We start from the raw sequence: 57,671 nt of genomic DNA, 5'->3' as shown, positions 1-57,671 counted from the left end.
CTCCCAAGCCATCAAGCCCGGCGTGTCGCCCCATGAAGGCAACAACACCACCCACTATTCCATCGTCGACAAGTGGGGCAACGCGGTCTCGGTCACCTACACCCTCAACGACTGGTTCGGTGCGGGCGTGATGGCAAGCAAGACCGGCGTGATCCTCAACGATGAAATGGACGACTTCACCGTCAAGGTCGGCGTACCGAACATGTACGGCCTGGTCCAGGGCGAAGCCAACGCCATTGCGCCGGGCAAGGCGCCATTGTCGTCGATGAGCCCGACCATCGTGACCAAGGACGGCAAGGCTGTGATGGTGGTGGGTACGCCGGGTGGCAGCCGCATTATCACCGCGACCTTGCTGACCATCCTCAATGTCATCGACTACAAGATGAACATCCAGGAAGCCGTGGACGCGCCGCGATTCCACCAGCAGTGGATGCCTGAAACCACCAACCTGGAAACCTTTGCGGTCAGCCCGGACACCCAGAAGATCCTCGAAAGCTGGGGCCACAAGTTCGCCGGCCCGCAGGACGCCAACCACTTGGCTGCAATCCTGGTGGGCGCACCGTCCCTGGGTGGCAAGCCGGTGGGCAACAACCGTTTCTACGGCGCGAATGACCCGCGCCGTAACACCGGTTTGTCCCTGGGTTACTGAGGCGTGAGGTGGTGATGCAGGTGGGCCAGGGACAGCGCCACGCTGTCATGGGATAGCTGCAGGGCGGCGCCCTCGGCGCTGCCTTGGGCTGACGGCATCACCCGTTCGAACATGTGGTTTTCATACGCCTGCACGGCTTTCGAGCCGTCAGGTGTCTCCAGCAGGTGCTGTGCCAGTTCGGCAGCATCGAGCATCGCCGCATTCACCCCTTCGCCACCAAACGGCGACATCAAGTGCGCCGCATCCCCGATCAACGTCAACCCGGGCCGATGGGCCCAGCGATGGCCGACGGGCAGGGCGTGGATGTGACGGACGAGCAGGGTGGGGCTGGCGGCGTCAAACAGCGCCAGCACGTCTGGGTGCCAACCTCGGAATTGGCTTTTCAACGAGGGCGCGTGGGACAAATCTATTGTGTTTGCCGCCCAATCCGTAGGCACGCGGAAGATCGCATAGCCGCGCAGGTGCGCGTTGGCGTTGCGTTGCACGATGATCGAGCGGGCTTCGCCGGCCACCTGCAGCGTGCCGCGACCGACCAGGCGGGCGGCGAGTGGGTGCCTCAGGTCGGCGTCATCGATGTTGAATTCAATAAAGGTCAACCCGCTGTACTGCGGCTGATAAGGCGACAACAACGGGCGGATTTTCGACCAGGCCCCGTCGGCACCCACCACCAAGTCAAAAGGCCCGTGATGGCGGTCGCCTTGATGCAGTGTCCAGCGTTGGTCATCGCCCTGGCTGGCATGGTTGATGCTCACGCCCCACTTCACGCAACCCTCGGGCAGGGAGTCCAGCAGGATCTGGCGCAGCTGCGTGCGGTCGACTTCCGGGCGGTCTCCCGCCTCGGGATTCGGGTCTTCAAACAGCAGCTGGCCGTGATGGTCCATCAGCCGTGATCCCTGGTCTTCATAGCGGGCGATGCGTTTGAAGGCGTCTTCCAGGCCGGCTTGTTGCAACGCGAACTGGCCGGACTCCACGTGCAGATCCAGTGTGCCACCTTGCGGGCGCTCCAGCGGCCCGCTTTCACGTTCGAATACGCAGACGGCTACACCGTGACGGCTGAGGATACGCGCCAGGGTCAGGCCGCCAGGGCCGCCGCCGACGATGGCGATACGCAGGGGGTGAGTCATGCAGGCACCTCGGCAAGGAGTTGTTCAACGGCTTGGAATGCGATGGCGCGGCGTTCTTCCCAGCTGCCACGAATGACCAGCGCTGGCTGCTGGTGCCGCTCGATCCAGTCCAGGCTGTCCTGGAAAAACGCCTGGCGGTCCGCCAGTTCCGGTTGGCAGCGCTGGCCGTCGGCGGTCCACTCCACGTCCTCCGGTGACAGCACCAGGTGCAGGTCGTAGTGCCGTGCCAGCAGTTCGCTGTCGAGCCAGGCGGGGTAGTCGCCGAACAGGGTCTGGCTCCACAGCTTGTTGGTCAGCAAGTGCGTGTCGAGGATCAGCAGGTCGGGCTGTTTGGCGCGGGCGGCATCTTCCCAGGCCAGTTGGCCGTGGGCGATAGCGGGGATGTCGGCCAGGGTGGTGTCGCGCTGATGTTGGTCTATGAAGTGGCGCACGTATTCGCCGACCATCACACCGCCAAAATGCGCTTGCAGTTCCGCCGCCAGCCAGCTTTTACCGCTGGACTCGGGGCCGGCCAGTACCACCACCTTCATGCGCGCAGCGCCGGGTCGGCACGCCATTCACGCCAGCCCTGCACGGCGATCACGGTGAACAGCGCATAGAGCGCGGCCGTGAGGTACAGGCCTTTGTAGAGGAACAGGCCAACGAAAATCACATCCACCGCGATCCACAACGGCCAGCATTGCACGCGCTTCTGCGCCATCCACATCTGCGCGACCAGGCTGAAGCCGGTGAGGGCGGCGTCGAGCCAGGGCTGGGCGGCGTCGGTCCAGTGGGCCATGGCCGCGCCCAACAACAGGCTGCCGGCCGCACCCACGGCCAGGCTGGTCATGATCGCCGGCCAGCCGAGGCTGGTGACCTGGCGACCCTGTTTGACCTCGCCGGCGCGGGTCCACTGCCACCAGCCGTACACTTGCAGCGCGGCGTAGACCACTTGCAGCAGCATGTCGGAATAGAGTTTTACGTCGAAGAATATCCAGGTGTAGAGCAGCACCATCACCAGGCCGATGGGCCAGCACCAAGGGTTCTGTTTGACCGTCAGCCAGACAGCGATCACCCCCAGGGCGGCGGCGAACAGTTCAAGCCCGGACATGGCGGTTCCTTAGGGGAGACGAAGAGGGCGCTGATTGTAACCAAAGATGGTCCATTGTAGGAGCCGGCTTGCCGGCGATTCGCCCTTGGGTCTTGTGGCCATTTCAAGAGCGCTATCGCCGGCAAGCCGGCTCCTACAGGGGGCGGGGTTAGATTTTGAATGGGCGCAACAGGCCATCGAGTTGTTCGCTGAGACCGCGCAGGTGGGCGCTGGCGACGCTCGATTGCTCTGCCGCCAACGCGGTGCTGTGGGACAGGCCTGCCGCCTGGGTGACGTTCTGGTTGATGTCTTCAACCACATGGGCCTGCTGCAAGGTGGCGCTGGCGATCGAGGCATTCAGGCCGTTGAGGTTGCGCAGCGCCTGGCCGATGGCATTGAGGCTGGCACCGGCCTGGCCGGCTTGTTCGATGGTCAGTTGCGACGCGCTGTGGCTGTCGCTGATCACCTTGACCGCCGCTTCCGAGTGGCCCTGCAGGCGCTCGATCATCACCTGGATCTCGGCGGTGGACTTTTGCGTGCGCTGGGCCAGCAGGCGCACTTCATCGGCCACCACGGCAAACCCCCGGCCTTGCTCGCCGGCGCGTGCCGCTTCGATGGCGGCGTTGAGGGCCAGCAGGTTGGTCTGGTCGGCAATCGAGCGGATCACTTCCAGCACGCCGCCAATCTGTGTGCTTTCGCTGGACAGGGTGCGGATCACCTCCACGGCCTGGCTGATGGTGCCCGAGAGCTGGTCGATCTGCTGCAGGCTGCCGTCGATGTTCACCTGGCCTTGCTGCGCCTGGGCCTGGGCGTCACGCATTTCGCTGGCGGCGTGCTCGGCGTTTTTCGCCACGTCCTGCACACCGTAGGTCACTTCATTGATGGCGGTGGCCACCAGTTCCATCTGCTGCGACTGCTGCTGGCTGCGGTCATGGGCCTGGCTGGCATTGGTGCCCAGCTCGGTGGAGGACTGCCCGAGGGCGTTGGCGCACACCTGCAACTGGCCCACCACCTGGCGCAGCTTGGCGGTGAAGCTGTTGAAGTGCCGGGACAGCTGGGTCACCTCATCATTGCCGTGGGTGTCCAGGCTGCGGGTCAGGTCGCTTTCGCCGCTGGCGATATTGCCCATGGCATTCACCGCCGCCTGCAACGGGTTGACGATGCTGCGGGCGATCACTGTCACCAGCAAGGCCATGACCAGCGCAATGCCCAGGCCAATCAGCGAGGCTTTCCACACCTGGCCCTTGAACTCGGCCTGCACGTCGTCCACGTACACACCGGAACCGATGATCCAGCCCCAGGGTTCGAACAGCTGGATGTACGAGGTTTTCTCCACCGGCGCTTCGGCACCCGGCTTCGGCCAACGATAGTTGACGATGCCGGCGCCCTTGGCCTTGGCCAGGATCACGAACTCGTTGAACACCGCAAACCCGTCCGGGTCGCGGATGGCCGAGAGGTTCTGGCCGTCCAGCTTGGGGTTGGCGGCGTGCATGATCATCACGGGGGTGAGGTCGTTGATCCAGAAGTAGTCGTCGTGGTCGTAGCGCAGGCCGCGCACGGCGCTCAACGCCTGTTTCTGCGCGGCTTCGCGGGTGAGCGCGCCGGTTTTTTCAAGGTTCTGGTAATAGGCGAGGACGCCGCTGGCCGTCTGCACCACGTGCTGGGTCTGCTGGCGCTTGGCCTGGTAGAGGTCGCCGTGGATCTGCTTGAGCATCAGCAGGCCCAGGGTCAACAGCATCAACACGGCGACGATCAGGATCAGCCAGAGACGACGGCTGATCGACATGCTGCGCAAACTGTTCATGGTCCTGTCACTCCGTGCTTTTTATAATTGTGGGTGCTGCATCGACATTTCCGGCTTGTCTGATAGGCTTTCGGCCTGCAATCGGAAAACCTGAGTACTGCCTGATTTTTCACGCAATTTTTGCACGCCGGGGTTGACTATCAACACCGGGCCTTCGGTGCGCTCGCCTCTTTGAATCATTAGAAACACGCACGACCTTTGGGAGAAACATGGACATTTGGACCGCCATACAGGCATTGATTTTGGGCGTTGTGGAAGGGCTGACCGAGTTCCTGCCGATCTCCAGCACCGGCCACCAGATCATCGTCGCCGACCTGATCGGCTTCGGCGGCGAACGCTTCGAAGCGTTCAATATCATCATCCAGCTGGGCGCGATCCTCGCCGTGGTCTGGGAATTCCGGCGCAAGATCTTCGACGTGGTCACCGGCTTGCCGACCCAGCGCAATGCCCAGCGCTTCACGGTCAACCTGATCATCGCGGTACTGCCGGCGGTGGTACTGGGGGTGATTTTTGCCGACCTGATCAAGCACTACCTGTTCAACCCGATCACCGTGGCGGCAGCCCTGGTCGTCGGCGGCGTGATCATGCTGTGGGCCGAGCGCCGCCAGCACGCGGTGCACGCCGAAACCGTGGACGACATCACCTGGAAAGACGCGATCAAGGTGGGCTTTGCCCAGTGCCTGGCGATGATCCCGGGCACCTCGCGTTCCGGCGCGACCATCATTGGCGGCCTGCTGTTCGGCCTGTCGCGCAAGACCGCCACCGAGTTCTCGTTCTTCCTGGCCATGCCGACCATGGTCGGTGCCGCCGTGTATTCGGGCTACAAGTACCGTCACCTGTTCCAGCCCGATGACCTGCCGGTGTTCGCCATCGGTTTTGTCACCTCGTTCATCTTCGCGATGATCGCGGTCAAGGCCTTGCTCAAGTTCATCGCCAGTCACAGCTACGCGGCCTTTGCCTGGTACCGCATCGCCTTCGGCCTGGTGATCCTGGCGACCTGGCAATTCGGCTGGATCGACTGGACCGCGGTCAAGCCATGAACATCCAGCACCCACGCCTCAAGGCGCTGATCTTCGTGCTGCTGTGCGCCGTGCCGCTGCTGGGCTCGGCCTTGCTCTGGTATCGCGGCGAAACGCTGATCCCGCTCGCGGCCTACGGCGTGGTCAGCGTGGTGGCGTTCCTGATGTACTGGAACGACAAACGCAAGGCCCAGACCGAAGGCCGCCGCACCCCGGAAAATATCCTGCACGCCGTCGAACTGGCAGGCGGCTGGCCGGGCGCGTTACTCGCCCAGCAAGTCTTCCGGCACAAGACCCGCAAAGTGTCTTACCAAGTCCTGTTCTGGGTGATCGTGCTGTTGCACCAAGTGTTCTGGCTGGACCAACTGTTCCTGGGCGGCACGCTGCTGTCAGTCCTTTAGGCAAAACACCCAACGCTAACCACGATGCGAAGCGAGCCGCTCTTGTAGGAGCTGGCTTGCCGGCGATGCAGGCACCTTGGTGAATCAGGCATACCCGGTTGATGCCATCGCCGGCAAGCCGGCTCCTACAGTGGACCGTGTTTGCTTTTGCTCTACACCACTCAAGCCGGCTGTCAGGCCGCTGTGCTCTTGCTTTTGACTTTGATCTTAGGCGGCCCCCCAAATCACTGTCGGATTACGGGCACACCGAGCCTAGGCGAGGTGCCGAGTGTTGGGGCAAGAACCCTTTGCTTACTTTGGGCTGGGCCGGCATTCCGGCTTTTCCAAAGTGAGCCGCTGTAAGAGCGGAACCATAAGCCGCCGTTACCCAAGAAATGGATATGTACCCCGTGAGGCCGCCATCGCAGGCAAGCCAGCTCCCACATTTTTGATCGCAGGGCAACAGTTGGAAAGCTGTCAGACCCCTTACTCCAGACGCAACCCCACCTGCGCCCGCTTGGGCAACTTACCCACCACCAACTGGTGAGACCGCTGCAACAGCCCCCGCAACTCCTCAGCCCCCAGCGGATACGGCGTATTCATGATCACCCACTGCGCCCGCGCCAAATAAGGCGCCGGATGAATCCCCGGCCGGTCGATATGCCCAAGAAACAACGCCTTGTCGACCTTGAACGCCAACGACTCCCCCCGCAGATTCTGCAAGGCAAACATCTTGTTGCCCGCAATCGAAAACACCCGCACACCGCCCCATTTATAGTCCTCCCGCGCACCGGGCAAACTCAGGCAGAACGCCGCGACCTGGGCTTCAGTCATCTTCATAACAAGCGATCTCCACAGCCCTTGAAGGCCTCTTCCAGGTAATCGATCCACGCGCGAATGGCCGGCAGCACCCCACGGCGATGCGGGTACACCGCCTGCAACCAGCCGCCCGGCGACGACCATTCGGGCAGCAGTTGCACCAACGCGCCGCTGGCCAATTCTTCCTCGCAGTACATCATCGGCAGCACGGTAAACCCCAGGCCCTTGAGGGCGCAGGCCTTGCGCACGATAAAGTCGTCGATGCCCAGGCGCGCCTCCATCGACAAGTCCTCGGCATTGCCTTGGGGGTCGATCAGGCGCAGGTGGACCAGGCGATCGGCCTCCAGTGCACCGAGCACCGGCAGTTGCTTGAGGTCTTCCAACGTGTTGATCTGTCGCCCCTGTAGAAACGCGGGGCTGGCGACCAGCAGGGTCTGAGCCTGGCGCAGGCGCTTGGTCACCAACAGCGGATCTTCATCGCCCAGCTCGCGCACGCGCAGGGCCACGTCGATGCCTTCGGCAACCAGGTCGACACGGCGGTTGACCAGGGTCATTTCCAGCTGCACCAGCGGATGGGCGGCGAGAAAGCCCGCGACCATCTCCGGCAACATGTGCTGGGCCATGCCCACCGGGCAGCTGACACGCAACCGTCCCCGAGGCTCGCTGGACATGCTGGCCACGGCCTCGTCGGCCATCTCCGCTTCCAGCAACATCGCCTGGCAGTGACGCAAATAACGTTCGCCGACGGCGGTGAGGGTGAGTTGACGGGTGGTACGTTGCAGCAGGCGGGCGCCCAGGCGTTCTTCCAGCTCGGCAATGCGCCGCGACAGCCGCGACTTGGGAATGCCCAGCAGCCGGCCGGCAGCGGCGAAGCCACCGGCTTCCACGACTTTGGCGAAATAGTAGAGGTCGTTGAGGTCTTGCATGGTCAACCTATTGTCCTGTCAATGGGACGAACTATCCGCGTATGGCGTGGGCAAATCCAGCCCCTACATGCCGGCCATCAACACATACTTCACATGCACGTACTCTTCGATCCCGTAATAGCTGCCTTCGCGGCCATACCCGGATTGCTTGATGCCGCCAAACGGAATCGAGGCGGTGCCCACGGAGCCTGAGTTCAGAATCACCATGCCCGCTTCAAGCCGGCGAGACAGGCGCAACGAACGGCCCAGGGCGCTGGTGTAGGCGTAGGCCACCAGGCCGAATTCGGTGCTGTTGGCGCGTTCTATCACTTCTTCTTCATCGTTGAAGACATAGAGGGCGAACACCGGGCCGAAGATCTCCTGGGTGGCCAGCGGCGAGTCATCCCCCAGGCCGGTGAGGATAGTCGGCGCGTAGAACAGGCCACCCTTGGCGTGAGGCTTGCCGCCCATGAGTACGGTTGCGCCGGCAGCCCTGGCGTCTTCCACCAGGCGCACCACCTTGTCAAAACCCAGCTGATTGACCAGAGGCCCGACCACAAAACCTTCGCGCAGGCCCTGATCCACTTCAATTGCGGCAACCGCCTGCTTCAGGCGCTCGGTGAACGCCTCAAGGATGCTCTGCTGCACAAAGATGCGGTTGGGTGAGATGCACACCTGGCCAGAGTTACGCAGCTTGGCGCTCACCAAGCCTTGTACGGCGGCGTCCAGGTTGGCGTCCTCGAACACGATAAACGGCGCGTTACCGCCCAGTTCCAGGGTCATCTTCTTCACGGTGGCGGCGCATTGCGCGGCGAGCAATTTGCCCACGGCGGTGGAGCCGGTGAAGGTGATCTTGCGGATACGCGGGTCGCCGGTGAGGATCGGGCCGATTTCCTTGGGGTCGCCCACTACCACTTCCAATACGCCTTCGCCGATGCCGGCGTTGCGCGCGTATTCCAGCAGCTTGAGGGCGGTCAGCGGCGTGTCTTCAGCCGGCTTGATCACCATGGTGCAACCGGCGGCCAAGGCGGTGGCGACCTTGCGGGTGATCATCATGAACGGGAAGTTCCATGGGGTGATGGCCGCCACCGGGCCGACCGCTTCCTTGGTGACCATCACCTGGGCGTTACGGTCGTGGGTGGGGATAGTGTCGCCGTAGACGCGCTTGGCTTCTTCGGCGTACCACTCGATGAAACCCAGGCCGTAGTCGATCTCGCCACGGGCTTCGGTCAGGCATTTGCCATTTTCACGGCACAGCAGTTCGGCGAAGGCTTCCTTGTCGGCCTTCACGCTGTCGTGCCAGCGGCGCAGGATGTCACTGCGCTCCTTGGCGAGTTTGCCGGACCAGTCGGGGAAGGCGGCGCAGGTGCGGTCGACGGCGGCCTTGACCTCGGTCGCAGAGTGTTTGGCTACGCGGCCGATTTCTTCACCGTTTGCAGGGTTGTAGACGATAAGCATGGGGGAATCTCCGTGGGCTGAAAGTGCTGTTTCAGGCTACGGAAAAGCGCTGTTTGGGCGAATATCCATTCCAATGTGCTGATTGCCTATTCCTATGAGTGCGTAGCGCCAGCCACCTCTGGCGCAGTACTGTGTGGCTTTGCAGAGGAGCCGATGCCGTGGGCCGTACACAGAGAATTGTCGAGCTGATTAGCGCCCTGGCGCCTGTTGAAGGCTATAACCTGAGCGTATTGGATGACGTGCGTTTCCTGCGTTCCAACCGGCCGCTGCACCGCGTGCCGGTGCTGTACGACCCGGGCATCGTGATCGTGTGCCAGGGCCGCAAGAGCGGCTACCTGGGCGAAGAGATCTACCGCTACGACGCCCAGCATTACCTGGTGGTGTCGGTGCCGGTGCCGTTCACCATGGAAACCGAGGCCAGCGAAGCGGAACCGATGCTGGCGGTGTACCTGCGGCTGGACTTCAGCCTGGCGGCCGAGTTGATGCTGGCGCTGGATAACTTCCCCGAACTCCCGCAGGCCAAGCCCCGGGGCATGTATTCCTCGCCCATGGATGAGCGGCTCAGCGAGTCATTGCTGCGCTTTCTGGAGGCGATGAGCGTGCCGATGGAGGCGCAGATATTGGGGCCGACCTTAATGCGCGAAATCTACTACCGGATTTTTACCGGGGAGCAGGGCGGCTCAATGCGAGCCGCGCTCAATCGCCAGGGGCAGTTCGGCAAGGTGGCGCGGGCGATTCGCAAGATCCATGCGTGCTACCACCAACATCTGGACGTGGAGGCGCTGGCGGGCGAGGCGATGATGAGTGTGCCGAGTTTTCACGCGCATTTTCGCACGGTCACCGACACGTCGCCGATGCAGTACCTCAAGTCCACGCGCCTGCATCAGGCGCGTTTGTTAATGCTGCGCAACGACATCACCGCCGCCACTGCGTGTGCCAAGGTCGGTTATGAAAGCGCCTCGCAGTTCAGTCGCGAGTTCAAGCGCTTCTTCGGGCGCACGCCCCAGGACGAGATCCAGTGGATGAAGCGCACCTATGCGCTGCCGGCGCCTACGACGTCGTCGATTTACGTGTCATCCCACTGAGCAGGGTGATCAGCAGGGCGAGCCCGGCAAACCCGGCGCCGGTGAGCGCCTGACCCTGCCAGCCGTAATGCTGTGACGCAAAGGCGCCGGCCGCAGAGCCCAGGGCGCCGCCGATGAAGTAGACCACCATGAACACAGTGTTCAGGCGGCTGGTGGCCGAAGGTTCCAGCGCCAGCACGCGGGTCTGGTTGGCCAGTTGGTTGATCCGGTTGCCGAGGTCGAGGAAGGTCGCCGCGATGAGGATCGGCCACCACCAGCCGCTCGGGCCGAAGGCGTAGATCAGGGCAAAGGCCACCAGCACGGTGCCGATGCCGACCCATTCCAGCAGTTGGCTGTGGCGGCGGGTCTGTTGGCCGATGGTGGTGGCAAGGAGGATGCCGACGATCGCCGACAGCCCCAACAATCCCGCCTGCGCACTGGAGAAACCATAGGGCGGCAAGGCCAGCAACGCCGCCATCGAGCCCCAGAACACGTTCAATGCGCCAAACACCAGGCCGGCCTTGAGGGCCGACAGGCGCAGGGTAGGGTGCTGCCGGGCCAGGCCCCACAGCGATTTGAGCAAGGCGCCGTAGGCCAGCTTGCTGGTAGAGATGGACACCGGCATGCGCGTCAGGATCGCAATAAACAGCAGCACATCCAAGGCTGCCGCCAGGGCGAACATGCCGCGCCAGCCCAGCCAGCCACTGACCACGCCGCTGACGGTCCGGGCCAGCAGGCCACCGGCAGACAGGCCGCTGACCATCAAGCCGAGGACCGCGCCTTTTTGCGCTGGCTCGCTGAGGTCGGACGCGGCAGGGATGATCACTTGGGCGCTGATCCCCGACAGGCCCAGCAGCCCGCTCGCCACCAGCAGCCAGGTAAACGAGGGCGCCGAGGCCGAGGCCAGCAGGCTGATGAAGTTCAGGCACAGCACGGCCAGGATCAAGGTGCGCCGGCTGATGCGGTCGCCCAGCGGCACAAACAGCAAAAGGCCGCAGGCGTAGCCGAGCTGGGTGAGCATTGCGATCTGGCCGACATGGGCGGTGGTCACGTCGAAGCTGGTGGCGATCAGCGGCAGCATCGCCTGGTTGTAGTAGATGGTCGCGACCGAAAACCCGCAGCAGATGGCGAGCAGCAGGGTCAGGCCCTTGGTCAGGACGGGGGAGTTCGCGTGCATGGCAGGCCCGGTGGCTGGCGGATTTGCGGCGAGAATGCCGCGTGGCGCGGGTGAAATCCAGCACCACAGAGGATTGGGCAATAAACCTGGGGGATTGGATCAGGGCGGAAATGGGATTGTCCTGCTGGCAGGACAAACAGTCGCATTTGAGCTGTCTAATCGTTTATTGGGTTCATGTGTAGGATCAACCTCAATTGATCGCCCAGTGGCGATCCTCACTTGGAGATCACCCATGAAACTGTTGCACATCGATTCCAGCATCCTCGGCGACAACTCGGCTTCCCGCCAGCTCAGCGCAGGCGTGGTCAAGGCCTGGCAAGCCGCAGAGCCAGGTGTGAGCGTGACTTACCGTGACCTGGCAAACGAAGGTATCAGCCACTTTTCCGGCCTGACCTTGGGCGCCCTGGGCACTGCTGCCGAACTGCGCGATGCCGTGCAAAAGCACGAGGCTGAACTGAGCGCTTCGTCCCTGGCCGAATTCATCGGCGCTGACGCCGTGGTGATCGGCGCACCGATGTACAATTTCTCGGTGCCTTCGCAACTCAAGGCCTGGATCGACCGCATCGCGGTGGCCGGCCAGACCTTCCGCTACACCGAAGCTGGCCCTGAAGGCTTGTGCGGTGGCAAGAAGCTGATCATCGTGTCCACCGCCGGTGGTCTGCACGCTGGCCAGCCGAGCAACGTCGGCCATGAAGAGTACTTGAAGCTGGTGTTTGGTTTCCTGGGCATCACCGACATCGAATTCGTCCGCGCCCAAGGCCTGGCCTACGGTGATGAAGTGCGCAGCAAAGCCCTGAGCGACGCCAACGTACTCATCAGCGAACAATTGTTCGCCGCCGCGTAAGGCTTGTGTAAATTTCGCCTTTCCTCGGTTTCAATCTGAAGCCGGGCGCCTAAACTCTGTATTCTGGTCACCTGAACACGACCGGAGTACGGAGTTTTTTCGTTTACCCGCTGTCTCTACTTTGGCCCAGGTTATGCAGTCATGGGTTTACCACCCGGTACGAGCACCTTGAACCATGGACTTTTCAAACAGACATGCCGGTTTTAATGCAGCAAAGGTGGACATCCTCATGATGCGTCTTTGTGCTGTTTTGGTACTTTCCCTGCTCGGTGGCCTGATTTCAGTGCACGCCGCCCCCGCGCCGCACCCGCATTGGAGTGTGGGCTTCCATCGCATGACGTTCCTCGATCCGCTGGACTTGCAGCCGATGAAGGCCATCGCGTTCTACCCGTCCACCGACGATCAACACTCCACCCAACTGGGTCCTTATCACGTCGCGGCTACCGAAGACTCCAAGGTCGCCATCGGGCGCTTCCCGATGCTGATGCTGTCCCATGGCAATACCGGTACACCGCTGGCCCTGCATGACCTGGCCACATCCCTGGCGCGAAAAGGGTTTGTGGTGGTGGCGGTACTGCATCCCGGCGACAACTACAAGGACCACAGCCGCCTGGGTACGGTAAGCAACCTGTACGGGCGGCCGATCCAGATTTCCGAAGCCATCACCGCCACCTTGGGCGACCCGATGCTGTCGCCGTTCGTCAACGTGGATCAGGTGGGGGTGATCGGCTATTCGGCCGGTGGCGAAACCGCGCTGATCCTGGCGGGGGCCAAGCCCGATTTCGATCGCCTGCGCCGCTATTGCCAGGAGCGCCCGGAAGACCGCGACGCCTGCACCACCAAAGGCGAGTTGGTGGTCGACCGTGACGATCTGCAACCGCAAGCCGACCCGCGCATTCATGCCTTGATGTTGATGGCGCCGCTGAGCCTGATGTTCGGCCGTCACACCCTGGCCGATGTGCACGTGCCGGTGCTGCTCTACAGCGGCGACGGCGACAAGCTGGTGGCCGTGGACAAAAACGCCGCTGCCCTGGCGCGCAAACTGCCGGAACCTCCGGATTTCAAACTGCTGGCCGGGGCAGGGCATTTCGTGTTCATGGCGCCGTGTGACAGCGACCAACTGGCCGCCATGCCGGCGATCTGCACCGATGCCGACGGGGTGGACCGCGAGGGCATTCACCGCGACCTGGTGTCAGAGGCCGGGCGCTTCTTCATTCACACCCTGGGTCAATCGACCCGCGCCGGGTTGCAGACCGCAGATCAGTAAGCGCGGCGCTTGAGCAGCACAGTCACGGCCAATGCCGTGACCGACAGCAGCGCAGCGCAGAAGAAGATCCAGCCGTAACCCAGGTTCAACGCCACAAACCCCATCAACGGCCCGGCAATCGCCAGGGCCAGGTCAAAGAACACTGCATACGCGCTCAACCCCGCGCCCCGGCTGCTGTTGGGCACTTGCTTGATGGCTTCTACGCCCAGCGCCGGGTACACCAGCGACAAACCAAAGCCTGTCAGCCCGGCGCCGATCAGCGCGACGCCGGTGGACGGCGCCAGCCACAGCAAGGTCAAGCCCAGGGTTTCGATGGTCATGCAGGCAATCGCCGCCCTGAACCCGCCAAAGCGGCTGATGGCCGAGATAAACACCAGGCGCGACAGGATAAAACACACGCCAAACACCGTGAGGCAGTACGCCGCTCCGGCCCAGCCACGGTTGAGGTAATACAACGTGATAAACGTGGTGAGGGTGCCGTAGCCGATAGAGGCCAGGCACAGGCTGGCCCCGAAGGGCGCAATACGCCCGAACACGGCCCAGAACGGCAAGCGCTCGCCACGCACCACTGGCACTGACGGTTTGTTGCGAATCAGCAAAAGGCCCAATGCGGCCAACACCGACAGCGCGATGCCAAGGCTGGTGTAGCCGTACTCGGCCACCATCACCACGCCCAGCGGCGCACCAATGGCGATGGCGCCGTAGGAGGCGATGCCATTCCAAGAGATCGAGCGCGCGGTGTGTTCGGCGCCGACCGCGCCCATGCACCAGCTGATAGTGCCCACGCCGATCAGGCCTTGGGCCACGCCGAGCAACAAGCGGGCAACAATCAAAATACCCAGGCTCAATGACGGCGTGCTTTGCACCAGCGTTGCCAGGAACGTCAGCACGCCGCTGACCAGAATGCCGGCCAGGCCCAGCACGATGGCGCGCTTGGTGCCGACGTTGTCGGACATGCGTCCGGCCATCGGGCGGCTGAGCAGGGTGGCCAGGTATTGCGAGCCGATGGTGATCCCGGCGACTACGGCGCTGAAACCCAGTTGCTCATGGACATAGCCCGGGATCACCGCAATCGGCAGGCCGATGCAGATAAAGGCGATGAAGGTGTAGAAGACGATGGAGACGATCTGCAGGGTGATCGACAGGGAGCTGGGGGCGGCGGCAGGCATGGGGACTCGTTCGCGGGCGGGCGGTGAGGGCATGATGGCAAGGGCATGACGGAAAAGGAAGCAGGCTAACTACTTTGTTGAGCGTACGGGCCGACCGATCCCCTCTAGCCCGCGTCGCTCAAGCTTTGCATCACACGTGGCATGGTTGCCACGAACCCTAGGCGCTCCGATTCGCGCTGCAATACCTTCAAGTCTTCGGTGCTTGAACTGTCGCGATGCTGCAAACATTGGCCCGCCACTTCGATCAAGCGCACATGATGGCTGACCCAGGCACAAGGTGCAGTCTGGGCAAGGGCCTCCAGGCCTTGGGCATGCCGGCCGGCCTGCTCGAAATCGCCACTGAGCAGGCACGTTTCGGCCGCCGCCACCCTGAAACGAAGGGCGTTATGCGCCAGGCAATCCTGCGTAAGCAGGGCTTCGCCCAGCACCAGCATCTGGCGGCTGAGTCGCGCGTCGTCGAGAATCAAGGCAAGGCTGCCGTAGACCCAGGGGCCGATGTAACGCTGCAACGCATAGCGCTCCACCAAACTCACGGCCTCGTAGATCAGTGTTTGCGCCCGATCGCGTTGATTCTGGCGCAAGGCTAAACGGGCCTGGCCTTCCAGCAGAATTGCCTCGAAGCGACTGGCGCCTATCTCACGGGCCAGTGCCAGGGCATTCGTCAGTTCCTGCTCGGCTTGCTCGTCCTGCCCCGTCGCCACCAGCACCCAGGCGGCGGTCAATCGGGAAAAGACTTCCGCGCGGCGGTTACCGACCTGACGGCTGGACACGGCAGCATCCATGGCGTCACGCAGGGCCAGCACCGGCCGCCCCAAGTAAATTAGCGCCGAGCCGCGAGCACTGCGATTGCCCGCTTCGACATGGGGCAGCCCGTGCTGTTCGCACAACCGCACGCACTGGTCGAAGACCTCATACGCGGTCTGCATCCGTCCTTGGGCGTAGTAGGAATCACCGATTCCGCCCAGAGCCTTGGCCTCGGTTTCCAAGTTCGCCGCGATACGCGAGAACGACAGTGATTCCTCATGCAGGCGACGGCACTCGGCGTAGTCGCCTCGCGGAAAGTAAATATCCCCGCGCAGTTGATACAAGCGGGCCAGTGCCGTGTTCGCCTGCAACGCTCGGGCGCTGGGGAGTATGGCTTCGATCAGCTGTTCCTCGTCCTCCAGGCAATCGAGCGTATTGAGCACCGGCGCCAGCCCCAAGGCCGCCTCAATCCGCTCTTGCGGCTGAGCGGCGAGGGCCAGGGCGCTCTGGAAACAGTCCCGCGCGCGAGCTATTTGCCCCAGGCCCCAATGAGCCTGGCCACAGCGCAGTGCGAGGGTAAAACTGCCGGCGGCGCGTTCGACGAAATCTGTTCCCTGTAGCCCCAGCGCAAGCACGCTGTCGTACTGGCAGGCCTGGAGTTTCTCGTCCATGGCGACCAGCAACGCATCGAAAGCCGTGGGGTCCCTGGCCAGCAACAAGTGCTGTGCATACAGGCTGCGATCACGCTCGCGATATAACTTCGCCACTTCGCCATGCAACTGTTCGCGCAGGGCGTTGGGTATCGCATCGTAGAGGCAGTGCATGACCAGGTCATGGACGAACAAGTAGCGACCCGGTTCAATTTCCCGTAGCAAACCCTCGCGCATATCTGTGCTCGGCAGATAATCCGGCTGCCCCAGCGCCTCGCGCCAAAGGTTCAACTCGCAACGGTTGCCGAAAATCGCGGCGTAACGCAAGGCATGTCGCTGCTCGGGCTGCAGGCGGTCGGAACGGGTCTGGATCAGGTGGCGCAAACTGTCTGGGAATACACCTTCGCGACTCGACAGCAGTTGCGTCAGGTACAGCGGGCTGCCTTGGGCACGCTTGACGCAGTCGGCCCGGTAGGCCGGGTCGACCTCGCTGAACTGATCGGCCAGCAGGCTGGCCTCGCGCGCTCGGATCGGAGCGATATCCAGCAGGCTCATGGGGGTACTGAAATACGGGCGCAGGGCGCTTTCCAGCGGATCGCCTTCATGGCGCGAGGTCAACAGCCAAACCAAGGGCGCCTCGTTCGTCGCTTCGAGCAGCTTGCCCAGCAGGCTGCACAATGCGACCTCGGCCCAGTGAAGGTCTTCGATGCAGATCAACAATGGCTTGTGCACCGCCAGCCGCAGCAGCAACTGTAAAAGCGCCGAAAGCAAGCCCTGGCTGCGCACTTCACTGCTCATCGCCGCGTACTGCGTGAGGGAATGCCCGGGAGGCTCGTCAACCCGGTGTAAGCCCGTCAGCACTCGCAGGAACAGTTGGTGTTCGTCTTTCAGCTTCAAGCGCAGCATCGCGCTTTCCAGTTCTGGAGCGCCGTCTTGTCGGTGCATGTCGAGGTCAAGCAGGCTGCGTACCAGTTGGCCCAATGGCCATAGGGCGTTGTCCATGCCGAAATCCAGCACGTCACTGCGATGGCAGGCAAAACCGCCTTGGCGGGCCATCTCGAAGAACTCGGTGATCAGCCGTGTCTTGCCGATACCGGCCATGCCACGCACATACACCACATGCCCGTCCTGATAGGCCTGAGTGGCTTCGATGACACCCTTGAACTGCAGCACTTCGACGGTACGCCCCACCAAGGGGCGCGAGGCATTCTCGTCAAGATTGCGCAAGCGCAGGCATAAGCGATAAGCGGGGAACGGCTCATCGGCCGGGGAAAACTCGAAACGCGTGCGAAGCTGTTCCACCAGGCCTTGGGCGACATTCACCGGTGCATTGCCATGCGGTTCGCGCGGGGTGTGGCCGCGCAACTGGCGCAGTACTTCACCCATCGTGGCGTCCTCGACGTCCTGGCGAACCAGTTGCAGCACAATCCCGAAACCAGGTTTGGCTAACTGTTCGCGGCTCAACGCTAGCGCACACAGCAGCGCTCGCTCGCTGTCGCTGCGGTACGCTTGCGGCGCGCCGAACCGGGCGACCACGATGTCGTCCGCACGCACCATCGGCACACCGCCGAACTGGCGGATCAGCCGCTCGATCTCTGCCACTCGCGAGGCTTGTTGTTCCGGGCGGGAGAGTTCACCCGACACCGGCGTTTCAAAGCTCAGTTGCAACACATAGCGGATCACATCGTCATCGATCTGGCGCAATGACTGCGTTGCCAGGACCGATTTGTGCAACTCGGTCACTGACTGTTCGATTTCCGCCAGGGCGCGTGTGACGGAGTGACCGAGTAACGCTTCGACGTCGATCTGGAACGCTGTCGCCAGGTGGCGGGCCGTCCGATAGAGCACTGGCTTGCCGGTCTCGGCACGCTTGATGGAGGCAATGGACACACACAAGTGAAGGTTCAAGCAGGCCTCGGCCAGGGTTTCCTGGCTCAGGCCGCGCTGTTTGCGCAACCCTTTCAACAACCCGGCGTCCAGCAGCACGCGCCCGTCGGAAATCGCCGGGGCCTGCAGGGGGGGAACAGCCAACGTGCTCTGTTTGAAATCCATGTCGATTGTCTCGGCGGCGCCTGGGCAGCCGATGGAGTGTACTCCACATCTGATACCAAACTGATACCAGACTGACACTGCTCTGAACTGTCTCGATGGCGCCACGCTTCGGATACTAGCGCACGACGCCTGACCTACACTGGTTGCGCGAGCAGCATGTACCGTACCGCTCAGATGACAGTGCGGCGAAGTCAAGGAAACGCATCGCCGATTCGGTCTGAACGCTGGGTCGGCGACATTCAACGGGCGGCAGGCCATCGCCGTCTCTGCTGTCTCACCCGAACCCTGGTGGTGCAATCACGATGCAAACCTTCAACTGTGTGCCTTTTATCGGCGATGGCGACGAGGTCGATCTCGACACCCGTAGCTTCCCGTTCCTGTACAACGACCACGGCTTGGCTCGCCTCAAGCCCGCTGCAGAAGGCCGGCTGATCCAGCCGGCGCCGCAGAATCCCGAACTTGCACTCGGCGCTCTTTACACAGGTGTCACTTGGGAACCGAGGGAAATCCCCACTGCCAGCGGCTCCTACACCATCAAGTCATTCGACTTCCACGCCCGGGAAGTCCGTTATGAACCGATGTGGGCCACTGAAGAAACAGCGCAGGCTTTCGGCATGACCTTGCTGCGCAGTGGTGAGTGCATCCACTTCGACCATGCGCAACTGATCCTTGGCCAATACACCTATGGCAAATGGGCCGGGCACCAATCGCCCTACCTGGGGCCGGCTCGCCAGCGCGAACTGCTGACCTACAACCCGACAGACTTGGAGTACCACGCTTTTCCCCACGCCTTCTTTTCCCGCCATGGCCGGCTGCCGCTGGTGATCAGCGTGGCGCGCTGGCGGCCCTTCGTCGAAGAAATCCGCCTGGCCGACCTCTGGGTTCGACCCGGAGACGCGCTGGTGCTGCCACCCCAGTACTTTCCCGAGGCCCCATTGCTCGGCGCGCCCGCTGAGCAAAAGCGCTTGAAGGTCGTTGATATGCACGGTAATCGAAACTCGGCGCTCGCTTGTTGGTTCAAGGGGGGCGACGACGCGCTGTTGACGGAAACCATCCTGGCCAATGCTGACTTGATGAAGTCAGAAGCCGGCAGGCCGCACTATCACGAGGAACGAGCCCCGACCCGGCATGAAACACCAGAGGGTTTTCTCTAAAACTGCCTGAGCGATGGATTGGCCAATAAAAAAGCGCCAACGTTGCCGTTGGCGCTTTGCAAATGCGTTGCCTTGAAACGGGCGGTATTTAGAACACCACGCCTTGGCTGCGCAGGTAGTCGTCGTAGGTGCCGCTGAAGTCGATCACGCCGGTGGCGCTCAACTCGATGATGCGGGTGGCCAGGGACGATACGAACTCACGGTCGTGGCTGACGAAGATCAGCGTGCCCGGGTAGTTCTCCAGCGCCAGGTTCAGCGCTTCGATGGATTCCATGTCCAAGTGGTTGGTCGGTTCGTCCATGATCAGCACGTTCGGCTTTTGCAGGATCAGCTTGCCGAACAGCATGCGGCCTTGCTCACCACCGGAAATCACCTTCACCGACTTCTGGATCTCGTCGTTGGAGAACAGCATGCGACCCAGGGTGCCACGGATCATCTGCTCGCCTTGAGTCCACTGGCCCATCCAGTCGAACAGCGTCACGTCGTCTTCGAAGTCATGGGCATGGTCCTGGGCGTAGTAGCCCAGTTCCGCGGCGTCGGTCCACTTGACGCTACCGGCATCCGGGGTCAGTTCGTTGACCAGGGTGCGCAGCAGGGTGGTCTTGCCGATACCGTTCGGGCCGATGATTGCCACGCGTTCGCCGGCTTCAACCTGGAAGCTGAAGTCCTTGAACAGTGGCTTGCCGTCGAAGCCCTTGGCCATTTTTTCGACCATGACGGCCTGGCGGTGCAGCTTTTTGTTCTGCTCGAAACGGATGAACGGGCTCACACGGCTCGAAGGCTTGACCTCAGCCAGCTGGATCTTGTCGATCGCCTTGGCGCGGGAGGTGGCCTGCTTGGCTTTCGAGGCGTTGGCCGAGAAGCGGCTGACGAAGGATTGCAGCTCGGAGATCTGCGCCTTCTTCTTGGCGTTGTCCGACAGCAGTTGCTCGCGGGACTGGGTCGCCACGGTCATGTACTCGTCGTAGTTGCCCGGGAACAGGCGCAGCTCGCCGTAGTCCAGGTCAGCCATGTGGGTGCACACGCTGTTCAGGAAGTGACGGTCGTGAGAGATGATGATCATCAGGCTGGAGCGCTGGGTCAGGATGTTTTCCAGCCAGCGGATGGTGTTGATGTCCAGGTGGTTGGTCGGTTCGTCGAGCAACAGCACTTCCGGGTCGGAGAACAGCGCCTGGGCCAGCAAGACGCGCAGTTTCCAGCCTGGGGACACTTCGCTCATCGGGCCAAAGTGCTGTTCCAGCGGGATACCCAGGCCCAGCAGCAGCTCACCGGCACGGGATTCGGCGGTGTAGCCGTCCATTTCGGCGAATTCGGTTTCCAGCTCGGCCACGGCCATGCCGTCTTCTTCGCTCATTTCTGGCAGCGAGTAGATGCGGTCGCGCTCAGCCTTGACCTTCCACAGCTCTTCGTGACCCATGATCACGGTGTCGAGTACGGTGAATTCTTCGTAGGCGAACTGGTCCTGGCGCAGTTTACCCAGGCGTACATTGGGCTCCAGCATGACCTGGCCGCCGGACGGGTCGAGGTCGCCGCCGAGGATTTTCATGAAGGTCGACTTGCCGCAACCGTTGGCACCGATCAAACCATAACGGTTGCCGGCGCCGAACTTGACCGAGACGTTCTCGAAGAGCGGCTTGGCGCCGAACTGCATGGTGATGTTAGCTGTGGAGATCAATTACTTTACCTATCAATGGGTTGCGAGCGTGGCGGCAGGAGCCTTCAGGCATGCGTCAACAGCGACATCAAGGCGCGAAACCCGGTCGCTGAGCAGAAAATTTTGGATGTGTGTTGGAATTTGGCGCGCATTGTCGCATATGTCAGGCGACAGTTGTATGGCAGGCGAACGATGGTTTCGCCAAGGTCTCCGGCATGGCCAGCCATAACAGTGCCAGGGCGACGGCCGCCACGCCCGCCAGGGTCAGGAAAGCCGCGTTGTAGCCTGCCAATTGCACGACAAAACCCGCCAGGCTGCTGCTCAAGGCCGCGCCGAGGCCAAACACAGTCGAGAGCGCACCCAGGCTGACATTGAAGCGCCCGGTGCCTTGGGTCAGGTCCTTGACGATCACCGGGAACAGCGCGCCGAAGATCCCGGCACCAATGCCATCGAGCATCTGCACCGCCACCAGCCAGTAGGGGTCGCTGGACAGCGTATACAGCACGCCGCGCAACGGCAGGATCAGGAAACCGGCGATCAATAACGGCTTGCGCCCCCACACATCGGCCCGGGCGCCCACCAGCCAAGCCATCGGCACCATCACCAGTTGCGCGGCGACGATGCACGCCGAGGTCAGTGGCGTGGCCATTTGCAGGTTGATCTGTGCGAGTTTCTGGCTGACCAGCGGCAGCATCGCCGCATTGGCCAGGTGGAAGAGGGCGCAGCACACGGCGAAGAGCAGCAGGGGGCGGTTGCCCAGCAATACCTTCATACCGGAGGGCTGTTCGTGATCTTGGGCATGGGCCGGGTCAAAGCCCCGGGCGACTTCATGGTCGATGGCCGCTGCCGACACGCAACTGACCGCCACGACACTGGCCACTGCCATGAACGCCATCAGGTAAAACACCACCACCGGACCGTATAGGTACGCCAGGCCGCCGGCCAGCAAGGCGGCCACGGCATTGCCGGCATGGTTGAAGGTTTCGTTGCGCCCGGTGCGGCGCGTGAAAGCACGAGGCCCGGTGATCCCCAGGGAAATCGCAGAAATCGCCGGAGCAAAGACCGACGCGGCCACCGCACTGGCGGCCTGCGTTAACGCTACCCAGCTGAACGTGCTGACAAACGGCAGCACCAGGCAACTGAGGGTCACCAGAATCGCAGCAATCGCGATCACTGCGCGCTTGCTGCGGGTGCGGTCGATCAGCGCGCCGGCAGGCCCCTGGGTGATCAATGCGGCAATGCCGGCCAGGGTCATGACCACGCCGATGCTGGCCGGGTCCCACTTGTGTACTGCCAACAGGTAGATCGCCAGATAAGGCCCGAGGCCGTCACGTACATCCGCCAGGAAAAAATTCAGGCTGTCGAGGGACAAGGTGGTACGCAGGTCGGAGTGATGGGCCACGGCGAGGTCTTCAAGGGCAGCGCTCAGGGGCTGAACGCTCATTGGCTTAGTGACCTGTAGGCTCGGGGATTAGTTTCGCCATGCATAAGGGTTTTATCTGGCAGGCAATTGGCTTACTTTCCGAACCCCGCTTTATTCAAATCCTGGAGTCGCAATGGACATGCCCTCAGCCCAGCAGGCTATCACCCGCAACAAGGACGCCTGGGACGCTTCGGCCGAGCTGCACAAAGGCACCGCCACCTGGAACGCGCTGGTGGCGTCGGTCGCCCAGCCGGGGTTTTCGTGCCTGGACCCGACCATTACCGCACTGCTGCAAGACGTCGGCGTTGCCGGCAAGGACGTGGTGCAACTGTGCTGCAACAACGGCCGTGAGAGCCTGTCGCTGTTCGGGCTTGGCGCTCGTTCTGTGGTGGGCGTGGATCAGTCCCGAGCCTTTCTTCAGCAGGCGCAGGAACTCGCGGGCGTTTCGCCCCATGCCCCGGAGTTCATCGAGACCGATATTCACCATTTGCCGGAGCGCCTGCTTGGCCGTTTTGATGTCGCCCTGGTGACCATTGGCGTACTGGGCTGGATGCCGGACGTGGCACTGTTCATGCGCCATGCGGCCAGCACCTTAAAACCGGGCGGCACATTGGTGATCTACGAGACCCATCCGTTTTTGGAAGTGTTCGACCCTCGAGCCGACAACCCGCTGTTGCCTGCCAGTTCGTACTTCCAGCGCGATCCTTTTGTGCTGCAGGAGTCGATTGTCTACGAAGGCACCGCCGAGAAGGCCGGGCCGACGTCCTATTGGTATGTGCATACGCTGGGGAGCATCGTCAGCGGCGCGGTTGCGGCGCAGCTGCAGATCAGCCACTTGCAGGAGTACCCGCACTCCAATCGTGAAGAACTCTACGATCAGTACGAGCACCAGAGCGCGCAACTGCCACTGTGCTTCACCCCGACCGCCACTAAACGGTCCGTGTAATTCACTGGCGTGCAGGCAAAAAAAGGCCCGCGAGAGTGGCGGGCCAAGGGATTCACTGGAGTAGGTAGGTTTCACCCTATAGGTGGGAAAGTGAAGGCCTTGTGAAAAGGGTGTCGCAAATTCGGATGTGTATGGGTCACCGGCGACGTACGAAGGTTCGCATGGTCTGACCCGGCCCGGTGCTGAATTCGGCCGGCCTGGGCATGCCTTCATCGGCGGCAATGAATACGAAGTCATCGCCTTCAAGGCGGTAACTGGCGGGCAGTTGTTTGCCGGCGTCTTCGCCGATGGCGTCCACCCAGGTAATGCTTTTAGGGGTGGTGCTGCTGTCCAGGGAAAAGTGGCCGGCCAACAACACTTCGCCTGCGGTGGTCCGCACTTCGAAGCTGTCACCGCAGATGATCGTCACGGCACCAGGCGCGCTATGGGCGTCGACCGGGTTCAGCACACCACTGTCTTCAAGAGCGGTCTGTTCCCAAGTGCCCTGCAGGGCTTGAAAATCCAGGTCGGTGCGGGACGACATACAAATTCCTTTTTGCAGTAAGGGGTTGCGGACAGTGCCGTATCGCGGCATTGCAAGGCAAGCGTTGGCATTGATCCAGCACATTGAATGGACAGGTTTTCACAATTCTTAGTTAACCTTTGGTTACAAACTGTGGCTAAATAACTGCCAATGGTGATGAACCGGTGCTCAATTAGCCGGTCGTGCCGCATAAATGTGAATTGTGATTTCAGGTGCTGCTTATTCAATCCTCGGCCGTCGTGGGCACGCAGGAGCAGCCTGTTCTCTCTACTGACGTGTGACGAATCCCTTGAAACTCATCATTGTTGCTCTCTACGTTGCCTCCATTGCGTATGTACACCTGCGTGGCCGGGTGCGACACAAGCTGGGTCGCCAGCTGAGCGATCACTCGACGTTCCTGGCGCCGATCAACTGCTTTCTCTACCTCTTCTCCAAGCAACCCAGCCGACCGTACCTGTCGCCCAGCGACTTTCCCGACCTGGCACCGTTGCAGGAACACTGGGAAGAGATTCGCCAGGAAGGCCAGAACCTGATGCAGGCGGGGGCGATCAAGCGCTCCGACCAGTACAACGACGTGGGTTTCAATTCCTTCTTCAAGTCGGGCTGGAAGCGCTTCTACCTCAAGTGGTACGGCGACAGCCACCCGTCGGCGATGAAGCTGTGCCCGCGCACCACCGAACTGGTGCAGAGCATCGGCTCGATCAAGGCCGCGATGTTTGCCGAGTTGCCACCGGGCTCCAAGCTGGTACGCCACCGCGACCCGTATGCCGGTTCCTACCGTTACCACCTGGGCCTGGACACGCCGAACGATCCGGGCTGCTACATCAATGTGGATGGCGAAAGCTACTACTGGCGCGACGGCGAGCCGGTGATGTTTGACGAGACCTACATCCACTACGCCGAAAACACCACTGAGCAAAACCGCATCATCCTGTTCTGCGATATCGAACGGCCGATGAAGTACCGCTGGGCGGCCGCGTTCAACCGCTGGTTCAGCCGAAATGTGATGGCTGCGGCCGGTTCGCCGAACGATGATGGCGACAAGACCGGTGGTTTGAACCGGGCGTTTACCCGCCTGTACAAGATTCGTCTGCGCGGCAAGGAACTGAAGAAACGCAACCGTACGCGCTACTACCTGGAAAAATGGGCGATTTTCGCCGGCTTGGCGCTGATCTTCATCCTGATCTGAAGCGTGTTTGAGGCGCGACTCACTAAGGTGGTGTCGCGCCCAACTTGTCCCACATCTTCTTGCTCAGCTTCTGCCGATTGGCATACCCGGCCCACGGGTCGCCTTTCAAACCCTTCAAGCGTTCCTGCAGGTTGGCGACCGTCCACTGCTGGGCACCGCGCAACGTTTTCAATTCCTCACGACTCACCGGCACTGACACGGGAAGGCCCGGCCGCGCCCGCACTGAATACGCTGCCACCGTGCTCGCGCCACGGGCGTTGCGCAGGTAGTCGATAAAGATCTTGCCGATGCGGTTTTTCGGCCCGGACGTGGCAGTGAAGCGCTCGGGCAACTGCTGCGCCATGAACTGTGCGATGGCCTTGGCGAAGGCCTTCACCGTGTCCCAGCCATCCCGGCGGGCCAGCGGTACAATCAGGTGCAAGCCCTTGCCGCCGCTGGTCTTGACGAACGCGTCCAACCCCAACTCATCGAGTACCGACAGCGTGAGTTGCGCCGCCTCCAGCATGGTCTTCCACGGCAGGGCAGGGTCGGGGTCCAGGTCGAGTACTAACAGGTCTGGCGTTTCGATCTTGTCCGAGGTGGCGCCCCAGGTATGCAGCTCTATGGCGCCCATCTGCACGGCGCCGACCAGGGCGTTCGCGCTGTCGATTTCCATCAGGCGTGCATGGCCAGGGTCCAGCGCCGGGTCCAACTGCTTGATGTGAGGAATGGCGAGTCGCTCGGCATGTTTTTGGAAGAACTGCTCACCGTCGATGCCTTCCGGAGCACGCAGCAGTGACACGGGCCGATGGCGCAGAAAGGGCAGCAGCCACTCACTGATCCCCTCGTAAAAGGCTGCCAATTGCTGTTTTTGCGTACCGCTATGTGGATCGATGACGCGATCGGGGTGGGTGATTTTCACACCCGCGTCAGTTTTTTTGGCGTTGGAGGCTTTCAGCGACTTCGCTGCGCGCGGTTGCTCATGAATGATCTGTGACGCCGGCTTATCGGTGCGCAAGGCCACAAATGCGGCCTGGCGCACAATGCCTTCGCGCGTCCATTCGGTGAAGTGCACCTCGCCGACCAGGGCAGGTTCCACCCAATGCACGCCGCGTGCTTGAGTGCTGTTCAGCGGCGTTGCCAGCGGCGAGGCTTTGCATTCTAAAGGTGTGAGCTGCGCGTAGATGGCTTTCAGCGAGGCCTGATCAAACCCGGTGCCGACGCGCCCGGCATACACCAGGCCCGTCGCGTCGTTCACCGCCAGCAGCAGGGCGCCGAACCCGGTGCGCGAGCCTTTGGGGCGCGTGTAGCCGACGATGACGAACTCCTGGCGCAAGCGGCATTTGAGCTTGATCCAGTCCGTGTTGCGGCTGGACACATACGGGCTGCCCAGGCGCTTGCCGATGACGCCTTCCAGGGCCAGGTCGCAGGCGCTTTCTATGATGTCGCGCTGGTTGGCGACAAAGGCTTCGGAAAACCGCAGCAGCTTGCTGCGACTTGTGCTGAGTGCAGATTTCAGCGCGGCCCGACGCTCCTCGACGGGCGCCTTGCGCTGGTCCACTCCGCCCAGAAAGGGCGCATCGAACAGGTAATACACGATGTCCAGGCTGCGGCCGATATCAAAGGCGTTTTGCAACGCCTGGAAATCCGGCAGGCCATCACCATTGAGGCTGACGACTTCACCATCGAGCCAACTGTCCTTGAGCTTGAGGGCTTGCAACGCCTTGACCTGGCGCGGCAGGCGCTCGGTCCAGTCGTGGCCGTTGCGGGTGAACAGGCGTACTTCGCCGTCCAGGATGCGGGTGAGCATGCGATAACCATCGAATTTGATTTCGTACTGCCAGTCACCGTCCGGCGCGCGATCGACCAGGGTGGCCAATTGCGGCGTGAATTGTTCGGGGAGGGTGATTGGCTTTTTTTCGCGCTTGGCCCGGGTTTTGGGTTTGCCGACTGTGGCGTCGCTGAGCACGCTTTTGGGCATGGCTTGGACGATGTCGTAATCAGCGGCAGGGCGTGCCTGCGGGTCTTTTTCCTTGATCAACAGCCATTGGTCTTTGTCGCCACTGCCTTTGAGACGGGTGCGCACCAAGGCCCAATCGCCGGAGAGTTTCTCGCCGATCAGGGTGAATTTGAGCTTGCCCGCCGCGTAAGCCTTGTGCGGATCTTCATGGGGTTGCCACACGCCACGGTCCCAGACGATGACGTCCCCCGCGCCGTATTGGCCGGGGGCAATGGTGCCTTCGAAGCCACCATAACTGAGCGGGTGGTCTTCAACGTGTACCGCCAGGCGTTTCTGGCTCGGGTCCAGGCTCGGCCCTTTGGGCACCGCCCAGCTTTTGAGCACGCCATCGAGTTCCAGGCGAAAGTCGTAGTGCAGGTTGCGTGCGTCGTGTTTCTGGATCACGAATGACAGGGCCGACGTTTTGCGCTGGCGAGTGGGCGCGTTGCCCGCCGGTTCTGCCGTGATCTTGAAGTCGCGCTTGCGGTTGTACTCGCTCAAGGGCTTTGGCATGGGAGGTTCCGTGGCTCAGGAGGCTTTGGTGGCTTTCTTCGCGGCAGGCTTCTTGGCAGGTTTGCCGGCCAGGCTGCGCTTGAGCAGCTCGGTCAGGTCGATCACATCCGCCGATTTGCGCTCGTCGCTGCCTTGAGTGGTTTCCACGTCTTCGATCTTGCCGGCTTTGGCCTTCTTCGCCACCAACGCCAGGATCTTCTCCTGGAAGCTGTCGCGGTAGTCGTCGGGTTGCCAGTCGGCGCTCATGTCCTCTACCAGGCGCTTGGCCATGTCCAATTCGCCTTTTGCCAGCTTCGGCTGGGTGACGTCGCTGCCCAATTCCAATTCATCCAGGCTGCGCACTTCGGCGGGCCAGCGCAACATCACCAGCACCAGGGCTGAATCCAGCGGCATCAGGGCGGCCAGGTGCTGCTTGGTGTGCAGCACCACATTGGCCAGCGCGACTTTGCGGGTTTTCTTCAGGGTCTCGCGCAGCAGGGCGTAGACCTTGCCGCCACGCTTGTCCGGGGCGAGGAAGTAGGGGGTGTCGATGTTTTGCAACGGGATCTGGTCACTGGCGACAAAGGCGATGATCTCGATGGTCTGGGTCGACTTGGGGTGCGCCGAGCGAATTTCCTCTTCGCTGAGCACCACATAGCGGCCTTTTTCGAAAGCCACGCCCTTGACGATGTTGTCTTTGGTGACCTCTTTGCCGGTGGCCTTGTTGATGCGCTTGTAGCCCACCGGGTCCATGCTGCGCTTGTCGAGCCAGTCAAAATCAACGCCCTGGGCGGACGTTGCCGACACCAGCGACACCGGTATATGGACCAAGCCGAAACTGATGGCGCCTTTCCAGATTGCCCGTGGCATGGCTGCGGTTCCTTGAACAGAGTGAGTGTTCAGGTGACCGGCAGGCGCTGGCAAAAGTTTCGGCGGGCAGATATGCGGACAGATCGTGTAACACCTAATGAGAAACTATTTAGTTACGAAAGCCGAACCCAAGGCGTAGCGTGTTATCGAAAGCACGTACTACTCGCCCCAGAGAGGCTTTGTCATGAACAGCTGTGTGCGTCATCTCGCAGTGCTGGCGTTGGGTATGGCACTCACGTCACTGGCCCAGGCGCAAAGCCTGCCCGGCAGCACCGATTCCAACAACAGCCCGATTCACCGGGCCAACCCCAACAGCATGCAGGGCACCCAGCCCAATGCGCCGGCCACGCGGGGCGTTCAGATCGGCCCGACCAGCCCCAGGCCCACGGTCGAGAACGGCGGTATCGGCAACCGTTATCCCAAGCGTGACGCCGCCCCCAGTCGCCCCGCGACCGAAACCAAAGCTCCCACTTTTGATGCCAACGGCAATCGCCGGCCTTGAGTGCCGGTAAGGACTTCGCCTTATGTTTCTACGCAAAACCCTTCTCGCCGCCGTGTGCGCAACGGCACTGCTGCCTTTGACGACGGTGCTTGCCGCCGATGCCCAGCAATTCCCCAGTGAGCAAGGCAGCCTTTCTGTCACGCCGATCGCCAAGGGCCTGGACCATCCGTGGGCCGTCGCGTTTCTGCCTGACAAACAAGGTTTCCTGGTGACCGAACGCCCGGGCCATCTGCGTTTTGTCAGCCCGGACGGCAAGCTGTCTGCGCCCTTGAGCGGCGTGCCGCAGGTGTGGGCCAAAGGGCAGGGCGGTTTGCTGGATGTGGTGCTGTCGCCCGACTTCAAGGAAGACCGCATGGTCTACCTCTCGTACGCCGAAGGCGGTGGCAAGGGCGGCACGGCGGGCACCGCTGTCGGGCGCGGTCGTTTGGCCGATGACCTGAGCGGCTTGAAGGATTTCAAAGTGATCCTGCGCCAGGAGCCCAAGCTGTCGACCGGCAACCACTTCGGCTCACGGTTGGCGTTTGACCGCGATGGCTACTTGTTCGTGACCCTGGGTGAGAACAACGACCGCCCCACGGCGCAGGACCTGGACAAGCTGCAAGGCAAGGTCGCGCGAATCTTCCCGGACGGTCGCGTGCCAGAGGACAACCCGTTTGTTGGCCAGCAGGGCGTGCGCCCGGAAATCTGGTCTTACGGCCAACGCAACCCGCAGGGCCTGGCGCTGAACCCCTGGAGTGGCACGATCTGGGAAAACGAACACGGGCCTCGTGGCGGTGATGAAATCAACATCATCGAGCGTGGCAAGAACTACGGTTGGCCGCTGGCGACCCATGGCATCAACTATTCGCTGACACCGATTCCTGAAGCCCAAGGCAAGGAAGTGGAGGGCACCGTGCCGCCCCATCATGTCTGGGAAAAATCCCCGGGCATCAGCGGCATGGCGTTTTATGATGCCGACCGCTTCAAGCCGTGGCAGCACAACGTGTTTATCGGGGCGTTGGCCAGCCAGGAACTGATTCGGTTGCAGTTCGACGGTGACAAGGTGATTCATGAGGAGCGCTTGCTCGGTGGCTTGAAAGCGCGGATTCGCGACGTGCGGCAGGGGCCGGACGGCTACCTGTATGTGTTGACTGACGAAGACAACGGCGTGCTGTATCGCGTCGGTCTTAATCAGGACTGAAAGAAGGGGCCGCAATGCGGCCCCTTCTTTTTACAACCCCAGCTCGGACAGGCCCGGATGATCATCCGGGCGCCGGCCCAGCGGCCAGTGGAACTTGCGCTCGCTTTCCTTGATCGGCAGGTCGTTGATGCAGGCAAAGCGGTTGGCCATCAGGCCGTTCTCATCGAACTCCCAGTTCTCGTTGCCGTAAGAGCGGAACCAGTTGCCGGAGTCGTCGTGCCATTCGTAGGCATAACGCACGGCGATACGGTTGTCGGTGAACGCCCACAACTCCTTGATCAGCCGGTAATCCAGTTCCTTGGCCCATTTGCGGGTCAGAAAGCCTTTGGCTTCTTCGCGGTTGGTGACGAATTCGGCGCGGTTGCGCCAGTGGGTGTCCAGCGTGTAGGCCAGGGACACGCGCTGCGGGTCACGGGAGTTCCAGCCGTCTTCGGCCAGGCGCACTTTTTCGATGGCCGAGGCGTGGGTGAACGGCGGCAGCGGCGGGCGTGTTTCAGCGGTAGAGGACATCGGGCAGCTCCTGAAAACAATAACGGATTATCGAAAGTTGCTTGGCGTGCGGTTTCAAAGTCCCAATAACGTTCGCGCCATGCATTGCGCATCATCGGCAGCTGTTGAATCACCCATCACCAGGGCAACGGTAATGGCACCATCGATCAGGATCAGCAGTTGCGCGGCCTGCCGTTTCGGGTCGGGGGTGCCATGTGCTTGGCACAGTTCGCGTGCGTACTCGAACAGTTTCTGTTTGTGGGCCTTGGCCAACAGACGCACCGGGTTGTGCGGGTCGCCGGTTTCGCCGCTGGTGTTGATAAAGGCGCAGCCGCGAAAATCCGCCGAGCCGAACCAGGCCTTAAGGGCGCTGAACAGCGCCAACAGGCGCTCGCCAGTGCCTTCGCTGTGTTCCACCTCGCCACGCAACCACTGCATCCAGCGCTCGTCGCGACGTTGCAGGGCGGCAATCACCAACTCGTCTTTATTGGCGAAGTAACGGTAAATACTTTTGCGCGAGACACCGGCGGTTTTCACCAGAAAGTCCATGCCGGTGGCGGCGATGCCATGGCGATAGATCAACTTTTCGGTGACGTCGAGGATGATGTCGCGGGTTTCGTTGCCTGTCATATCGTTCATATGGCGTACAGTAGAACGATCGTTCTTCTTGGTCAATTAACTTTTTTCCATGCGCTGCTGCGAGACCTGAGCACCCCCATGGTGTAAGCTCGGGGCCTCTTCGGATTCGACCCATTGCGAGCCTTATGCCGTCGTTCTTCAAACGCTCCCTGTTGCCCAAATTGCGCGGTTTCCCACTTTCCAGCGATGCCATCGAGGTGCTGTCCGGCGCCGATGCGTTCCGCCGTTGCCTGTTGGAGAAGATCCCTCAGGCCACCCGGCGCATCTACATCGTGGCGTTGTACTTGCAGCAGGACGAAGCGGGGCAGGAGATCTACGACGCCCTGCACGCAGCCAAGGCGGCACGGCCAGAGTTGGACATCGTGGTGGTGGTCGACTGGTTGCGTGCCCAGCGCGGGCTCATCGGCGCCGGCAAGCAGCCCGGCAACAGCGCCTGGTACCAGGCGATGACCGCGTCCCACGCAAGCCAGGTGCCGGTGTACGGCGTGCCGGTGCAAACCCGCGAGCTGTTCGGCGTGCTGCACCTCAAGGGCTTCGTGATCGACGACAGCGTGCTGTACAGCGGCGCCAGCCTGAACAACGTGTACCTGCACAAATTCGAAAAATACCGCTTCGACCGTTACCACCTGATCCACAGCCAACCGCTGGCAGACTCCATGCAGCATTTGGTGGAGCACGGCCTGGTGGCCTCCAAGGCGGTCAATCGCCTGGATTTGCCCAACCCGCCCACCACCCGCAGTTTGCGCAACGATATCGGCGACTTGCGCAGCCGCCTCAAGCACGCGGCTTACGACACCACGGCGGGGCAATTGCCCTATGGTCACCTGTCGGTCAGCCCGTTGCTGGGGGTGGGCAAGAACAACCCACTGAACCGCGTGGTGCTGGAGCTGATCGCCAGCGCCCAGCACCAGCTCACCATTTGCACGCCGTACTTCAACCTGCCGTTGCCGGTGACGCGAGAGATCAACCGGGCGTTGGCGCGCGGCGTGAAGATCGACATCATCGTCGGCGACAAGACCGCCAACGACTTCTACATCCCGCCGAGCGAGCCGTTCAAGGTGATCGCGGCGCTGCCGTACCTCTACGAAATCAGCCTGCGTCGCTTCGCCAAGCGTCACCAGCCGATGATCGACAGCGGCCAGTTGAACCTGCACCTGTGGCGCGACGGTGACAACACCTATCACCTCAAGGGCATGTGGGTTGACCAGCGCTACACCTTGCTCACCGGCAACAACCTCAACCCCCGCGCGTTCCGCCTCGACCTGGAAAACGCCTTGCTCATCGATGACCCGCAGGGTGAGTGGCTGGCACCTCGACGCATGGAGCTGACGCAGATTTACCAGCACACCACGCGCATCGAAGGCTACCAGCAGCTGCAAACCCTGCTGGACTACCCGGAAGCGGTGGGCAAGTTCCTGCGCCGGGTCAGCCGCGTACGCATTGAGCGCTTGCTGTACCGGATTCTCTGATTAGCGGGCAAAAAAAGACCCGGGCCCTGTCGAAGGGCCCGGGTCTTTTTTTTGCGCTGCGGCTTAGTTCAAGCCCAGCTTGCCACGCAGGGTGGACAGGTCTTCAGCCAGGGTGTTGACCGGGCCAACCAGGGCTTTACGGTCGTTTTCCTTGACCTTGTCATAGGTCTCGAAACCACCGTCCTTGGTCTTGTACTTGGCCAGGATCTTGTCCACGGTGGCGAAGTTCTTGTCGACCTTGGCCAGGAAGGCTTTGTCTTGCTTCTCGATCTGGCCACGGAACAGGTCGACGATTTTCTTCGCGCCGTCGATGTTGCCCTGGAAGTCATACAGGTCAGTGTGGCTGTAGCGGTCTTCTTCGCCGGAGATCTTGGTCGCGGCGACTTCTTCGAGCAGGGCTGCGGCGCCGCCCACGACTTTCTCAGGTGGGAAGGTCAGGCCATCAACACGGGTCTTGAGGTCGTTGACGTCGGTGTTGAGCTTGGCGGTCAGCGTTTCCAGGCCTTTGGTGGTGTTCTGCGAGAACAGCACGTATTCGATGCGGTGGAAGCCGGTGAAGTCTTCAGCGGTCACGCCTTTTTCGTGGTCATCAACACGGGAGTCGATGGACGCGTCGAGGTCGCTGAACAGCTCGGCGATCGGCTCGATGGACTCGTAGTGCACGCGGGTCGGTGCGTAGAGCTTCTTGGCGGTGGCCAGGTCGCCCTTGTTGATGGCGTCGGTGAAGGCTTTGGTCTGGGTGACCAGCTCGCCGATTTCTTCGGTCACGTAGATCTTGTAGTCCGAAACCGGGCCTACCAGGTCCAGCGGCGCGGTGGCGGCGAAGGCTGCCAGCGGCGAAAGGGACAGCAACAACGACAACGCAATAGTCGACTTCTTCATGGGACAGTTTCCGCTCTGGGTTTATTTTAGGTGTTGGCAGTGGTTTGAGGGTGCGTTGCAGCGAGCAGCGTGCGCCCAAGGAAATCCTTGGGCCCCGTGACGCCCGGCAAGGTGAAGAAGTACCCGCCGCCCACCGGCTTGAGGTATTCCTCCAGAGGCTCGCCGTTGAGCCGGGTTTGTACGCTGATGAAGCCTTTCTCCAGGTCAGCCTGGTAGCAGATGAACAGCAGCCCCATGTCCAGCTGACCGTTTTTATTGACGCCGTTGGAGTAGTTGAACGGCCGACGCAGGATCAGGTTGGCCTGGGTCTGCGGGGTGCGCGGGTTGGCCAGGCGGATGTGGGCATCGAGCTTGGTCAACTTGCCTTCCGGGTCCTTGCTGTAATCCGGCACCTGGGTTTCCTTGTCGCCATCCATGGGCGCGCCGGTTGGTTTGACGCGGCCGATGATGCTTTCCTGTTCTTGCAGGGGCGTGCGGTCCCAGCGCTCGACGAAGTTACGGATGATCCGCACCGCCTGGTAGCTGCCATGGGCAGCCCAGGCCGGTTCGTCGCTGGTCGGTTGAACCCAGACGATCTGGTCCATGGCCTTGTCGTCGGTGGAGTTCGGGTTGGCCGAACCGTCACGGAAACCGAGGAAGTTACGTGCGCTTTGCGCAGGCTCGCCCGGTTTTGCGGGGGCCTGGGGCGGCACGCTGCCTTCCTGTTTCCAGCGCACCAGCAGCAGGTCTGGCAGGTTCTTCACGATGTCACGCAGGGCGTGGATGTTGGTGTCTGGCGTGTTGGAGCTGAACTGCAGGCTCAGGTCGCCGTGGCACTGCGCAGGCTCCAGCGCGTCGTTGGGGAAACCGACCATGCGGCTCAGGCGCTTGGGTTTGACGGCGGTGAGGCCGAAGCGCTCATCGAACAGCGATTCGCCGACGGACACGGTGATGGTCAGGTTGTCCGGGGTGACCACCGGACCGAGGATGCCCGAATCGGTCGGCGGCAGTTTCGGGTCGACCTGGGGCACGGTGCCGCCGGTCATCAGGAAACTGATGCGCTCGTTCAGGGTGCGGAACAGGCGCTCCAGGTCTTCCCGGTCGCTGGCCAGCACGTCAAACGCCACGACCATGCCGCAGGCCGGGCGCGGCGTGACGATGCCGCTCTGGTGTTTGCCGAAGAAGTCGTGGTGGTCCTGGGTCTTGTCACTGCGCGGTGCGGTGGTGACTTGCTCGGCAGCAGCGGCCATGGCCGGGCAGGTCAGGGTGCTGCCGGCAATCGCCGCGCCGGTGGCGGCCATGCCCAGCAGGACACGGCGGCGCTGAAGGTTAAGCTGTTCTGAATCACTCATCTGTGCGGTCGTCTTCACTGCAGGCCGGAAAGGCCAAGGGCGGGGTCGATTCCATCGAGTGCAACGGCCAGAGCCTTGGCCTTGTCGGCGATCTGCTTGCGCTGATCGGCGGTAACGCTGTCGTACGCGCTGTAACGGTTATTGACTTTGAAACCCGCGAGTTCGCCATCGAACGCGCTGAGAGCGCTGTCGATTTTCGGCAACAGGTCGGCGGCGGATTTGGTCAACAACGGACGCATCAGCTCGACCACTTTATGGGCGGCCTCAAGATTGGCGGCAAAGCCGTTCAGGTCGATATGGCTGTAGCGTTCTTCTTCACCGCTGACGGCGCGCACATCGGCAAGGCTATTGAGGTTGCGCACCACAATGCTCACCAGCTGCTCGGGCGGCAGGGACTGGGCCAGCAGCTGTTGCTTGAGGCTGGTCACGTCGGCGACCAGGCGCTGCGCAACCGGCGCCAGGCCGTCGAGGCTGCGTTGCTGGAACAGGCTGTATTCGAGGCGGTGGAAGCCGCTGAACGCTGGGTCCTGCTCGCGTTTTTCAAAGTAGTCGGCGCGGGCGTTGATCGCGTTGTCCAGCTCTGCCAGGCGTTGGGACGCCGGGGCCAGGCGCTGGTAGGCCTCGCGGGCCGGCACGTACAAGGCTTGCGCCTGGGCCAGGTCGCCGGCGTCGATGGCTTGCTGCAGGGCCGTGGCGGCCTTGATCAATGCGCTGCCTTGGCCGCTCAGGTACACGCGGAATTCCGACAGCGGGCCAATGAACGCCACCATCGACGGTTTCGCTTTGGCCTGGGCGTCGGACTCTGCCGTTGGCGTGACGTGCAACGTGCCCCGTGGGTTGCTCAACAAGCCACAGGTGATGGCGTAGTCGCCAGGCAACAGGTTGGCGTTGATCACCTGGCTGAGGCCCGGGGCGATGTTTTCGCGTTCTTCGATCACCAGCACGCCGTCGAGGATTTCCCATTCCACCGCCCGGTCGGAGCGGTTGATGATGCGAAAGCTCGCACGCCCGGCGGGCACGGTCAGCTCGTTGGGCTCGCACGCGTGGCCGTGGATGGTCACGGCGATTTCGTTGTGGTTGGTCTGGCGTTTGGCGGCGGCCAGCTGTGAGGCGTAGTAGAACAGGCCACCGGCGGCGATCATCACGACCACCGAGCCGGCCACCGCCCAGCGCAGGGCGCGAGGAGGTGAAGCCGGTTGAGGGGTTGGGTTGGACAAGAGACGGTCCTTACTGGCTGGAAACGGAAGTCGGTTTGGCGACAGGTTTGGCAGGGGCCGAGGGCAGGAAAAACATCACCAGGGCCACCACCAGGTAAATCAGATAAGCACCCAGGGTGCTGACGGTCGGTGCCTCTTGATAGCCGAACATGCCGGCCAGCACCGAGCCCAGCGGGCTGTCCATCGGCAGCGCAGCGCTGAAGTCAAACAGCACGGTTTGCAGGTGGTTCCACACCCCGGCTTCGTGCAGGGCCTGGACCGAATTGGCCAGGATGCCGGCGGCGACCACGAGGATGAACAGGCCGGTCCAGCGGAAGAACGCGCCGAGGTTCAAGCGCATGCTGCCGGAATAGATCAGGAAACCGACCACAATCGCCAGGATCAGGCCGAGCAGGGCGCCGATGGGCGCGCCGGGGCCTTCGCTCTGCTGGAACACGGCCAGCAGGAAGAACACCGTCTCCAGCCCTTCACGGGCCACGGCGAAAAACACCATGGCAATCAGCGCGATCACCTGGTGCTTGGAACCGGCCAATGCGTGGTCAAGGGATTCGTGCAGGGCATGCTTGATGGAGCGCGCCACCTTGCGCATCCAGAACACCATTGAACTCAGAATGCCCACGGCGACCAGGCCGACCACGCCTTCGAACAGTTCCTGTTGTTTCTGCGGGAACTCGGCGCTGACCAGCTCCAGGCCCCCACCTACCAGCAAGGCCAGCGCGGCGGCGAGGAACACGCCGATCCACACGGCAGGCATCCACTGGCCGCGGCCGGTCTGCTGCAGGTAACTGGCGATGATGCCGACGATCAATGCGGCTTCAATGCCTTCGCGCAACATGATTAAAAAGGGAACAAGCATTCGGCACCGCATCGAGACTGGATAGGATGCTAATTTGTAACATAATGATACTCATTACTAAACAAGCAATCTTGACCTTTACTGAACGTTGACTGAACGGCCCGCCAAACGGCCGTCGCGCGGCATTGGGTCACCGGGTGACGGGGTTACGCCTACTTTTTTGTAAGCCGAGTCCCTAAGATGGCGGCACTCCACGCTACACAGGGCCCGGAACGCGCCAATGTCCGAAAAAGACACCATCTCCATTCACCTTGTCCGCGAGGCGTTGCTGCAAAGCTGTGCGCCCGGCTTGGCGACCACCGAAGTGCTGAACAAGGTGGGTATCGACCCCGCCTGGCTTGACCTGCCCCACGCCCGCGTACCGGCAACGGCGTATGCGCGCCTGTGGCGTTTGCTGGCCCGGCGCCTGGACGATGAATTCTTCGGCATGGACCCGCGCAAGCTCAAATCCGGCAGCCTGGAGTTCCTATGCCGTGCCGCCATGGCTCAACCGACCCTGGCGCAGGGGCTTGAGGCGGGCCTGGGGTTTTTGTCGTTGATGCTGGATCACCTGCCGGCCCAGTTGGTGCGCCAGCAGAGCCTGGCCGAGATTGTCTTGCTTGAACCCGAACCACAGCCCAAGCGCGCGTTTACCTACTTTGCCTATTGGATGATTGTCCACGGCGTGGCGTGCTGGCTGGCGGGGCGGCGCATTCCGATCCTGGCCATCGAGCTGCGCAGCCCTCAGCCGGATTTTTGTGATGATTACCAGGTGATGTTTTCTGACAACCTGCGGTTTGATCGGCCACGCACGCGGATGATTTTTTCTGCGGATTGCCTCGACGTGCCCATCAAGCGCACACCGGAAGAACTCAAGCGTTTCCTCGCCCATGCGCCGGCCAATATTCTGGTGAAGTACCGCGACCCCGACAGCCTGGCTGCTCGGATCAAACACGACCTTCGGCAGTTGCCCCCGGACACTTGGCCGGAAACTGAAGGCTTGGCCGCCAACCTGTGTATTTCTGCCTCTACCTTGCGTCGTCGTTTGGCGGAAGAAGGGCAGACCTACCAAGGCCTCAAGGACAGCGTGCGCAAAGAGCTCGCCATCGTCTGGCTGGCCGAACCGCAGGTCAGCTTTGCCGAGATCGCCACGAGGCTTGGGTTTGCCGATGCCAGTTCGTTCTACAAGGCCTTTCGTAAATGGTCCGGGTCCAACCCGGGGCACTACCGCAGCTTGATTCTGAACGAGCCGACGCGCCCTGTTCTCGGAAGCTGAACGCGGTCACCTGTAGGAGCCGGCTTGCCGGCGATGCGGGCGCCTCGCATTAACAGGTAACCCGCCGATGCTATCGCCGGCAAGCCGGCTCCTACAGGTGACCGAGCGTGGCCTTGGTCTACAGGCAAAAAAAAGCCCCACGACCGAAGGGGGCATGGGGCTAAAAATTGGCTGGATGCGACCAACCAAAGGAGCTCTTTACATCACTTGGCGCTGGCGACCACCGTGTCCGGCTGCCAGCCACCCCCCAAGGCCTTGTAGATCGCGACGATGCCGCGATACAGGTCCACTTCGGCCTGGGCCTGTGAGTCTTCGGCGGCCAGGCGTTCGCGCTGGGCGTCGAGCAGTACCAGGAAGTCCACGGTGCCTTCGCGATAACGAATCGCGGCGAGGTCAGCGGCGGCGCGGCTCGACTCACTCTGACGAATCAGCGAAACCAGACGCTGCTGGCGCTTGCCGTAATCACTGAAGGCATTTTCCGACTCTTCCAATGCCAGCAACACTTGCTGCTCATACGTCGCCAGTGCGCCATCGGCCTCGGCATTCGCGCCGCGCAAACGTGCACGCACGCTGCCCAGGTCAAACGCTGCCCAGGTAATGCTTGGGCCCAGGGACCAGGCATTCGCGGCAGCCGAACCGATCTGCGAACCACGCCCTGCGGTAAAGCCGAGGAACCCGCTGAGGCTGACCCGTGGGAACAAGTCGGCCTTGGCCACGCCGATACGCGCGGTGGCGGCGGCCAGTTTGCGCTCGGCACTGAGAATGTCCGGCCGACGTTGCAGCAGTTGCCCCGGGTCGCCAATCGGCAACGCCTTGGCAATCGCCGGCAGGTCTTTGGGGCTCAGGTCCACGGTCAGCTTGTCCGGGCGCTGGCCGAGGAGGGTGGCGATGCGGTTACGCTCGCGCACTTGCTCGGCTTGCAGTTGCGGCACGCTGGCCTCAACGGCGGCCAGGCGGGCATCGGCGCGTTCCACGTCGAGCTGATCACCCACGCCTGCGTCACGCAGGCTGACGGTGATGGTGCGCGATTCCTGCTGGTTCTTCAGGTTGTCCAGGGCGATGCGTTCGCGCAGTTGAGCGCCGCGCAGTTGACCGTAAGCGTCCACCAGTTCGGCAATCATGGTGACTTGCAGTTGGTACAGGTCGGCTTCGGCGACCTGTTGGTCAGCGTCGCTGGCCTCCAGGTTGCGGCGGATACGGCCGAACAAGTCGACTTCCCAGGCCATGTCCAGGCCCAGGTCATAACGCTCGCTGTTCACACGCTTGGTGGTCTGGCCTGGAATCTGCCCCTTGCCCACATCGCTGCTGGCGCGGGTGGTGACCACCGGCATGATGTCGGTAGCCACGTCATCACGGATGGCCCGTGCCGCTCGCAGGCGGGCAAAGGCCACGCGCAGGTCGCGGTTACCGCTCAACGACTGGGTGACCAGTTGGTTGAGGGTCGGGTCGTCGAACTGCTGCCACCAAATGCCTTCGTACTTGGCGTGGTCGTAGCTCTTGGTGTCGGCGGCGGCCGTGATGTTGGCCGCCTCCAGCTTCTCGGTCTTGTAGTCCGGGCCCACGGCACAGGCGCTCAGCGCCAGTACCAACAAGCTCGGCAGGAATACTTTTACGCTCATTGCTGTGTCTCCAGCTTCAAGGCCTTGGCCGCTTTGCGTGCTTCGCTGCGCTCGACATAGCGACGAATCAATACGTAGAACACTGGCGTCAGCAACAGACCGAAGAAGGTCACCCCGATCATCCCGGAGAACACCGCCACGCCCATGGCATGACGCATCTCGGCACCGGCACCGCTGGACAACACCAGAGGCACCACACCCATGATGAACGCGAACGAGGTCATCAGGATCGGCCGCAGACGCAGACGGCAGGCTTCCAGTACCGCTGCGAGCGGGTCGAGGCCTTCCTGCTGTTTGTCCTTGGCAAACTCGACGATCAGAATCGCGTTCTTGCACGCCAGGCCCACCAGTACGATCAAGCCGATCTGGGTGAAGATGTTGTTGTCGCCGCCCGAGATGATCACCCCGGTGATGGCCGACAGCAGCGTCATCGGTACGATCAGGATCACCGCCAGTGGCAAGCTCCAGCTTTCGTATTGGGCGGCCAGTACCAGGAACGCCAGCAGTACGCAGAGCGGGAACACGAACAGCGCGGTGTTGCCCGAGAGGATTTGCTGATAGGTCAGGTCGGTCCACTCGTAAGTCATGCCGTTGGGCAGTTCTTCTTTGAGCAGCTTTTCAATCGCGGCCTGGGCCTGGCCGGAGCTGTAGCCCGGTGCGGCGTTGCCGTTGATTTCAGCGGTGATAAAGCCGTTGTAGTGCATCACGCGGTCCGGGCCCGAGGTGTCGCTGACCTTGATAAAGGTCGCCAACGGGATCATCTCGCCTTTGTTGTTGCGTACTTTCAGCTGGCCGATCTGGTCTTCATCCAGGCGGAACTGCTGCTCAGCCTGCACGTTGACCTGGTAAGTACGGCCAAAGCGGTTGAAGTCGTTGGCATACAGCGAACCCAGGTAGATCTGCAGGGTGTCGAAGATGTCGCTGATCGCCACGCCGTGGGTCTTGGCCTTTTCGCGGTCGATGGCAGCATCGACCTGAGGCACGTTGACCGTGTAGCTGGTGAACAGGCCGAACAGCTCCGGCGTGGTACGGCTCTTGGTGATGATGTTCTGGGTTTCTTTGTACAGCTCGTCGTAACCCAGGTTGCCACGGTCCTCAATCTGCAAGCGGAAACCACCAATCGTACCCAGGCCCTGTACCGGCGGCGGTGGGAAGATCGCCATGTAGGCTTCCTGGATGCTGCTGTACTTGCCGTTGAGCGCGCCGGCAATTGCACCGGCGGACATGCTCGGGTCTTTACGCTCGTCGAACGGCTTCAAGGTCACGAACACGATGCCGCTGTTCGGGCTGTTGGTGAAACCGTTGATCGACAGGCCCGGGAATGCGACGGCGCTTTCCACGCCAGGTTGCTTCAGCGCGATGTCGGACATGCGTTTGATCACGTCTTCGGTGCGGTCCAGGCTCGCGGCGTCCGGCAGTTGGGCGAAGGCCACCAGGTATTGCTTGTCCTGGGCCGGTACGAAACCGGTTGGCGTGTGGGCAAAGCCCAGCCAGGTCAGGACCATCAGGCCGGCGTACAGGAACAGCGCGATACCACTGCCGCGAATCACTCGGCGAACAGTGCCGACGTAACCGTGGCTGGCTTTCTCGAAGAAGCGGTTGAATGGACGGAACAACCAGCCACCCAGCAACTTGTCGAGGAACTTGGAGAACGCGTCTTTCGGTGCATCGTGACCCTTGAGCAACACGGCCGCGAGGGCAGGGGACAAGGTCAGCGAGTTGAAGGCCGAAATCACCGTCGAGATCGCAATGGTCAAGGCGAACTGTTTGTAGAACTGCCCGGTCAAGCCGCTGATGAACGCAGCCGGGATGAACACCGCACACAGCACCAGGGCCGTGGCAATGATCGGGCCGGTCACTTCGCTCATGGCTTTTTCAGTGGCCGGGAACGGCTCCAGGCCCAGTTCGATGTTCCGCTCGACGTTCTCCACCACCACGATGGCGTCGTCCACCACGATACCGATCGCCAGTACCAGGCCGAACAGCGACAGCGCGTTGAGCGAGAAGCCAAACAGGTGCATCACCGCAAACGTACCGATCAACGATACCGGCACCGCCACCAATGGGATGATCGAGGCGCGCCAGGTTTGCAGGAACAGGATCACGACCAACACAACGAGGATCAGCGCTTCGAACAGGGTGTGAACCACCGCCTCGATAGAACCACGCACGAAGATGGTCGGGTCATAGACGATGCTGAAGTCCATGCCTTCCGGGAAGCTCTTCTTCAGCTCCGCCATCTTGTCGCGCACTTCGTTGGAGATCTCGATCGCGTTGGAACCCGGGCGTTGGAAGATCGGGATCGCCACGGCCGGCTGGTTGTTGAGCAACGAACGCAAGGCGTACTGGCTGGAGCCCAGCTCCACCCGTGCGATGTCTTTGAGGCGCGTGATTTCACCATTGTCGCCTGAGCGAATGATGATGTTCTCGAACTCTTCCTCAGTCACCAGACGGCCCTGAGTGTTGATCGACAACTGGAAGCTGGTGGCATTCGGCGCAGGTTGTGCACCCAGGGCACCGGCGGCCACCTGACGGTTCTGCTCGCGGATCGCGGTCACCACATCCGTGGCGGTCAGGTTGCGCGAAGCGGTCTTGTTCGGGTCCAGCCATACACGCAGGGAGTAGTCGCCCATGCCGAACAGTTGCACGTCACCCACACCACCCAAACGGGCCAGCTCGTCTTTGACGTTGAGCAAGGCATAGTTGGACAGGTAGAGCATGTCGTAACGCTTGTCCGGGGAGGTCAAGTGCACAACCATGGTCAGGTCGGGGGAGGCCTTGTCCACGGTGATACCGATGCGCGTCACTTCCTCAGGCAGCTTTGGCTGAGTCCGGGTCACACGGTTTTGCACCTGCACCTGCGCGTTGTCCAGGTCAGTGCCCAGGGCGAAGGTGATGGTCAGGGTCAGCTTGCCATCCGCGGTCGACTGCGACGACATGTACAACATGTTTTCGACGCCGGTGATGGCTTGCTCCAAAGGGGCGGCCACGGTTTCACCGATGACTTTCGGGTTGGCGCCCGGGAAGTTGGCACGTACCACCACGGTCGGCGGTACCACTTCCGGGTATTCGCTGATCGGCAGCTTGAACAGCGAGATCGCACCGGCGATCAGGATCAACAGCGAGAGCACCGCTGCGAAGATCGGCCGCGAAATGAAGAACTTGGAAAAATTCATCTTGAGTTGTGTCCCTTAACCGCGTGGAGTCGCGACGGCTGCGAGCTTGGGCGCGGCTTTATCCGGCGCCACTTGCTCCAGGTTGCTGGCTTCAAGCGCTTGTCGTTGTTGTGCCAAGGCGGCGAGGGTTTCCTTGCTGGCCATCGGGATGGTTTCCGGAGCAACCGGCGACCCCGGGCGAATGCGCTGCAAGCCCTTCACGACGATGGTGTCGTCCTTGTTCAAACCGCTGCGCACGATGCGCAGGCCTTCGATCTTCGGCCCCAGTTCCACGGCGCGGTAGGCCGGCTTGTCGCCGTCCATTACCAGTACGAACTTCTTGCCAAGGTCAGTGCCCACCGCTTCGTCATTGATCAGCACGGCGGAGTAGGTGCCGCTGCCAACCAATTTGAGACGGGCGTACAGGCCAGGGGTGTATTCGCCCTTGCTGTTATCAAACACAGCGCGACCGCGGATAGTGCCGGTGGCCGGGTTGACCTGGTTGTCGACGAAGTTCATCTGGCCCAGGTGCGGGTTGCCGGTTTCGTTGGACAAGCCCAGGTACACCGGGGTGGTTGCGCCACGGCGGCCTTCACGGGCCAGTTCGGTGTACTTGAGGTACACGCGCTCATCGGCGTCGAAGTAGGCGTAGACCTTGTCGGTGGAGACCACGCTGGTCAGCGCCGTGACGTCGGCGGTCACCAGGTTACCGGCGGTGATCTCGGCACGGCTGACGCGGCCGCTGATCGGCGACGTCACGCGGGTGAAGCTCAGGTTCAGCTTGGCCAGGTCCAATTGCGCCTGGATACCGGCTACGGCTGCGCGGGCTTCCTGGGCTGCGGTGGTACGCGAATCGGCCAGCTCGGCGGAGATCGCGTTGCTCTGACGCAGGCGTTCGCCACGTTGCGCTTCGTTATCACTGCGGGTAGCAGCAGCTTTCGTTTGGGCAAGCTGGGCTTCGAGGCGGCGCACTTCAGACTGGAACGGACGCGGATCGATCTGGAACAGCAGGTCGCCTTTTTTCACCAGGGCGCCTTCGGTGAAGGCCACCTGGTCGATCTGGCCCGACACGCGCGGACGGATCTGCACGGTTTCCGGGGCTTCCAGACGGCCGGTGAATTCGTCCCACTCGTTGACCGGTTGTTCCAGCACCTTGGCCACGCTGACTTTTGCAGGGGGCATGGCGGCCGCTTGTTCCGGGGCTTTACCGCATGCGCTCATCACCACCACGGCCAAAATCGCCAAGGGGAAGCGCATATGTTTGAGTGACTGTTCCATGAGGTGCATCCGCCAATGTATTTGAGATGGGCGGATCATGCGCGGCGATGTGCTATGTCACGAATCGAATGAAACAAAGGTAACTATCATTCGGAATGATATAAGCGCGAGGTCAGCCCTCTAGCATGGGGGTTTCGTTAGGGGGCTATCAATGAGCGTGATGACAAAAGAGTGTTGCCCGGGGTGCAAGGAACCTCGGGCAAGGTACAAGGTCCCGGCTGCCTGAGCTATTCAAAGCTTCACGCCCGTTCTTGATTTCCATCGAGCGCGTGAGCCCGAACGTAGGTACGAAACACGTGATCCCATAACGGCGAGGACACTCCGAAGTTCTTCTCCACGCCCTTGCGGTGATGCAGGTCATGATTGGCCACCAATCGGGGAATCAGCGGGTACGCCCAATGCTCGGGACGATGCATCACGTAATGCACCGAGATATAAAAGAAGTACCCCGCAACCGTTCCGGCAAACATCGACGTCAATCCGACGTACCCCGCACACAGCAACAGCACGGCAAAGGTGGAGCTGGTCTTCCAGCTGGATACGCCGATGTAAGCCAGCACATCTATATGATGGGTCCAATGCTCGCGGCGGTACAGCGAGTGAAACAGGAAGCGGTGCGCCGAATATTCCACCAGCGTCCAGGCCAGCAGGCCTGCGACGATTTGCACGGGGTCAATGGGGGCGAGGTACAGCGCCAAGACGATAAACAGGGGGACGGTGAAGAAGTCGAGGTAATACGCGACAGATGACATCAGCCATTTGTTTGAAGCAGCCATGGGCAGAAAATCCTTGTAGTGCTCAAGGGTTGAATGAAGTGCCCGGCTCTCCAGGCAGGAAGACTATCCCGTGGGGATGATGCTACAGGCTGTAGGAAATTTCCCAGCGCAATGGGTGTCCGGGATCACACTCTGGTGTTTACGTCGCTGAAGCGTTCGTGCCAGTCTCTCGGCAGGCGGCAAGGGGCCGCCTCGTACATCAGGAGATTGACGTGGCTAAGTACTTCGATAATTCAGGGCTGTTCAAGATGACTTCGTATCGCGGCATCCGCTCCACACGCAGCGCCATCACGGGCTGGGAGCTGAAAAACCTGTCCCTGAATACGAAGGAATTTTTGACATGTCCAAAGAACTACTCGGAGTTTCTGCTCTAGGCCTGATGGTATTGGGTGAGTTTTGTGCGATCTACAGCGAGGTAGCCACCGCCCGGCTTGCGCAAGTGGATAACGGCGCGTGGTCGGCCTTTGTCGTGCCGGTCCTGCTGATGTGCTTTGCAGGGTTGTGCCTGCTGGGGGCGTATTGGCTTGGTTATGTGGCGGTAGGTGACATTTGGGTGGTCACCGTGGTTTCCGTCACGTCGTTGTTGCTGCTTGAGCCGCTGGTGGTGTGGTGTCTCTTCCAGGAGATGCCGGGGCGCGGCGCGCTGATCGGGTTTGTCCTGGGGGCGTTGGGGATGCTGGCTACGGTAGTGCTGTAGGTGTGGAAGCTGGCTCGACTCTCAACGGTTGAGCCAGCTGTTACGGGTTGTCGGGCTCCCCGAAATCACTTTTGAAAGGCCGACGGGCTCGGTATCGATTCGATGAACAATGATGTTTGATTGGGACAGCCTTCGCTTTTTCTCTGCCTTTGCTCGAGAAGGCTCTCTCGCTGCTGCTGCGCGCTCATTGGGCGTAGAGCACGCGACCGTCGTTCGACGGATAGCCGCCCTTGAGGCGTCGTTGAACATGAAGTTAGTCGACCGCAGGGGCCGTGTTTACCAACTGACCGAAGATGGGGTGAGGGTCAGTGAATATGCTGCAGAGATGGAGTCCGCGTCATTTGCGCTCAAGCGGTTCGTGGAGGGCGAGGAGACACGTATCGAAGGTGAGGTGATTTTGTCTGCCCCTCCGGCGTATCTGGGCACCCTGGTTGCTCGACGTCTGGGCGTGTTGCGCGAGCGGTATCCCAAGTTGCAATTGAGGTTGGTGGGTGCCAAGTCCACCAGCTCCCTGGCCAGGAAAGAAACGGACATCGCCATCACGTTCAGTCGGCCGGAGGAGCAAAGCGTGGTCGCAAAAAGACTCGGCTTTTTGCAATTCTTCCCTCATGCAAGCCCGGATTACGTGAACCGGCGCGAACCTGATGCCTACGAATTCATCGGGTATGACCGAAGTATGGGGGATTCGGTACAGCAGCAATGGCTCCTGAATCACCTGGAAGGTCGATCGATTTCGGTCACCAGTAACGATTTGCGTATTCAAGCAATCGCCGCTGCGGGTGGGGCCGGCATCGTGTTCGTACCGGATTTTCTCGGGGCGGAGTATGGGCTGGCCAGGGTCGAAATGGGGCTGGCGCCACTGGAACTGCCGGTGTGGCTTGCTTTCCATGAGGATCTGCGCAGTGCTCAAAAGATTCGGGTCGTGCTTGATTTCATCCTGGAAGGCTTGGCGCAAGCGTTGTGAATTTTTGCACATCCCGTTTGTGACATTGATGAATAGGGCGCCATGAAACATTTCTCTAGTCTGGGCCGCAACACGATTTCGCGCCCGCTAGAGAGGCCTTTCACGAATGAGCAGTCCCCACCTTAAACACGGTTCACTGGCGGTCTACCGCACTGCATGGGTCGTCACCGCTGTCTTCATGCTGTCGAACGCAGCAACGCCACTTTATAGCGTCTGGCAGCAATCCCTCGGCTTCGCCTCCGGCGTACTGACCGTGATTTTCGCTTGTTACATCATTGGCCTGCTGCTAACCCTCACGGTGGCAGGGCAATTGTCCGATCACTTTGGGCGCAAAGCCCTGCTTGTGCCCTGTGTGGGCCTGGCCATCGCTGCGGCGGCCTTGTTTAACCAGGCGGACAGTGTTGGCGTGTTGATGCTCGCGCGCTTCCTCACAGGTGTATCTGTCGGTCTTGTGGTGTCTGGCGGCATGGCGAATGTGGTTGAGCACGCCCAGCCGCATCGCAAGCACTTTGCTTCGCTCATGGCGTCTGTCGCAATGGTCGCGGGTGCCGGTACGGGACCTTTGCTGGCTGGGGTCGTGGCGCAATACTTCCCGCACCCGATACAGACTGTTTTTCGAATTGAAATGGCGGTGTTGTGCCTGGCACTTTTCGCGTTGCTGAGCCAGAAAAACCTCAGGCTAGGCAAGGGCTCTTTCAAACCGCGCTTACCCACCGTTGCCAAAGAAAACGTAAGGATTATTTTGCTTGGCATCGCATTCTTCGGCCCAGGGATAACGTCCACTTCGTTCATCCTGTCCCTTGGCCCCAAGTTGATAGCCGCCTTTATGGGGGCAAACAGTCCCTTGATTGCCGGCTGTATGGCGTTCGCGATGTTCTTCGTTGCGGCAGGTGTCCAGTTCGCGGCAAAACGGTTTGATAACCCTGGCGTTTTCCTGTGCAGCGGGCTGGCGACTGTTTTTTCGATGATCTGCGTTTGGGTTGCACTGCAAACCAGCTCAGCGCCGTGGCTGATTTTATCGGCTCTTCTGGCGGGGGCAGGCCAGGGGTTGGGGCAGCTCGGTGGGCTGAGGCTGATAGCAGACAATGTCCCGCCTCAACGAAGAGCCGAGGCGAACGCAGTGTTCAATATGGGCGGTTACATTCCCGCAGGGGCAATTCCGGTCATCACTGGGTATTTGATTGACAGCCTGGGGCTGGGTGTTGGCATTTGTTCGCTGGCCCTTATCATTGCGAGCCTGGCGCTATTGGGGTTGATCCAACTGAAGCGATATCCGGCCACGCGTTGACTGACGTGATTGTGAAGCGATAGGAAGCTCTGAGTGTGGCGCCGTAAACAGACGCTTAAAAGCGGTTAATGTGTATCGTGTGAGGGAGCACGGAGAATACTCAGGATGTGGTACGTGTCTTTTCATGAACGATCCGCCCTCCCTCGAACAATAAATTTCCACGGGGTATCAGAGACTTCATGACGATAATTAAGGTCACAGACGCTGTCAGTTCGCAAAAATACGAGCGCTGGAAAAACCAGTGGAAGGACCCGTCCGAGCTGGATGAGTATTCTTATATCAGCGATGTTGTACACCCTGAAGACGCCTTGATGTTTTCCAAAGTTTTATTTCCGGATTTTGTAATTCACGAATCAGGTGTGTTTTTGGAAAGCAGATTTACCGTCGAGGCGTTCATCGGTTGGATGGAAGCGTGTAATGACGATGTGGTGGCGGTTGAGAAGGTTTTGAATCATGTACATCTATATGATGTTTTTGGCGGCTGCAGAGATAGGGTGGATGAGGTGGTTTATGAGCAGCTGTGCAGGATTGTTGCCCAGTCATGGAAGATGGTGTTGCTGAATAAATTCCCGGAAAAGAAGTTTTGTGTACAAGCGATAATATCCGATCAGGAGTACGGTCCGGTGGTTACGTTCTCTCAGGTCAAAGAGTGATGAAGAGTCTGCCCGACGACGCCTAGAGACTGTCAGGATCCCCAAAAAACATTTTGACTAGGCTCTAGGACAGTACTTTCAGCTTGAAAAAATCGATTTATGCCCCCAGTCATGCCCCCAGCTGCGCTGAGTGTACAAGCGATCGCGATTTGCGATTTCTGACGCGGACCTCGGTAGCCATGGCAGGCATTCAGTGCACCCCCGTATACCGGATGACCAATCCGAATCCGGCAAATCCTTGGTGGTTCGATGAGTCGATATCCTTATTGAAGTTGCCCGGGCTATCTTTCAGCACCTGTCCTGAAATAAGTTGGCTGGCAGAGTGGGGGGGGCTAGAGGGAGCGTCTCACCTTCTTTGTTCTTGGCCAGTCATGTCTGTGTCTTGGATCGCTGATCAGTCATCAGGCAAGTGCAACTGCACGTCCATGGCGTCATGAAGGAGTCGGACGACCTCGATCACCTCGCTATTTGCTACACGATAAAACACGATATGGCGTGGGCTTTTGACCGCCCCATGGGGCTGTTTGGCTTGCTGGCGTGAATAAATGAGGTGATAGCTGCGAAGGCCCGGTGCCAGCTCATCGCGTTCGTAGCTGCCAATGCGATAAGGCGTGTCGGCGATCGCTTGCAGCGCCGCGAGGATTAGCGCCTGATACCGCTGGCGTGCTTGATCGCCGAATTGCGTCTGGGAGAGCCTGAGGATGTCGACAATGTCGGCGCGCGCCGCGTTGGAAATCCGATACTGCGGCATGCTCAGTGTTTCTCGCGCGCGGGGAGGGTTGCCTCCAGGCTCAAACCCTCGAGGTAGTGCTCCAGATCCCCTTCGTTCAACTGAGTAAAGCGCCCTTGCTCAAGGTCCATGATGCCGATAGAGGTCGCCTGACGCAGGGCCTCAATTTTGGCGGTGTCTTCGGCGACGCGCTGTTCCAATAGCCGCAAACCTTCTCGCATCACTTCGCTGGCATTCTGATAACGACCGGACTGCACCAGGTCATGGATAACCTGTTCCTGGTGAGGGGTGAGCACAACGTTTCTAGTTGCCATAATGAGCTCCAGCTTTCGGTAAACAGCTTCTTCCTGCCGTTGGCATATTATGCCATTTTGCTTGCGAGCACATTCGTTGGGATTTTAATCTGACGTACTGCGTCATACGGGGCATTCTTTGCGTCGAACCGCGTGCTGATCCGACGGCACGCACTTAAAGTAGAGAAAAAAACAGTCCCTCGGATGTCGTCGGCAACTTGATTAGTGTGGACCTTGGGCCTTCAGTTTGGCCAGGCCTTGCTTAATGTGTCCGGCGTTCTCCCCGATCATTTGTAGCGCGCCGCGGACATTTTCGCCGATGTCTGTCGCACCCTGGCATTCAGCTCTCAAGGTCAGCTCCATTATGGCCGCCTCTAAGGTGAGTTGGTTTTGGTAAAGGCGCTCAAGGACATCAGCTAGTGAGTATTCTGTGGCCATTGTTTCGACTCCAATAAAGGAATCGAAAGCGTAGCAGTGGGGGGAGGCGGGTGTCCTGAGCCGCCCGTGAGTTAAGGGCATGAAACGGTTTAGAGTGAGGGGCAGCAATGGCCATAAGGTGCTGTGGCGACAGGCAGCAGACGGCCAATAGGGGACGTTCGAAAACGGCTGCTTTCTGCCACCTACGGACTGGTGGCGGCGAATGGTAGATACTTCTCGAGCAAGCCATCAGTCCACCGCATCCGGTTCGCCTAATTCTCCTCAATCACGCCATCAATAACACTGCTATGCCGCTGGGTGTTTTCGGGTAAAAATGCGATGCCGCCAGGAGGGCACCATGACCATTGATACAGGTTTTCATCTAAAAAACTACAAAAGCTTCGGCCCAACCGGCGTCGAACTTAAAACTATCAAATCGATTAACGTTATAGTCGGCCGAAACAATATCGGAAAATCAGCGTTGTTACATGCGCTGGATTTTCTGTGCAAAGATGGAGAAGACCATTCCAATATTGCCCAGTCGATAGAAGTGACGCAGTTTCTAGACGAAAGATCATTAATGCAAGTATTCCAACCAAACACTAGCAGAGGTGAACTGGGAGGCAATCATTGGGAGGATCATGGTATAAAATTTGTGGGTGCTTCTTTCACCTGGAAACAAATATCCGATAGGAAAATTGAATTTCTCAATACAAACGCAGATGCGTCACAGACTGAGCTAAAACACATATCTGGAATACACCCAACATCAGCACTGCGCTCTCTAAAGCACATAAAGCTCGACGCAGACAGAGATATTGCTCCTGAAAATATTGATGAGGGGATGACATTGTCAAGCGCCGGAATAGGTGCAACACGGATAATTCATAAATATCTACAGCACGTAGGATTTGATAGATCTTTAATCCAAGAAACCCTTCTAACAGCTCTCAATAAAATCTTCTCGCCCGACATTATATTCAATGAAATAACCACCCGCTTCCATTCTTCCAGCAACCAATGGGAGATCTTTCTAGGTGAAGAAAATAAAGGCCCTATCGCTTTATCTGCATCAGGCAGCGGACTAAAAACTGTAATACTTACACTGCTTAACTTGTTAATACGTCCTGATTTTGAAAAAACACCAGTTGAGCTATATGTATTCTCATTGGAAGAGCTTGAAAACAATTTGCATCCCGCACTACAGAGAAATCTATTCGTTTATCTCGAGGATTTTGCACTGAATAATAAGTGTCATATTTTCCTAACGACTCATTCAAATGTTGCAATCGACATTTTTGGAAGCTCAGAACATTCACAGATTCTACATATTGTTCGAGGTGAAGACGGAGTAGTAGGTAACGCTTACACCGGAGATGCTGTCGGCCACGGAGTTTTGGATGACCTCGGGGTACGCGCAAGTGATCTACTTCAAGCTAACGGACTGATTTGGGTAGAAGGTCCTTCAGACCGTGTATATCTGAAAAAATGGATTGACTTATGGAGTGACAATAAACTCAGCGAAGGACGGCACTATCAGTTCGTATTTTACGGCGGCAGCGTGCTTGCAAATATTGATGCCAGTCTACCAGGCACTGAAACGAGAGAAGCAATCACTGCATTTAAAATAAATAGAAACTTCGCATTTGTTTGTGATAGTGATCGAAAAACCTCGAGCGGTTCTCTAAAGCCGCGCGTCGCCCAACTTATTAAAGAAATAGCCGATAGCCGCGCAATGGTTTGGGTTACTCGTTGCAAGGAAATTGAAAACTACATTCCGAAGGAGGCGTTCGAAGGAGTTCACGGCAAAACTAAACTTGCACACATAGGTGAGTTTGAAGCGATCCAAGACTATCTTCGAGAAAATAAGATATCGAGCGCAAGAGAATACAGCAACAAACATACCAAGGCATTTGCCTACGCAGAGTACATGACCAGAAACAACCTATCGTTTCGCCCGGAATTGGAAGAACAACTCACTGAGCTTGTAAAAAAAATACGCGCATGGAATAGTTGACAAAGCATCGTCGGCGAAAAACCTCCCACGCGGATAACAGGGGCTAGATTCTCTTGAGCTTACAGCCTCGGCGCTTCAATAAGAGTCTGTTAAGGTTTCGGGCATCGAAACAGAAGAGGCAGAATATGGGGCAGATTTATTTTTAAGATAATAGGACTTCCCCCTATTCTCAGTCTTTTTTAAATTCAGCCCCTATCAAGCTCATCAGAAATACCACGCAAAACTCCGCGAACTCGCCACACATACATCAGTTGAAAAAAATCTGATGGGGCGTCATTCGCGCAAGTTATAGCTATTGCGTCTCCGAAGGTGCCTGCGCTTTCGAAGATTCTTACCTCTCCGCTAACGGGCGCTCCCACACGTTTCAGATATGCTTTTTGATCCCCGTCACGTTCAACTATCAGCGCCACCAACTCACCACGTAGTACTTCCAAATCTTCAGAGCAAGAGATGCTGATGGGCTCCAACAATACCCAATCGTGATGACGTATTAATGGGTATCCGCTATTGTCAACAACGCGGGCAGCGAGCAACGGAGTATCTAACGCTTCACTGTTGTTGAGATGTCGAGCCTCACCAGCGCCGGTTTGCGTGATTGAATCGTAAAGCACACCGACGATGGGCATTAGACGGACTTTATTTCGCTGCAGCACCAATGCGGGCGCTACTTTCTCGCTAACGGATTGTTCACAAGCGAGCATCAACTTGCTGATATCTGTTTTATCTGAGTGGTAACGCCGGGCGAAAACCTTATCGCTGTACAGAGCTATGACTGGCTCACCGCACTTTGCTGTCCGTTCAATTGATACGATCACTACTTGCCCCTGCCGTGCGAGAGCGCCAAGGGAATCACCATGGATCGTATAAAGTGCCACAGCCCCCAAAGACTCCAGCAAAAGCGTACCAGAGGGCTCGCTTGGCGAAACGATCGCTGCTCGGGTGTGAGCGTTGAAGTCACCAAGTGCATGGAATTTCTGCTCCTGGTGGGCTAATGCGGCGGGGGCTTCCGGTGCTGTCGCGAAGAACAGATCTTTATCGTCACGAGTCAACCGGCCCATGAACCTTGCATAAGCGGCTCCGCAGCTTCGCAACAGCCGATCTACCTCTGTAAAACCTTCATCAACTACCCCTGCATCATGGGGTGTAATTTTTCGAAGATCATGGTGGGCTTGGTTGATCGTATTGTAAAAAAGCGTACCTGGCTTCAACAGGTTACAACTCAGCAGCTTCTCGAAAGGTGGTTCCTGGAAAGGCAATTCTCCCGCATTCCGTGCGCTGGAGATGTGGGCGACTAGATCCGCAAGAGTTGGCTTGTAGAAAAGCATAGGGTCAGCGGCGAGTAAATCCCACAATCGGTTCTCGATATGCAGCCTAACGCGTTCAACGAACTCCTGGCTCGCCGCTACATCATTGCAGTCGTCAGCCCATGCCTGGCGACGCTCGTTTACTTCTTCGACCGTGGGGGTCAGAGCGACTGTTAATCTGGACAGCGACAAAGGGCTGATCTGCAACATAGTCCATGACGGAAATATGGACGAGCCTCTCGGTAGCTTGTCTTTCACCGCTGCGATGAACCGATTGTCGTTGGACGTGATAATGACTGCCATACCCGCTTTGACTAAGGCCGGGACTGCGGCTGCAAGATTCTCCGTGTTGATAGGGTCGAAGAAAGTCTGAGGATCATCCAGCTGCAACACCTCTAACGCACCAGCGCGTTCTCGGATGCGTTCCCATAGACTGAAAACGAAAGCCCAAACACAGGCTCGTAGATGAGATGAGTTCATGATTTCGTGCGCCTGGACGCGCACCGTACCGAGCCCGGCGTATAGACCCACCCCTTGGGAGCGGGCTGGATCTAACCCAAGATATCGCGGACCACCGTTGTAATGAGGGCGGTAAATTAAATCGAGCCAAGCAGTTGTACGAGCCTCCAGCAGATGGATCAAACCTTGGACTTGGTACTCAACCAATACCGGTAAACGAGTTAACTGCTGTATTGCCTTGGCTGCGCGCCTAATAAGCCTGAGTCGCTGACTCGCAACCACCCAGCGCTTACGGGCGTCTTCTATCACATCAATCTGCCGCGTTAAGGCAATTAATGGCTCTGAAGAAGTAATTGCTTGGTGCAGTACTGACAACTGATGCCTGATAGGTAGGAGAGCCAAATTGAGCGACTCGTCAAATTGCTCACCCCGCGAAAATGAGCCGACTCCCAGATATTTCGCTAGAAGAGGCTGCATGACAGCCTCGACCGCCGTGCGTTGGACACTCAGCGTCACGATGTGTTGCAGATTTGCAAATCTACTAGCCAGCAACCCCGTCGCAAGCTCCTTGGGCAAGCTGATAGGATCCGGAAGCTGTTCGATCGGAATCGGATGCATCTCAACGAGGCTGTCCCAAAGCTTACGTGCATTCTTCTGGATTGGTTGAAGATCTGTTGCGAAGGAGTGATCCTTGAGTGCCTCGCTGACATAGGCATTCTTGTAAAGCTCAAAAACCGTGCTGCGACCCTTCTGGTCGGCAAAATGTTTCAAGTTATCCGAAAGAGATTCCAATAGCTCGCTCGCAGCGCCCTGCTGCCAATCAGCAAGTGACTTTGTAGCGTCATGATGCGCCTGAAGCCCCGCCTGAAGTGCCGTAGCGACGTCGGAGTCCAAAAGAGCGTCAGGTGGCACCTTGGCTAGATCTGAGCCGCAGACTGGGCAGTCAGAGAGCAGTTGATCTGGATGTTGCCGACGGTGCCACTGCGCAACCATTGTGTATAGCTGCTGACGCGCCGCTTGCTCTTTGTTTTGCTGCCGCTTGACTTGATCGGCTGCACGCAGCGCCAGCTCCTCAAGCTTGACGAGTAAAGCATCTCGATCTTCGTTGCTGACTTCTTTGATCTGCTGAATGGTACGAAGAGAGGGAAGCCCTTTCAGAGCAGCGCCGCTTAATTGCTCTCTTGCCAAAGCTAGCTGGCTGAGTAGGGCCTGACTACGCTCGGGCGTTGACAGTGAGATAGTGCTTCCAAGAATCGTCTCAATATCCGTCAGACCACTTGCTTGATGCTGGACGAGCTTCTCACGGACGACAGCGATCGAACTGCTGCAATTTAGTTCAGGGCTAGACTTGTCGGGAGTCAGTAAATCGGGTTCAGGACCAAGCGTTTCACTCTGTACACGCCAAGCATCAAGAAACGAACCCTTGCTGTCTATGAAATGAATACGAGCAGTATCTTTGGCGTCCGTGGCAGTGTCAGTATCGTCCTTTTCCAAACGTCGGACGAGGCGTGGCAAACGCATGCCCAGATCCTGCAATGGTCGTAAACCTGTTAGCTGAGCGATTGCTTCGGCAAAACTTGTTTTCTCATCGAAGCGCATATTTGCAGCGATGGCAGGCATTAAAGTGCCGGCTTCGACCGCCCACTGTGGCAGGCCCAGATCGTCTAAGCCACTTACGCTCACGGAAACAGCCCCTTTAGGGGTTCGCTTCAACTCACGCCGGACGGTCACGTTGTTTCCATTTTGATCCCGCAGATCCAGTTCCACCCATGTGTCACATGCGGGGCGATCGCCTAAAATCGAAAGATCTGACGCCGAAGGTAATGGGACGATCACGGGTAGAGTGAAACTGCTATTGCTACCACTTTCGCCGTTTACTGAAATTACGTCGACAGTGATTGGATTGTGTACTTCAGATGGCTTGTGTTGAGAACGGTGCGCCTTACCAGTTAGGCACCACATGATCGCACTCTGCAATGCAGATTTACCGGCGCCGTTGAACCCCCAGATGCACGTAACGTCACGGTCAAGTCGAAGGGTCAAAACCTCAGGTGCTTTACCGGCCGAGTCGCAGTGACGCTGAAGCCCTGCAAAGCGATGGGCTCTAAACTCCTGAATTCGCCAACAAGGACGTGAAGCACCAGCATTTGCTGTATAGCTACGCGTTACATGCGGTTGCGGCTCGCCAATGGCATCGAGCAGTTGATCGACCTCGCTAGCTGAAACTAATTTTGCCTGGGCCCAGAGATCGCGCCGACGTGCATAAAATTGCATTGCAAGGCGAGCGTCTTCAAGGTCTAGAGCAAATGTGCCGGCGCCCTGGGGGAGATTGATCGGGTTACCGGCACAAAGCACATCAACGATTTGATCTAGTGTGCAGTTCTCTAAATCCAAATTTTCGGTTTGCGTCGGAGGAGCAGCTTCCATAAGGGCATCCCTGGCATCAAGAGTGAAAGGCTAGCGCTTTGGAGACGAAAGAAAGCCCTCGTCGACTGACGCACTTAGAACAGATCAAAAGGTCGTACTCGTCACTCGAGAAGGCTTGTTCACAAAGTAAGGTTTCAGGATGATTTCTACCAGCTTGCGCAAGCGAAAATGCGGATATTGCTGAGGGTTGGCACTTACAAAGCAGTGAAGGCATGTGTGCCACCTTTGATTTTAGAAAAATCCGACTGCCCGTTTCTGGCCGAAAACTGACGGCCACGACTGACCGTTTTGGCCGGCTCCGGTCTTTCGCGACCGGCTACAATCCACCCATTTCAGACGTTCCCGTACGCCCAGGCACGCATTCCCAGTAAGCGGAGCGAATGACTTGAGTCGCCTGTCAGGAGCTGAGCTGGTCGAATAGCTCTTGCAGGAAAACATCGCCCGCCACTGAGTCTGATAGCAAATAATGCCCAGACCAAATGTCCCAGCCAGCGGCTAGGCTGAACTCAGCACATTGGAAATTCTGGTGAATTTTTTCATCAACGCCTATGACAGGTGAGCCCAATCGTTTGAACCCTCGGCGTTTGATCAGGTTTTCAGCTAGCGATAGCCAACAAGCGTCTGACAACGCGTTGAAACTGAGTGTCAGATGTCCATTGGCTGCGGTATCGAGAGTTGGGCTCATCTATTATTGCCGTCTAAGGTTTGGCGTGAAGGGAATGCACAAACGTGGCTGCGGGGGCGTTGTTTAGGCGAGTGATCAAGTTTGAGACCGTTTTATCGCGTTGGCGAGCTGTTCGGCGTTGTTACACAATTCAATGAATTTTTTGTTTAGCTCGACATGACCTGGATCTCATGAAAGGACGCCATCGACATAGCTTTGACCAAGAATGAGATCATTTAATGAGCTCATTCCGCCATAGGCCGACAGTAGATACTCAATCCCAGAGTAATCAGAATCCAGCAATAGTCTTGGCAGCCGCAAGCACGCTGGATTTCAAGGCAGATGCCGGAGGGCTGAGCAAGTGATCCAGCACTCAGCCCTTCAGGCTTTCACCAGCCTGTAAAAGTCTTCCAGCGCCTGGCGAAATGCCGTCAGGGAAAAGCTGATCGGGCGATTCTCGACGTCCCATCGAGTGGTCATACCGACTTCCAGACCGCTGGACACGCTCAACCCAAAACGGCGCCAGTGCAGCGTCTCTCCGTCAATCACTTGTTCGGTCATCAGCACAAAGCAATCGAAGTCCATGTCATCGCTGCAGACCAGCAGCGGAACTGGCGTCGATGTGCCGTCTTCTGCGGGCGTAAAACGCCGCTGGGCGAGCGCGCCTTCTTCCTCGTCCAGCAACCA

General features: G+C 59.7%; 50 protein-coding genes (1 of these 50 running past the window's edge). 18 read left to right on the top strand and 32 right to left on the bottom strand.

Features of this window, described 5'->3' with window-relative positions; genetic code table 11:
- Positions 1-649, top strand: partial view of a gamma-glutamyltransferase gene (gene ggt, locus AC07SU_RS25800; RefSeq protein ID WP_494998637.1) — the end only. It extends 1,076 nt beyond the left edge of the window; the window shows 649 of its 1,725 coding nt (coding positions 1,077-1,725); its start codon lies off the left edge, out of view; its stop codon occupies positions 647-649.
- Here the strand turns inward: ggt and AC07SU_RS25795 are convergent.
- From AC07SU_RS25795 to AC07SU_RS25780, 4 genes are all read right to left on the bottom strand, one after another.
- The gene (locus AC07SU_RS25795; RefSeq protein WP_494998636.1) at positions 643-1,773 is read right to left on the bottom strand and encodes an FAD-dependent oxidoreductase; all 1,131 of its coding nucleotides are present in this window, start codon (positions 1,771-1,773) and stop codon (positions 643-645) included. The two genes, ggt and AC07SU_RS25795, sit on opposite strands and share 7 nt — an antisense overlap.
- Positions 1,770-2,303, bottom strand: a complete 534-nt coding sequence (locus AC07SU_RS25790; RefSeq protein WP_494998641.1) for an AAA family ATPase — start codon at positions 2,301-2,303, stop codon at positions 1,770-1,772. The genes AC07SU_RS25795 and AC07SU_RS25790 overlap by 4 nt, the downstream gene beginning before the upstream one ends.
- The gene (gene pnuC / locus AC07SU_RS25785; RefSeq protein WP_176998139.1) at positions 2,300-2,863 is read right to left on the bottom strand and encodes a nicotinamide riboside transporter PnuC; all 564 of its coding nucleotides are present in this window, start codon (positions 2,861-2,863) and stop codon (positions 2,300-2,302) included. Before pnuC ends, AC07SU_RS25790 begins: the two co-directional genes overlap by 4 nt.
- A gap of 148 nt (positions 2,864-3,011) precedes the next feature.
- On the bottom strand, positions 3,012-4,646 hold the full coding sequence (locus AC07SU_RS25780; protein ID WP_494998635.1) for a methyl-accepting chemotaxis protein: 1,635 nt from the start codon (positions 4,644-4,646) through the stop codon (positions 3,012-3,014).
- 209 nt (positions 4,647-4,855) lie between these two features.
- Here AC07SU_RS25780 and AC07SU_RS25775 point away from each other — a divergent pair, with 209 nt between their 5' ends.
- Together AC07SU_RS25775 and AC07SU_RS25770 are read left to right on the top strand one after the other, a co-directional pair.
- On the top strand, positions 4,856-5,686 hold the full coding sequence (locus AC07SU_RS25775; protein ID WP_176998141.1) for an undecaprenyl-diphosphate phosphatase: 831 nt from the start codon (positions 4,856-4,858) through the stop codon (positions 5,684-5,686).
- Entirely contained in the window at positions 5,683-6,066 is a 384-nt protein-coding gene (locus AC07SU_RS25770) for a DUF1294 domain-containing protein (RefSeq protein WP_494998634.1), read from the top strand. Before AC07SU_RS25775 ends, AC07SU_RS25770 begins: the two co-directional genes overlap by 4 nt.
- Before the next feature lie 465 nt (positions 6,067-6,531).
- Here AC07SU_RS25770 and AC07SU_RS25765 read toward each other — a convergent pair whose 3' ends face one another.
- From AC07SU_RS25765 to AC07SU_RS25755, 3 genes are all read right to left on the bottom strand, one after another.
- Positions 6,532-6,885: an MmcQ/YjbR family DNA-binding protein gene (locus tag AC07SU_RS25765; RefSeq protein WP_494998633.1), complete on the bottom strand. Its 354-nt coding sequence runs from the start codon at positions 6,883-6,885 to the stop codon at positions 6,532-6,534.
- On the bottom strand, positions 6,882-7,790 hold the full coding sequence (locus tag AC07SU_RS25760) for a LysR substrate-binding domain-containing protein (RefSeq protein WP_494998632.1): 909 nt from the start codon (positions 7,788-7,790) through the stop codon (positions 6,882-6,884). Before AC07SU_RS25760 ends, AC07SU_RS25765 begins: the two co-directional genes overlap by 4 nt.
- A gap of 63 nt (positions 7,791-7,853) precedes the next feature.
- Positions 7,854-9,227, bottom strand: a complete 1,374-nt coding sequence (locus AC07SU_RS25755; RefSeq protein WP_494998631.1) for an NAD-dependent succinate-semialdehyde dehydrogenase — start codon at positions 9,225-9,227, stop codon at positions 7,854-7,856.
- Between the two features lie 158 nt (positions 9,228-9,385).
- On the opposite strand from AC07SU_RS25755, the gene AC07SU_RS25750 reads away from it, so the two are divergent.
- A complete protein-coding gene (locus AC07SU_RS25750) occupies positions 9,386-10,312 on the top strand; it encodes an AraC family transcriptional regulator (RefSeq protein ID WP_494998630.1) in 927 nt (308 codons plus the stop codon).
- On the opposite strand, the gene AC07SU_RS25745 is transcribed toward AC07SU_RS25750, so the two are convergent.
- The gene (locus AC07SU_RS25745; protein WP_494998629.1) at positions 10,278-11,468 is read right to left on the bottom strand and encodes an MFS transporter; all 1,191 of its coding nucleotides are present in this window, start codon (positions 11,466-11,468) and stop codon (positions 10,278-10,280) included. The two genes, AC07SU_RS25750 and AC07SU_RS25745, sit on opposite strands and share 35 nt — an antisense overlap.
- Positions 11,469-11,700: 232 nt before the next feature.
- Here AC07SU_RS25745 and AC07SU_RS25740 point away from each other — a divergent pair, with 232 nt between their 5' ends.
- Positions 11,701-12,312: an FMN-dependent NADH-azoreductase gene (locus tag AC07SU_RS25740; protein WP_494998628.1), complete on the top strand. Its 612-nt coding sequence runs from the start codon at positions 11,701-11,703 to the stop codon at positions 12,310-12,312.
- Between the two features lie 229 nt (positions 12,313-12,541).
- Positions 12,542-13,579, top strand: coding sequence for an alpha/beta hydrolase family protein (locus AC07SU_RS25735; protein ID WP_176998148.1), 1,038 nt, complete (start codon positions 12,542-12,544; stop codon positions 13,577-13,579).
- Here AC07SU_RS25735 and AC07SU_RS25730 read toward each other — a convergent pair.
- Together AC07SU_RS25730 and AC07SU_RS25725 are read right to left on the bottom strand one after the other, a co-directional pair.
- Entirely contained in the window at positions 13,573-14,748 is a 1,176-nt protein-coding gene (locus tag AC07SU_RS25730; RefSeq protein ID WP_494998627.1) for an MFS transporter, read from the bottom strand. The genes AC07SU_RS25735 and AC07SU_RS25730 overlap by 7 nt on opposite strands.
- Before the next feature lie 104 nt (positions 14,749-14,852).
- Positions 14,853-18,194, bottom strand: a complete 3,342-nt coding sequence (locus AC07SU_RS25725) for an ATP-binding protein (RefSeq protein ID WP_494998626.1) — start codon at positions 18,192-18,194, stop codon at positions 14,853-14,855.
- A 302-nt stretch (positions 18,195-18,496) separates the two neighbouring features.
- Between AC07SU_RS25725 and AC07SU_RS25720 the strand changes: the two genes are divergently transcribed.
- On the top strand, positions 18,497-19,348 hold the full coding sequence (locus AC07SU_RS25720) for a hypothetical protein (RefSeq protein WP_494998625.1): 852 nt from the start codon (positions 18,497-18,499) through the stop codon (positions 19,346-19,348).
- Between the two features lie 88 nt (positions 19,349-19,436).
- Here the strand turns inward: AC07SU_RS25720 and AC07SU_RS25715 are convergent, their stop codons facing one another.
- Complete coding sequence (locus AC07SU_RS25715) at positions 19,437-21,023, bottom strand: ABC-F family ATPase (protein ID WP_026083083.1); 1,587 nt, start codon at positions 21,021-21,023, stop codon at positions 19,437-19,439.
- Positions 21,024-21,165: 142 nt separating this feature from the next.
- Complete coding sequence (locus AC07SU_RS25710) at positions 21,166-22,404, bottom strand: MFS transporter (RefSeq protein ID WP_494998640.1); 1,239 nt, start codon at positions 22,402-22,404, stop codon at positions 21,166-21,168.
- A gap of 154 nt (positions 22,405-22,558) precedes the next feature.
- On the opposite strand from AC07SU_RS25710, the gene AC07SU_RS25705 reads away from it, so the two are divergent.
- Positions 22,559-23,371, top strand: a complete 813-nt coding sequence (locus AC07SU_RS25705) for a class I SAM-dependent methyltransferase (protein WP_494998624.1) — start codon at positions 22,559-22,561, stop codon at positions 23,369-23,371.
- 136 nt (positions 23,372-23,507) lie between these two features.
- Here the strand turns inward: AC07SU_RS25705 and AC07SU_RS25700 are convergent, their stop codons facing one another.
- Entirely contained in the window at positions 23,508-23,894 is a 387-nt protein-coding gene (locus AC07SU_RS25700) for a TIGR03067 domain-containing protein (RefSeq protein WP_494998623.1), read from the bottom strand.
- A 289-nt stretch (positions 23,895-24,183) separates the two neighbouring features.
- On the opposite strand from AC07SU_RS25700, the gene lpxO reads away from it, so the two are divergent.
- On the top strand, positions 24,184-25,083 hold the full coding sequence (lpxO, locus tag AC07SU_RS25695; protein WP_494998622.1) for a lipid A hydroxylase LpxO: 900 nt from the start codon (positions 24,184-24,186) through the stop codon (positions 25,081-25,083).
- A gap of 22 nt (positions 25,084-25,105) precedes the next feature.
- Here lpxO and ligD read toward each other — a convergent pair whose 3' ends face one another.
- Positions 25,106-27,574: a DNA ligase D gene (ligD, locus tag AC07SU_RS25690; RefSeq protein ID WP_494998621.1), complete on the bottom strand. Its 2,469-nt coding sequence runs from the start codon at positions 27,572-27,574 to the stop codon at positions 25,106-25,108.
- Between the two features lie 15 nt (positions 27,575-27,589).
- Complete coding sequence (gene ku, locus AC07SU_RS25685) at positions 27,590-28,423, bottom strand: non-homologous end joining protein Ku (protein ID WP_494998620.1); 834 nt, start codon at positions 28,421-28,423, stop codon at positions 27,590-27,592.
- A gap of 184 nt (positions 28,424-28,607) precedes the next feature.
- On the opposite strand from ku, the gene AC07SU_RS25680 reads away from it, so the two are divergent.
- Together AC07SU_RS25680 and AC07SU_RS25675 are read left to right on the top strand one after the other, a co-directional pair.
- Complete coding sequence (locus AC07SU_RS25680; protein WP_176998157.1) at positions 28,608-28,925, top strand: hypothetical protein; 318 nt, start codon at positions 28,608-28,610, stop codon at positions 28,923-28,925.
- A gap of 22 nt (positions 28,926-28,947) precedes the next feature.
- A complete protein-coding gene (locus tag AC07SU_RS25675; RefSeq protein ID WP_494998619.1) occupies positions 28,948-30,105 on the top strand; it encodes a PQQ-dependent sugar dehydrogenase in 1,158 nt (385 codons plus the stop codon).
- A gap of 30 nt (positions 30,106-30,135) precedes the next feature.
- Here AC07SU_RS25675 and AC07SU_RS25670 read toward each other — a convergent pair whose 3' ends face one another.
- On the bottom strand, positions 30,136-30,615 hold the full coding sequence (locus AC07SU_RS25670; protein WP_494998618.1) for a nuclear transport factor 2 family protein: 480 nt from the start codon (positions 30,613-30,615) through the stop codon (positions 30,136-30,138).
- A 54-nt stretch (positions 30,616-30,669) separates the two neighbouring features.
- Positions 30,670-31,233: a TetR/AcrR family transcriptional regulator gene (locus AC07SU_RS25665; protein ID WP_494998617.1), complete on the bottom strand. Its 564-nt coding sequence runs from the start codon at positions 31,231-31,233 to the stop codon at positions 30,670-30,672.
- Between the two features lie 125 nt (positions 31,234-31,358).
- Between AC07SU_RS25665 and pssA the strand changes: the two genes are divergently transcribed.
- A complete protein-coding gene (gene pssA / locus AC07SU_RS25660; RefSeq protein ID WP_494998616.1) occupies positions 31,359-32,702 on the top strand; it encodes a CDP-diacylglycerol--serine O-phosphatidyltransferase in 1,344 nt (447 codons plus the stop codon).
- A 63-nt stretch (positions 32,703-32,765) separates the two neighbouring features.
- Here pssA and efeO (AC07SU_RS25655) read toward each other — a convergent pair whose 3' ends face one another.
- The 4 genes from efeO (AC07SU_RS25655) to efeU are packed head-to-tail and all read right to left on the bottom strand — an operon-like array spanning position 32,766 to position 36,988.
- Positions 32,766-33,584: an iron uptake system protein EfeO gene (efeO, locus tag AC07SU_RS25655; RefSeq protein WP_176998162.1), complete on the bottom strand. Its 819-nt coding sequence runs from the start codon at positions 33,582-33,584 to the stop codon at positions 32,766-32,768.
- Positions 33,585-33,610: 26 nt separating this feature from the next.
- The gene (gene efeB, locus AC07SU_RS25650; protein ID WP_176998163.1) at positions 33,611-34,915 is read right to left on the bottom strand and encodes an iron uptake transporter deferrochelatase/peroxidase subunit; all 1,305 of its coding nucleotides are present in this window, start codon (positions 34,913-34,915) and stop codon (positions 33,611-33,613) included.
- A gap of 14 nt (positions 34,916-34,929) precedes the next feature.
- Positions 34,930-36,132: an iron uptake system protein EfeO gene (efeO, locus tag AC07SU_RS25645; protein WP_494998615.1), complete on the bottom strand. Its 1,203-nt coding sequence runs from the start codon at positions 36,130-36,132 to the stop codon at positions 34,930-34,932.
- 10 nt (positions 36,133-36,142) lie between these two features.
- The gene (gene efeU, locus AC07SU_RS25640; protein WP_176998165.1) at positions 36,143-36,988 is read right to left on the bottom strand and encodes an iron uptake transporter permease EfeU; all 846 of its coding nucleotides are present in this window, start codon (positions 36,986-36,988) and stop codon (positions 36,143-36,145) included.
- Positions 36,989-37,208: 220 nt separating this feature from the next.
- On the opposite strand from efeU, the gene AC07SU_RS25635 reads away from it, so the two are divergent.
- Positions 37,209-38,243 carry an AraC family transcriptional regulator gene (locus AC07SU_RS25635; RefSeq protein ID WP_494998614.1) on the top strand — a complete coding sequence of 345 codons (1,035 nt, stop codon included), beginning with the start codon at positions 37,209-37,211 and terminating at the stop codon, positions 38,241-38,243.
- A 203-nt stretch (positions 38,244-38,446) separates the two neighbouring features.
- Here AC07SU_RS25635 and AC07SU_RS25630 read toward each other — a convergent pair whose 3' ends face one another.
- The 4 genes from AC07SU_RS25630 to AC07SU_RS25615 all read right to left on the bottom strand — a co-directional run bounded on the left by AC07SU_RS25630 (position 38,447) and on the right by AC07SU_RS25615 (position 45,071).
- The gene (locus tag AC07SU_RS25630; RefSeq protein ID WP_176998170.1) at positions 38,447-39,862 is read right to left on the bottom strand and encodes an efflux transporter outer membrane subunit; all 1,416 of its coding nucleotides are present in this window, start codon (positions 39,860-39,862) and stop codon (positions 38,447-38,449) included.
- The gene (locus AC07SU_RS25625; protein WP_176998171.1) at positions 39,859-43,038 is read right to left on the bottom strand and encodes an efflux RND transporter permease subunit; all 3,180 of its coding nucleotides are present in this window, start codon (positions 43,036-43,038) and stop codon (positions 39,859-39,861) included. The genes AC07SU_RS25630 and AC07SU_RS25625 overlap by 4 nt, the downstream gene beginning before the upstream one ends.
- Before the next feature lie 15 nt (positions 43,039-43,053).
- The gene (mexE, locus tag AC07SU_RS25620; protein WP_494998613.1) at positions 43,054-44,295 is read right to left on the bottom strand and encodes a multidrug efflux RND transporter periplasmic adaptor subunit MexE; all 1,242 of its coding nucleotides are present in this window, start codon (positions 44,293-44,295) and stop codon (positions 43,054-43,056) included.
- Between the two features lie 239 nt (positions 44,296-44,534).
- Positions 44,535-45,071 carry a sterol desaturase family protein gene (locus AC07SU_RS25615; RefSeq protein WP_494998612.1) on the bottom strand — a complete coding sequence of 179 codons (537 nt, stop codon included), beginning with the start codon at positions 45,069-45,071 and terminating at the stop codon, positions 44,535-44,537.
- A 379-nt stretch (positions 45,072-45,450) separates the two neighbouring features.
- On the opposite strand from AC07SU_RS25615, the gene AC07SU_RS25610 reads away from it, so the two are divergent.
- From AC07SU_RS25610 to AC07SU_RS25595, 4 genes are all read left to right on the top strand, one after another.
- Positions 45,451-45,768, top strand: a complete 318-nt coding sequence (locus tag AC07SU_RS25610; RefSeq protein ID WP_494998639.1) for a hypothetical protein — start codon at positions 45,451-45,453, stop codon at positions 45,766-45,768.
- Between the two features lie 109 nt (positions 45,769-45,877).
- Entirely contained in the window at positions 45,878-46,732 is an 855-nt protein-coding gene (locus AC07SU_RS25605) for a LysR family transcriptional regulator (protein ID WP_494998611.1), read from the top strand.
- Positions 46,733-46,838: 106 nt separating this feature from the next.
- Positions 46,839-48,020: an MFS transporter gene (locus AC07SU_RS25600; protein ID WP_494998610.1), complete on the top strand. Its 1,182-nt coding sequence runs from the start codon at positions 46,839-46,841 to the stop codon at positions 48,018-48,020.
- Positions 48,021-48,199: 179 nt separating this feature from the next.
- Complete coding sequence (locus AC07SU_RS25595; protein WP_494998609.1) at positions 48,200-48,673, top strand: hypothetical protein; 474 nt, start codon at positions 48,200-48,202, stop codon at positions 48,671-48,673.
- Between the two features lie 394 nt (positions 48,674-49,067).
- Here the strand turns inward: AC07SU_RS25595 and AC07SU_RS25590 are convergent, their stop codons facing one another.
- The 3 genes from AC07SU_RS25590 to AC07SU_RS25580 form a co-directional block, all read right to left on the bottom strand.
- Positions 49,068-49,424: a type II toxin-antitoxin system RelE/ParE family toxin gene (locus AC07SU_RS25590; RefSeq protein WP_494998608.1), complete on the bottom strand. Its 357-nt coding sequence runs from the start codon at positions 49,422-49,424 to the stop codon at positions 49,068-49,070.
- 2 nt (positions 49,425-49,426) lie between these two features.
- Positions 49,427-49,717, bottom strand: a complete 291-nt coding sequence (locus tag AC07SU_RS25585) for a type II toxin-antitoxin system ParD family antitoxin (RefSeq protein ID WP_494998607.1) — start codon at positions 49,715-49,717, stop codon at positions 49,427-49,429.
- A 201-nt stretch (positions 49,718-49,918) separates the two neighbouring features.
- Positions 49,919-50,134, bottom strand: coding sequence for a hypothetical protein (locus AC07SU_RS25580; protein ID WP_494998606.1), 216 nt, complete (start codon positions 50,132-50,134; stop codon positions 49,919-49,921).
- Positions 50,135-50,471: 337 nt separating this feature from the next.
- Here AC07SU_RS25580 and AC07SU_RS25575 point away from each other — a divergent pair, with 337 nt between their 5' ends.
- Positions 50,472-52,130: an ATP-dependent nuclease gene (locus AC07SU_RS25575; RefSeq protein WP_494998605.1), complete on the top strand. Its 1,659-nt coding sequence runs from the start codon at positions 50,472-50,474 to the stop codon at positions 52,128-52,130.
- Between the two features lie 185 nt (positions 52,131-52,315).
- Here AC07SU_RS25575 and AC07SU_RS25570 read toward each other — a convergent pair whose 3' ends face one another.
- From AC07SU_RS25570 to AC07SU_RS25555, 4 genes are all read right to left on the bottom strand, one after another.
- On the bottom strand, positions 52,316-56,320 hold the full coding sequence (locus tag AC07SU_RS25570) for an ATP-binding protein (protein ID WP_494998604.1): 4,005 nt from the start codon (positions 56,318-56,320) through the stop codon (positions 52,316-52,318).
- A 397-nt stretch (positions 56,321-56,717) separates the two neighbouring features.
- Positions 56,718-57,005 carry a hypothetical protein gene (locus AC07SU_RS25565; protein ID WP_178922601.1) on the bottom strand — a complete coding sequence of 96 codons (288 nt, stop codon included), beginning with the start codon at positions 57,003-57,005 and terminating at the stop codon, positions 56,718-56,720.
- A 168-nt stretch (positions 57,006-57,173) separates the two neighbouring features.
- Positions 57,174-57,287, bottom strand: a complete 114-nt coding sequence (locus tag AC07SU_RS25560; protein ID WP_494998603.1) for a DUF6966 domain-containing protein — start codon at positions 57,285-57,287, stop codon at positions 57,174-57,176.
- A 78-nt stretch (positions 57,288-57,365) separates the two neighbouring features.
- A partial coding sequence (locus tag AC07SU_RS25555; RefSeq protein ID WP_494998602.1) for a hypothetical protein occupies positions 57,366-57,671 on the bottom strand: 306 nt, incomplete at its 5' end.

Source organism: Pseudomonas sp. GW821-FHT05H12 (assembly GCF_059419385.1).
Note: the sequence above shows the minus strand (reverse complement) of the source record. Positions and strands in the feature narration are given on the sequence as shown.

Coding starts and splice junctions, on each gene's coding strand:
- AC07SU_RS25795 (WP_494998636.1), bottom strand. CDS start 1,773: ATGACTCACCCCCTGCGTATCGCCATCGTCGGCGGCGGCCCTGGCGGC.
- AC07SU_RS25790 (WP_494998641.1), bottom strand. CDS start 2,303: ATGAAGGTGGTGGTACTGGCCGGCCCCGAGTCCAGCGGTAAAAGCTGG.
- pnuC (WP_176998139.1), bottom strand. CDS start 2,863: ATGTCCGGGCTTGAACTGTTCGCCGCCGCCCTGGGGGTGATCGCTGTC.
- AC07SU_RS25780 (WP_494998635.1), bottom strand. CDS start 4,646: ATGAACAGTTTGCGCAGCATGTCGATCAGCCGTCGTCTCTGGCTGATC.
- AC07SU_RS25775 (WP_176998141.1), top strand. CDS start 4,856: ATGGACATTTGGACCGCCATACAGGCATTGATTTTGGGCGTTGTGGAA.
- AC07SU_RS25770 (WP_494998634.1), top strand. CDS start 5,683: ATGAACATCCAGCACCCACGCCTCAAGGCGCTGATCTTCGTGCTGCTG.
- AC07SU_RS25765 (WP_494998633.1), bottom strand. CDS start 6,885: ATGAAGATGACTGAAGCCCAGGTCGCGGCGTTCTGCCTGAGTTTGCCC.
- AC07SU_RS25760 (WP_494998632.1), bottom strand. CDS start 7,790: ATGCAAGACCTCAACGACCTCTACTATTTCGCCAAAGTCGTGGAAGCC.
- AC07SU_RS25755 (WP_494998631.1), bottom strand. CDS start 9,227: ATGCTTATCGTCTACAACCCTGCAAACGGTGAAGAAATCGGCCGCGTA.
- AC07SU_RS25745 (WP_494998629.1), bottom strand. CDS start 11,468: ATGCACGCGAACTCCCCCGTCCTGACCAAGGGCCTGACCCTGCTGCTC.
- AC07SU_RS25740 (WP_494998628.1), top strand. CDS start 11,701: ATGAAACTGTTGCACATCGATTCCAGCATCCTCGGCGACAACTCGGCT.
- AC07SU_RS25735 (WP_176998148.1), top strand. CDS start 12,542: ATGATGCGTCTTTGTGCTGTTTTGGTACTTTCCCTGCTCGGTGGCCTG.
- AC07SU_RS25730 (WP_494998627.1), bottom strand. CDS start 14,748: ATGCCTGCCGCCGCCCCCAGCTCCCTGTCGATCACCCTGCAGATCGTC.
- AC07SU_RS25725 (WP_494998626.1), bottom strand. CDS start 18,194: ATGGATTTCAAACAGAGCACGTTGGCTGTTCCCCCCCTGCAGGCCCCG.
- AC07SU_RS25720 (WP_494998625.1), top strand. CDS start 18,497: ATGCAAACCTTCAACTGTGTGCCTTTTATCGGCGATGGCGACGAGGTC.
- AC07SU_RS25705 (WP_494998624.1), top strand. CDS start 22,559: ATGGACATGCCCTCAGCCCAGCAGGCTATCACCCGCAACAAGGACGCC.
- AC07SU_RS25700 (WP_494998623.1), bottom strand. CDS start 23,894: ATGTCGTCCCGCACCGACCTGGATTTTCAAGCCCTGCAGGGCACTTGG.
- ligD (WP_494998621.1), bottom strand. CDS start 27,574: ATGCCAAAGCCCTTGAGCGAGTACAACCGCAAGCGCGACTTCAAGATC.
- ku (WP_494998620.1), bottom strand. CDS start 28,423: ATGCCACGGGCAATCTGGAAAGGCGCCATCAGTTTCGGCTTGGTCCAT.
- AC07SU_RS25680 (WP_176998157.1), top strand. CDS start 28,608: ATGAACAGCTGTGTGCGTCATCTCGCAGTGCTGGCGTTGGGTATGGCA.
- AC07SU_RS25675 (WP_494998619.1), top strand. CDS start 28,948: ATGTTTCTACGCAAAACCCTTCTCGCCGCCGTGTGCGCAACGGCACTG.
- AC07SU_RS25670 (WP_494998618.1), bottom strand. CDS start 30,615: ATGTCCTCTACCGCTGAAACACGCCCGCCGCTGCCGCCGTTCACCCAC.
- AC07SU_RS25665 (WP_494998617.1), bottom strand. CDS start 31,233: ATGAACGATATGACAGGCAACGAAACCCGCGACATCATCCTCGACGTC.
- pssA (WP_494998616.1), top strand. CDS start 31,359: ATGCCGTCGTTCTTCAAACGCTCCCTGTTGCCCAAATTGCGCGGTTTC.
- efeO (WP_176998162.1), bottom strand. CDS start 33,584: ATGAAGAAGTCGACTATTGCGTTGTCGTTGTTGCTGTCCCTTTCGCCG.
- efeB (WP_176998163.1), bottom strand. CDS start 34,915: ATGAGTGATTCAGAACAGCTTAACCTTCAGCGCCGCCGTGTCCTGCTG.
- efeU (WP_176998165.1), bottom strand. CDS start 36,988: ATGCTTGTTCCCTTTTTAATCATGTTGCGCGAAGGCATTGAAGCCGCA.
- AC07SU_RS25635 (WP_494998614.1), top strand. CDS start 37,209: ATGTCCGAAAAAGACACCATCTCCATTCACCTTGTCCGCGAGGCGTTG.
- AC07SU_RS25630 (WP_176998170.1), bottom strand. CDS start 39,862: ATGAGCGTAAAAGTATTCCTGCCGAGCTTGTTGGTACTGGCGCTGAGC.
- AC07SU_RS25625 (WP_176998171.1), bottom strand. CDS start 43,038: ATGAATTTTTCCAAGTTCTTCATTTCGCGGCCGATCTTCGCAGCGGTG.
- mexE (WP_494998613.1), bottom strand. CDS start 44,295: ATGGAACAGTCACTCAAACATATGCGCTTCCCCTTGGCGATTTTGGCC.
- AC07SU_RS25615 (WP_494998612.1), bottom strand. CDS start 45,071: ATGGCTGCTTCAAACAAATGGCTGATGTCATCTGTCGCGTATTACCTC.
- AC07SU_RS25610 (WP_494998639.1), top strand. CDS start 45,451: ATGGTATTGGGTGAGTTTTGTGCGATCTACAGCGAGGTAGCCACCGCC.
- AC07SU_RS25605 (WP_494998611.1), top strand. CDS start 45,878: ATGATGTTTGATTGGGACAGCCTTCGCTTTTTCTCTGCCTTTGCTCGA.
- AC07SU_RS25600 (WP_494998610.1), top strand. CDS start 46,839: ATGAGCAGTCCCCACCTTAAACACGGTTCACTGGCGGTCTACCGCACT.
- AC07SU_RS25595 (WP_494998609.1), top strand. CDS start 48,200: ATGACGATAATTAAGGTCACAGACGCTGTCAGTTCGCAAAAATACGAG.
- AC07SU_RS25590 (WP_494998608.1), bottom strand. CDS start 49,424: ATGCCGCAGTATCGGATTTCCAACGCGGCGCGCGCCGACATTGTCGAC.
- AC07SU_RS25585 (WP_494998607.1), bottom strand. CDS start 49,717: ATGGCAACTAGAAACGTTGTGCTCACCCCTCACCAGGAACAGGTTATC.
- AC07SU_RS25580 (WP_494998606.1), bottom strand. CDS start 50,134: ATGGCCACAGAATACTCACTAGCTGATGTCCTTGAGCGCCTTTACCAA.
- AC07SU_RS25575 (WP_494998605.1), top strand. CDS start 50,472: ATGACCATTGATACAGGTTTTCATCTAAAAAACTACAAAAGCTTCGGC.
- AC07SU_RS25570 (WP_494998604.1), bottom strand. CDS start 56,320: ATGGAAGCTGCTCCTCCGACGCAAACCGAAAATTTGGATTTAGAGAAC.
- AC07SU_RS25565 (WP_178922601.1), bottom strand. CDS start 57,005: ATGAGCCCAACTCTCGATACCGCAGCCAATGGACATCTGACACTCAGT.